This window comes from Verticiella sediminum, from assembly GCF_007558815.1.
Classification (GTDB): domain Bacteria; phylum Pseudomonadota; class Gammaproteobacteria; order Burkholderiales; family Burkholderiaceae_B; genus Verticiella; species Verticiella sediminum.
The window spans coordinates 1-55,549 of sequence record NZ_VLTJ01000025.1 but is presented as its reverse complement, the minus strand read 5'-3'; the positions used below and the strand labels follow the sequence as shown (position 1 = coordinate 55,549).

The 55,549-nt window shown below is 70.3% G+C and carries 52 protein-coding genes and 1 pseudogene (1 of these 53 cut by a window edge); 27 read left to right on the top strand and 26 right to left on the bottom strand.

Features of this window, described 5'->3' with window-relative positions; all coding sequences use genetic code 11:
* The 6 genes from FOZ76_RS12745 to ccsB all read left to right on the top strand — a co-directional run.
* A protein-coding gene (locus FOZ76_RS12745) for a transporter substrate-binding domain-containing protein (protein WP_211366226.1) crosses the window boundary here: on the top strand, positions 1–180 show its end. The gene continues 672 nt to the left of window position 1, outside the view; only the last 180 of its 852 coding nucleotides appear in the window; its start codon lies off the left edge, out of view; the stop codon is at positions 178–180.
* Entirely contained in the window at positions 177–1,295 is a 1,119-nt protein-coding gene (locus tag FOZ76_RS12740; RefSeq protein WP_143948649.1) for an enolase C-terminal domain-like protein, read from the top strand. The genes FOZ76_RS12745 and FOZ76_RS12740 overlap by 4 nt, the downstream gene beginning before the upstream one ends.
* A gap of 21 nt (positions 1,296–1,316) precedes the next feature.
* The gene (lhpI, locus tag FOZ76_RS12735; protein ID WP_143948648.1) at positions 1,317–2,261 is read left to right on the top strand and encodes a bifunctional Delta(1)-pyrroline-2-carboxylate/Delta(1)-piperideine-2-carboxylate reductase; all 945 of its coding nucleotides are present in this window, start codon (positions 1,317–1,319) and stop codon (positions 2,259–2,261) included.
* A 230-nt stretch (positions 2,262–2,491) separates the two neighbouring features.
* Entirely contained in the window at positions 2,492–3,169 is a 678-nt protein-coding gene (locus FOZ76_RS12730; protein ID WP_211366223.1) for a c-type cytochrome, read from the top strand.
* 129 nt (positions 3,170–3,298) lie between these two features.
* Positions 3,299–5,407, top strand: coding sequence for a cytochrome c biogenesis protein ResB (locus FOZ76_RS12725; protein WP_246129481.1), 2,109 nt, complete (start codon positions 3,299–3,301; stop codon positions 5,405–5,407).
* 36 nt (positions 5,408–5,443) lie between these two features.
* The gene (gene ccsB, locus FOZ76_RS12720) at positions 5,444–6,862 is read left to right on the top strand and encodes a c-type cytochrome biogenesis protein CcsB (RefSeq protein WP_143948647.1); all 1,419 of its coding nucleotides are present in this window, start codon (positions 5,444–5,446) and stop codon (positions 6,860–6,862) included.
* Between the two features lie 93 nt (positions 6,863–6,955).
* Here ccsB and FOZ76_RS12715 read toward each other — a convergent pair whose 3' ends face one another.
* Positions 6,956–7,888: a 2-hydroxyacid dehydrogenase gene (locus FOZ76_RS12715; protein ID WP_143948646.1), complete on the bottom strand. Its 933-nt coding sequence runs from the start codon at positions 7,886–7,888 to the stop codon at positions 6,956–6,958.
* A 169-nt stretch (positions 7,889–8,057) separates the two neighbouring features.
* On the opposite strand from FOZ76_RS12715, the gene FOZ76_RS12710 reads away from it, so the two are divergent.
* On the top strand, positions 8,058–8,822 hold the full coding sequence (locus FOZ76_RS12710) for a hypothetical protein (protein ID WP_143948645.1): 765 nt from the start codon (positions 8,058–8,060) through the stop codon (positions 8,820–8,822).
* A gap of 115 nt (positions 8,823–8,937) precedes the next feature.
* Here FOZ76_RS12710 and FOZ76_RS12705 read toward each other — a convergent pair whose 3' ends face one another.
* Both FOZ76_RS12705 and speE read right to left on the bottom strand, forming a co-directional pair.
* The gene (locus FOZ76_RS12705) at positions 8,938–9,774 is read right to left on the bottom strand and encodes a fumarylacetoacetate hydrolase family protein (RefSeq protein WP_143948644.1); all 837 of its coding nucleotides are present in this window, start codon (positions 9,772–9,774) and stop codon (positions 8,938–8,940) included.
* A 140-nt stretch (positions 9,775–9,914) separates the two neighbouring features.
* Positions 9,915–11,177: a polyamine aminopropyltransferase gene (gene speE / locus FOZ76_RS12700; RefSeq protein ID WP_143948643.1), complete on the bottom strand. Its 1,263-nt coding sequence runs from the start codon at positions 11,175–11,177 to the stop codon at positions 9,915–9,917.
* Between the two features lie 564 nt (positions 11,178–11,741).
* On the opposite strand from speE, the gene infA reads away from it, so the two are divergent.
* On the top strand, positions 11,742–11,999 hold the full coding sequence (infA, locus tag FOZ76_RS12695; protein WP_143948642.1) for a translation initiation factor IF-1: 258 nt from the start codon (positions 11,742–11,744) through the stop codon (positions 11,997–11,999).
* Between the two features lie 222 nt (positions 12,000–12,221).
* On the opposite strand, the gene FOZ76_RS12690 is transcribed toward infA, so the two are convergent.
* Together FOZ76_RS12690 and FOZ76_RS12685 are read right to left on the bottom strand one after the other, a co-directional pair.
* Positions 12,222–12,788 carry an antibiotic biosynthesis monooxygenase gene (locus FOZ76_RS12690; RefSeq protein ID WP_143948641.1) on the bottom strand — a complete coding sequence of 189 codons (567 nt, stop codon included), beginning with the start codon at positions 12,786–12,788 and terminating at the stop codon, positions 12,222–12,224.
* Positions 12,789–12,960: 172 nt separating this feature from the next.
* Positions 12,961–13,941, bottom strand: a complete 981-nt coding sequence (locus tag FOZ76_RS12685) for a Bug family tripartite tricarboxylate transporter substrate binding protein (protein ID WP_143948640.1) — start codon at positions 13,939–13,941, stop codon at positions 12,961–12,963.
* Positions 13,942–14,039: 98 nt separating this feature from the next.
* Between FOZ76_RS12685 and FOZ76_RS12680 the strand changes: the two genes are divergently transcribed.
* From FOZ76_RS12680 to FOZ76_RS12665, 4 genes are read left to right on the top strand one after another with little or no spacing between them, the layout of a single operon-like run.
* Complete coding sequence (locus tag FOZ76_RS12680) at positions 14,040–14,804, top strand: enoyl-CoA hydratase/isomerase family protein (protein ID WP_143948639.1); 765 nt, start codon at positions 14,040–14,042, stop codon at positions 14,802–14,804.
* Positions 14,805–14,811: 7 nt separating this feature from the next.
* Positions 14,812–15,906: an acyl-CoA dehydrogenase family protein gene (locus FOZ76_RS12675; RefSeq protein WP_143948638.1), complete on the top strand. Its 1,095-nt coding sequence runs from the start codon at positions 14,812–14,814 to the stop codon at positions 15,904–15,906.
* Entirely contained in the window at positions 15,903–17,081 is a 1,179-nt protein-coding gene (locus tag FOZ76_RS12670; protein WP_143948637.1) for an acyl-CoA dehydrogenase family protein, read from the top strand. Before FOZ76_RS12675 ends, FOZ76_RS12670 begins: the two co-directional genes overlap by 4 nt.
* A 13-nt stretch (positions 17,082–17,094) precedes the next feature.
* The gene (locus FOZ76_RS12665) at positions 17,095–18,309 is read left to right on the top strand and encodes a CaiB/BaiF CoA transferase family protein (protein WP_143948636.1); all 1,215 of its coding nucleotides are present in this window, start codon (positions 17,095–17,097) and stop codon (positions 18,307–18,309) included.
* Between the two features lie 58 nt (positions 18,310–18,367).
* Here FOZ76_RS12665 and FOZ76_RS12660 read toward each other — a convergent pair whose 3' ends face one another.
* From FOZ76_RS12660 to FOZ76_RS12645, 4 genes are all read right to left on the bottom strand, one after another.
* Complete coding sequence (locus tag FOZ76_RS12660; protein WP_143948635.1) at positions 18,368–19,123, bottom strand: IclR family transcriptional regulator; 756 nt, start codon at positions 19,121–19,123, stop codon at positions 18,368–18,370.
* Positions 19,124–19,136: 13 nt separating this feature from the next.
* Entirely contained in the window at positions 19,137–21,968 is a 2,832-nt protein-coding gene (locus FOZ76_RS12655; RefSeq protein WP_143948634.1) for a valine--tRNA ligase, read from the bottom strand.
* Between the two features lie 78 nt (positions 21,969–22,046).
* The gene (locus tag FOZ76_RS12650) at positions 22,047–22,685 is read right to left on the bottom strand and encodes a hypothetical protein (protein WP_143948633.1); all 639 of its coding nucleotides are present in this window, start codon (positions 22,683–22,685) and stop codon (positions 22,047–22,049) included.
* Between the two features lie 3 nt (positions 22,686–22,688).
* Positions 22,689–23,111, bottom strand: a complete 423-nt coding sequence (locus tag FOZ76_RS12645; protein ID WP_143948632.1) for a DNA polymerase III subunit chi — start codon at positions 23,109–23,111, stop codon at positions 22,689–22,691.
* A 114-nt stretch (positions 23,112–23,225) separates the two neighbouring features.
* Here FOZ76_RS12645 and rfaE2 point away from each other — a divergent pair, with 114 nt between their 5' ends.
* A complete protein-coding gene (gene rfaE2, locus FOZ76_RS12640) occupies positions 23,226–23,720 on the top strand; it encodes a D-glycero-beta-D-manno-heptose 1-phosphate adenylyltransferase (protein ID WP_143948631.1) in 495 nt (164 codons plus the stop codon).
* 38 nt (positions 23,721–23,758) lie between these two features.
* On the opposite strand, the gene FOZ76_RS12635 is transcribed toward rfaE2, so the two are convergent.
* The 3 genes from FOZ76_RS12635 to FOZ76_RS12625 form a co-directional block, all read right to left on the bottom strand.
* Complete coding sequence (locus FOZ76_RS12635) at positions 23,759–23,974, bottom strand: hypothetical protein (RefSeq protein ID WP_143948630.1); 216 nt, start codon at positions 23,972–23,974, stop codon at positions 23,759–23,761.
* A gap of 220 nt (positions 23,975–24,194) precedes the next feature.
* Entirely contained in the window at positions 24,195–25,001 is an 807-nt protein-coding gene (locus FOZ76_RS12630; RefSeq protein WP_425473272.1) for a type III pantothenate kinase, read from the bottom strand.
* 163 nt (positions 25,002–25,164) lie between these two features.
* Positions 25,165–26,004: a biotin--[acetyl-CoA-carboxylase] ligase gene (locus tag FOZ76_RS12625; protein ID WP_170235419.1), complete on the bottom strand. Its 840-nt coding sequence runs from the start codon at positions 26,002–26,004 to the stop codon at positions 25,165–25,167.
* A gap of 88 nt (positions 26,005–26,092) precedes the next feature.
* On the opposite strand from FOZ76_RS12625, the gene FOZ76_RS12620 reads away from it, so the two are divergent.
* The 5 genes and pseudogenes from FOZ76_RS12620 (at position 26,093) to FOZ76_RS12600 (ending at position 31,014) form a co-directional block, all read left to right on the top strand.
* Complete coding sequence (locus FOZ76_RS12620) at positions 26,093–27,208, top strand: MlaE family ABC transporter permease (RefSeq protein ID WP_143948628.1); 1,116 nt, start codon at positions 26,093–26,095, stop codon at positions 27,206–27,208.
* Positions 27,205–28,029 (top strand): annotated as a pseudogene (locus tag FOZ76_RS12615) (ABC transporter ATP-binding protein); the annotation flags it as partial. The gene FOZ76_RS12620 and the pseudogene FOZ76_RS12615, both read left to right, overlap by 4 nt.
* Positions 28,030–28,153: 124 nt before the next feature.
* A complete protein-coding gene (locus FOZ76_RS12610) occupies positions 28,154–29,101 on the top strand; it encodes an MlaD family protein (RefSeq protein ID WP_143948627.1) in 948 nt (315 codons plus the stop codon).
* A gap of 80 nt (positions 29,102–29,181) precedes the next feature.
* Positions 29,182–29,853: an ABC-type transport auxiliary lipoprotein family protein gene (locus FOZ76_RS12605; protein WP_143948626.1), complete on the top strand. Its 672-nt coding sequence runs from the start codon at positions 29,182–29,184 to the stop codon at positions 29,851–29,853.
* A 48-nt stretch (positions 29,854–29,901) separates the two neighbouring features.
* On the top strand, positions 29,902–31,014 hold the full coding sequence (locus tag FOZ76_RS12600) for a VanZ family protein (protein WP_170235417.1): 1,113 nt from the start codon (positions 29,902–29,904) through the stop codon (positions 31,012–31,014).
* Between the two features lie 94 nt (positions 31,015–31,108).
* On the opposite strand, the gene FOZ76_RS12595 is transcribed toward FOZ76_RS12600, so the two are convergent.
* The 10 genes from FOZ76_RS12595 to def form a co-directional block, all read right to left on the bottom strand.
* Positions 31,109–31,336, bottom strand: a complete 228-nt coding sequence (locus FOZ76_RS12595; protein WP_143948624.1) for a glycine zipper 2TM domain-containing protein — start codon at positions 31,334–31,336, stop codon at positions 31,109–31,111.
* 207 nt (positions 31,337–31,543) lie between these two features.
* Positions 31,544–32,779: a YbdK family carboxylate-amine ligase gene (locus tag FOZ76_RS12590; RefSeq protein WP_143948623.1), complete on the bottom strand. Its 1,236-nt coding sequence runs from the start codon at positions 32,777–32,779 to the stop codon at positions 31,544–31,546.
* 187 nt (positions 32,780–32,966) lie between these two features.
* Entirely contained in the window at positions 32,967–34,436 is a 1,470-nt protein-coding gene (locus tag FOZ76_RS12585) for a TrkH family potassium uptake protein (protein WP_143948622.1), read from the bottom strand.
* A gap of 6 nt (positions 34,437–34,442) precedes the next feature.
* Positions 34,443–35,822, bottom strand: a complete 1,380-nt coding sequence (trkA, locus tag FOZ76_RS12580; RefSeq protein ID WP_143948621.1) for a Trk system potassium transporter TrkA — start codon at positions 35,820–35,822, stop codon at positions 34,443–34,445.
* Positions 35,823–35,843: 21 nt separating this feature from the next.
* Positions 35,844–36,602, bottom strand: a complete 759-nt coding sequence (locus FOZ76_RS12575; protein ID WP_143948620.1) for a response regulator — start codon at positions 36,600–36,602, stop codon at positions 35,844–35,846.
* An 8-nt stretch (positions 36,603–36,610) separates the two neighbouring features.
* A complete protein-coding gene (locus tag FOZ76_RS12570; protein WP_143948619.1) occupies positions 36,611–38,974 on the bottom strand; it encodes a sensor histidine kinase in 2,364 nt (787 codons plus the stop codon).
* The gene (locus tag FOZ76_RS12565; RefSeq protein ID WP_143948618.1) at positions 38,971–39,546 is read right to left on the bottom strand and encodes a DUF4390 domain-containing protein; all 576 of its coding nucleotides are present in this window, start codon (positions 39,544–39,546) and stop codon (positions 38,971–38,973) included. Before FOZ76_RS12565 ends, FOZ76_RS12570 begins: the two co-directional genes overlap by 4 nt.
* 5 nt (positions 39,547–39,551) lie before the next feature.
* Entirely contained in the window at positions 39,552–40,859 is a 1,308-nt protein-coding gene (gene rsmB / locus FOZ76_RS12560; RefSeq protein ID WP_170235416.1) for a 16S rRNA (cytosine(967)-C(5))-methyltransferase RsmB, read from the bottom strand.
* Complete coding sequence (fmt, locus tag FOZ76_RS12555; protein ID WP_143948617.1) at positions 40,856–41,797, bottom strand: methionyl-tRNA formyltransferase; 942 nt, start codon at positions 41,795–41,797, stop codon at positions 40,856–40,858. The genes rsmB and fmt overlap by 4 nt, the downstream gene beginning before the upstream one ends.
* A gap of 95 nt (positions 41,798–41,892) precedes the next feature.
* Positions 41,893–42,408, bottom strand: coding sequence for a peptide deformylase (gene def / locus FOZ76_RS12550; protein ID WP_143948616.1), 516 nt, complete (start codon positions 42,406–42,408; stop codon positions 41,893–41,895).
* Between the two features lie 214 nt (positions 42,409–42,622).
* Between def and dprA the strand changes: the two genes are divergently transcribed.
* The 3 genes from dprA (at position 42,623) to FOZ76_RS12535 (ending at position 45,201) form a co-directional block, all read left to right on the top strand.
* A complete protein-coding gene (gene dprA, locus FOZ76_RS12545) occupies positions 42,623–43,768 on the top strand; it encodes a DNA-processing protein DprA (protein ID WP_246129478.1) in 1,146 nt (381 codons plus the stop codon).
* A gap of 66 nt (positions 43,769–43,834) precedes the next feature.
* Entirely contained in the window at positions 43,835–44,752 is a 918-nt protein-coding gene (locus tag FOZ76_RS12540) for a hydroxymethylglutaryl-CoA lyase (protein ID WP_143948614.1), read from the top strand.
* Positions 44,743–45,201 carry a hypothetical protein gene (locus tag FOZ76_RS12535; RefSeq protein WP_143948613.1) on the top strand — a complete coding sequence of 153 codons (459 nt, stop codon included), beginning with the start codon at positions 44,743–44,745 and terminating at the stop codon, positions 45,199–45,201. Before FOZ76_RS12540 ends, FOZ76_RS12535 begins: the two co-directional genes overlap by 10 nt.
* Before the next feature lie 16 nt (positions 45,202–45,217).
* Here the strand turns inward: FOZ76_RS12535 and FOZ76_RS12530 are convergent, their stop codons facing one another.
* The 3 genes from FOZ76_RS12530 to FOZ76_RS12520 are packed head-to-tail and all read right to left on the bottom strand — an operon-like array spanning position 45,218 to position 47,534.
* Entirely contained in the window at positions 45,218–46,015 is a 798-nt protein-coding gene (locus FOZ76_RS12530; protein ID WP_143948612.1) for a LytR/AlgR family response regulator transcription factor, read from the bottom strand.
* Positions 46,012–47,154 (bottom strand): sensor histidine kinase, encoded by a 1,143-nt coding sequence (locus FOZ76_RS12525; protein WP_143948611.1) that lies wholly within the window; start codon positions 47,152–47,154, stop codon positions 46,012–46,014. The genes FOZ76_RS12530 and FOZ76_RS12525 overlap by 4 nt, the downstream gene beginning before the upstream one ends.
* Positions 47,142–47,534, bottom strand: coding sequence for a DUF2306 domain-containing protein (locus FOZ76_RS12520; protein WP_143948610.1), 393 nt, complete (start codon positions 47,532–47,534; stop codon positions 47,142–47,144). The genes FOZ76_RS12525 and FOZ76_RS12520 overlap by 13 nt, the downstream gene beginning before the upstream one ends.
* A gap of 237 nt (positions 47,535–47,771) precedes the next feature.
* Here FOZ76_RS12520 and FOZ76_RS12515 point away from each other — a divergent pair, with 237 nt between their 5' ends.
* Complete coding sequence (locus FOZ76_RS12515; RefSeq protein WP_143948609.1) at positions 47,772–48,158, top strand: hypothetical protein; 387 nt, start codon at positions 47,772–47,774, stop codon at positions 48,156–48,158.
* Between the two features lie 63 nt (positions 48,159–48,221).
* Here the strand turns inward: FOZ76_RS12515 and FOZ76_RS12510 are convergent, their stop codons facing one another.
* Positions 48,222–49,955, bottom strand: coding sequence for a proline--tRNA ligase (locus FOZ76_RS12510; protein ID WP_143948608.1), 1,734 nt, complete (start codon positions 49,953–49,955; stop codon positions 48,222–48,224).
* Positions 49,956–50,070: 115 nt separating this feature from the next.
* On the opposite strand from FOZ76_RS12510, the gene FOZ76_RS12505 reads away from it, so the two are divergent.
* From FOZ76_RS12505 to FOZ76_RS12485, 5 genes are all read left to right on the top strand, one after another.
* Positions 50,071–50,697 carry an RNA pyrophosphohydrolase gene (locus FOZ76_RS12505; protein WP_143948607.1) on the top strand — a complete coding sequence of 209 codons (627 nt, stop codon included), beginning with the start codon at positions 50,071–50,073 and terminating at the stop codon, positions 50,695–50,697.
* Positions 50,698–50,701: 4 nt separating this feature from the next.
* Entirely contained in the window at positions 50,702–51,382 is a 681-nt protein-coding gene (locus tag FOZ76_RS12500; RefSeq protein WP_143948606.1) for a response regulator, read from the top strand.
* Positions 51,383–51,395: 13 nt separating this feature from the next.
* Complete coding sequence (locus tag FOZ76_RS12495) at positions 51,396–52,916, top strand: sensor histidine kinase (protein WP_143948605.1); 1,521 nt, start codon at positions 51,396–51,398, stop codon at positions 52,914–52,916.
* Between the two features lie 163 nt (positions 52,917–53,079).
* On the top strand, positions 53,080–53,553 hold the full coding sequence (locus tag FOZ76_RS12490) for a tripartite tricarboxylate transporter TctB family protein (RefSeq protein ID WP_143948604.1): 474 nt from the start codon (positions 53,080–53,082) through the stop codon (positions 53,551–53,553).
* A 4-nt stretch (positions 53,554–53,557) separates the two neighbouring features.
* Entirely contained in the window at positions 53,558–55,078 is a 1,521-nt protein-coding gene (locus tag FOZ76_RS12485) for a tripartite tricarboxylate transporter permease (RefSeq protein WP_143948603.1), read from the top strand.
* Positions 55,079–55,549: the final 471 nt, after the last annotated feature.

Here is a 55,549-nt window from a genome sequence, read left to right as displayed (position 1 = left end):
TCGACCAGCGCCGGCATGCGCAAACAGGAAGACCAGGCGTTCAAGGAGTACCTCGACGGCGAATTCCGCAAGCTGTACGAGAGCGGCCGCGTGCAGGAGCTCTATGCCCAGTACCTCAAGGGCAAGGGTGTGGAAGCAAGCTCGACGCCGTCGCTCATCAAGGAGCAGTGGGCGCAATGACGCGCATCGCGCGCGTCGACGTCCTGCGCTTTCACCGGACGCTGGACGGGCGGGCCTGGAATCCCAGCTTCCGCTGGCGCGAACGCCAGGCGCCGCTGCTGGCGGTGCATCTGGACAACGGCGCCTGGGGCCTGGGCGAGGCGTGGTCGGCCCCGGCCGACCCGGCGCCGGTGCTGGCCGAACTGGCCAATGACGTGGCGCCGCGCCTCCTGGGCATGCGCATCGACGCGCCCGGCGGTTGGCGCTGCCCGCCGGCGTCCAGCGCTCAGGTCGCGGCAGCGTGGAGCGCGGCCGACATGGCCTGCTGGGACGCGCATGCGCGCACGCGCGGCATCCCGCTCTGGCGGGCGCTGGGCGGCACCGACGGCGTGGCCGCGGTGTACGCCAGCGGCGGGCTGTACCGCGACGGTGCGCACCCGGCCGACCTGGCGGCGGAGATGCGCGGCTACGTCGCGGCGGGCCACACCGCGGTGAAGATGAAGATCGGCGCCCTGGGCCTGGAGCCGGACTGCGCGCGCGTGGCCGCTGTGCGCGCCGCCGTGGGGCCCGGCACCCGGTTGTGGGCCGACGCGGTCAACCAGCTCACCCGCGACGATGCGCCGGCCTGGTGCGAGCGGCTGCGCACTTACGGCGTGCAGGCCCTGCAGGCCCCGCTGCCGTTCGACGATGTCGCGGGCATGGCGGACATCAACCGCAGCATGCCGGTGATCGCGACGGAGGCGGAGTATCTGGAGCAGCGCTTCGCCGCGCTGCTCGAAGCGCGCGCGGTGGGCTATCTGCAGTTCTGCCTGGGGCTGTGCGGCGGATTCTCGGGCGCGCAGCGACTGGATGCGCAGGCCGCCGCCCTGGGGGTGCCGAGCACGCCGCAAACCTACGCCACCGCCGTCATGCAGACCGCCACCCTGCATTTCGCCGCAGCCTCGCGCAACGTCGCGATCGCGGAGTACCACGAGTTCCACGACCATCTGCGACACCTGGCGCCGCCGGCGGCGCGGCGCATCGCCGCCGGCCGCGTCGCGCTCGGGGATGCGCCGGGCATGGGCATCGCCGTGCCGGCACCGGGCCGCCAGGCCGATCGCAGCACCATCGAGCCCTTCGCCACCCTGTTGCGCTGAACTTCCTTCTTCGAGATTGCCATGATCGTTTTCGACGCGGCGCGCACGCGCGCCGCCCTGGGCTTCGAGACCCTGATTCCCGCGCTGCGCCGCGCCTTCGCCGAGGGCGCCGACGTCCCCCTGCGGCACACGCACACGGTGGGCGCCAACGGCGGGCAGGGCACGGTGCTCATCATGCCGGCCTGGAATGCGGCGGGCTACCTGGGCATCAAGACCGTGAACATCTACCCGGACAACGCCCGCCGCGGCCTGCCCGGCCTGCATTCGACCTATGCGCTGTATGACGCCGCCACGGGCGTGCCGCTGGCCTATGTCGATGGCGACGAAGTGACGTCGCGCCGCACCGCGGCGGCCTCGGCCCTGGCCGCCGACTACCTCGCGCGGGCCGACGCGCAGGAGCTGCTGATCGTCGGCTCCGGCCGCGTCGCGGCCATGCTCGCACCGGCCTATGGCGCCGTGCGCGCACTGCGCCGCGTGCGTGTATGGAGTCGGCGCGCGGCGTCCGCCGCGCGGCTGGCCGACAGTCTCGCCGCCCAGGGCTGGGAGGCGCAGCCGGTCACGGACCTGGAGGCCGCGGTGCGCCGGGCGCACATCGTGAGCTGCGCCACGCTTTCCGAGGCCCCGCTGGTCCAGGGCGACTGGCTGGCGCCGGGAACGCACCTGGACCTGATCGGCAGTTTCAAGCCGTCGATGATCGAGGCCGATCCCGGTTGCTTCGCGGGCAGCGCGGTCTACGTGGACACGGACGAGGCGCTGGCCAAGGCGGGCGACCTGCTGGCGGCCCAGGCGGCGGGCACGCTGTGCGCCCAGGACGTCCGCGGGCGGCTGGACGCGCTCTGCCGGGGCACGGCCCGCGGCCGCGAAGACGCGGATACCGTGACGGTGTTCAAATCGGTCGGTTCGGCGCTGGAGGACCTGGCGGCGGCCCAACTGGTCTACGAGACGGGGTTGGCGCAGGCGACCTGAAGGGGCCAGCCTCGTGGGGCTGCCCAAGCGGCTCAGGGCAGCCCAAGGCAGTGCGCCGCACTCCGCTTGTGCAGCGCACCGGAGCCGAATGCACCCGGGCCTAGCGTCAACCTAGGGGTTTTGCCCTACGGTCGAGCCCGCCCTTTGACGGTAGAATCGAAAGGTTTGTTGCGCCTTGCACTATTTTCGTGCATCTGCCGGCCGTCCTCTCCGTCGGTTACGAGGTCTACATGAAGCCTGTGCTGTCCCGGATGCTTTTGGCAAGCAGTCTGATGATCGGAGTGTCTTTCGTCGTACCGTCGCATGCGGCGGAGGGAGTGGCCAAGCCGGACGCCAAGCGCGGCGCCAGCCTGTTCGAGCAGGGCGATGCGGCACGCGGCCTCGTCTCCTGTGCGAGCTGCCACGGCGCGGCGGGCGACAGTTCCATCGAGGCCAACCCCAAGCTGGCCGGCCAGCCGGCTTCCTACATCCAGCACCAGTTGCGCGACCTGCGGCCCGGGCCCGACGGCGCGCCGCCCGTGCGGGTGAGCCCGGTGATGAACCCGATGGCCCAGCCGCTCAGCGACCAGGACATCGCCGACCTGTCGCTCTACATCGCCACGCAGACGGTGCAGAACCCGGCCACCGCGGGCCATGAGGATCTGGTCGAACTGGGCCAGAAGATCTGGCGCGGCGGCATCGCCAGCAAGAACGTGCCGGCCTGTGCGGCCTGTCACGGCGCCGACGGCGCTGGCATTCCGGGGCAGTATCCCTATCTCGGCGGGCAGTTCAGCAGCTATATCCAAACCCAGCTCGAGCATTTCCGCAGCGGCGAGCGCAGCAGCAACCAGCCGATGCACGACATCGCCCTGCGGCTCACCGACGCCGAGATCCGGGCGGTGTCCGATTACGCCGCCGGCCTGCGCTGAACTTTTCCCGGCGGCGGGGCTCCGAACCTCAACGGTGCGTCGGCGTGCGGCCCTGGGCCGAGGCAGCGCGGCCCGGGTATGCTTTGCCGGGCGCGCCACCATGCCCGCCACGGTGTTTTCGTTTTCCCGATGAGCCAAGTCGCCGTTTCCACACCTGTACCGTCCCGCCGCCGATTCGCTGACTTCATCGAACTGATCGGTTCGATGCGTTTTGCCATCAGCCTGCTCACGCTGATCAGCATCGCCAGCGTCGCCGGCACGGTGTTGCCGCAGAATCAGCCGCTCAACAACTACGTCGATCAGTTCGGCCCGTTCTGGGCGCGGCTGTTCGATCTGCTGCAGCTCTACAACGTCTACAACGCCGGCTGGTTCCTGCTCATCATGACCTTCCTGGTGCTGTCGACCAGCGTGTGCCTGTGGCGCAACGCGCCCACGCTGCTGCGCGACGCGATGTCGTTTCGCGAGCACGCGCGCGAAACCAGTTGGCGATCCTTCCCGCATCGTGCAGAGGCGCATGCCGACGCGGCGCCGGCGCAGGCCGCCGAGCGGGCGGAGCGCTGGCTGACGCGGCGGGGCTTTCGGGTGCGCGCCCGGGCGCAGGGCGAGGGCATGGTGGTCGCCGCCAAGGCCGGCGCCGGCAACCGGCTGGGTTACATCTGCGCCCACCTCGCCATCGTGGTCATCTGCGTGGGCGGGCTGTTCGACAGTGAATTGCCGATCCGCCTGCAAGTCTGGCTGGGCGGCAAGCAGCCGGTGTACGAGAACATGCGCCTGGCCGACGTGCCGGGCAGCGGCCGGCTGTCGGTCGACAACCCGGGCTACCGGGCGACGGCGCTGATCCCTGAGGGTGTGCAGACCGCGAATTCGGTGGTCATGCTGGGCGACGGCGCCTTGGTGCAGCCCTTGCCCTTCCAGATCCGCCTGGACAAGTTCACGGTCGATTACTACGCGACCGGCATGCCGAGCGATTTTCGCAGCGATGTGACGGTCACCGACCCGCAGACGGGCGAGTCGTTTCCCTACACGATCCGGGTCAACGAACCGCTGACGTACAAGGGCGTGACGGTGTATCAGTCCAGCTTCGACGATGGCGGCAGTTCCGTCACGCTGACGGGCTATGCGCTGGACGGCCTTGGCGGCGAGCCGTTCCGCGTGCAGGGTGTGATCGGCGACACGGTCGAGCTGGCCGACGCCGCCGCGCCTGGGCCCGCCGGCGCGCTGCGCTTCACGGCCCTGCGCCCGATCAACGTCGAGAACGTGGAGCAGGCCGGCGCGGCGCAGCCGATGGCGCTCGGCGAGCACGTGGCGGCCGTCACGGGCAGTGCGGTGCGCGATCTCGGCCGGCGTTTCCAGAACGTGGGGCCCAGCATCGAATACCAGCTCGTCGACGCGGCCGGCCAGGTCAGCGAATTCCACAACTACATGCTGCCGGTCACGCTGGACGACCAGCGCGTATTCCTGCTCGGTACGCGCCGCAATGCGCAGGAGTCCTTTCGCTACGTGCGGATTCCCGCGGGCGAGGACGGTACGCTCACCGAGTTCCTGCAACTGCGCGCCACGCTGGCCGACGGCGAGGCCCGCGCCGAGGCCGCTCGCCGCTTCGCCCGGCGCAACACCGAGGGCGGCCAGGGCGCCGCCGCGGCGCAGGAGATGGCGCGTGCGGTGGAGGATTCGGCCAATCGGGCGCTGGACGTGTTCGCCGACGGCGGTCTGCAGGCGCTGACGGCGTTCCTGGAAGCCAACGTGCCCGCCGACGAGCTGCCGCGTGCGGCCGAGGTGGTGGTGCGCCTGCTGGGCGGCGCGATGGCCGACCTGCGGGCGGTATCGCGCGAGGCCCACGGGCTGCCCCCGGTGGACGCGGCCTCATTGGCGCTCGCCCAGCAACAGGATGCCTGGCTGCGGCAAAGTCTCGCGGCGCTGTCCGATCTCTCCCTGTATCCCGCGCCCGTGGCGTTCGTGCTGAGCGACTTCAAGCACGTGCAGGCCAGCGTGTTCCAGCTCAACCGCTCGCCGGGCAAGCTGGCTGTCTATACGGGCTGCCTGCTGTTGGTGATGGGCGTGTTCGCCATGTTCTACGTGCGCGAGCGCCGGCTCTGGGTGTGGCTGCGGCCGGAAGGCGGCGGCAGCCGGGCGCTGATGGCCATGACCTCGCAACGGCGTACACTCGACTTCAACCAGGAATTCAAGCGTCTGGAGGCCGAGTTCGCTCGCCTCTACGGCAAGCGGGGAGACAAATGAAACCCACCCCCTACGCGCTGACGCGCGGAGACTGACATGACGACGGACCAAAGCGCAAGCCTTGCCGGTCACGGCGAGCTCGAGCGAAGGAGCCCTCTGTCGGGGCCGAAGGCTCCTCTGAATGACGGGGCCCTGCGCGCGGGGCAAGAGGGCGAGGACGATCGCTGGCTGGAGCAGGGGCCGGGTGTGCGCCGCCGTCCGGATTGGACGGACGCCGTGTTCCTGGTGCTGCTGGCCGTCGGCGCCTGGTTCGCTCTGCAGCGCGCCGGCAGCGTGATGGACGGCTACGACCGGGCGATCCTGATCGGCACGGTGCCGGTGCTGGCCTGGCTGGGCTGGCTGTGGCGCCCACTGCGCGTGCTCATGCTCGCGCTGGCCGTGTCGGCCGGCCTGGCGCTCACGCTGTACGGCGGGCAGATCGCGCGGGCCGACGAAGCCTTCCTGTTGCGCTACCTGTTGTCCTCGCAGTCGGCCATCCTCTGGATGAGCACGCTCTTCGTGCTGGCCACGGCCTGTTACTGGATCGGCCTGGGCGCGCGCAGCGCCACCGCCGCCTGGCTGGGCACCGCGCTCAGTTGGGGCGCCGTGTTCGCCGGCGCCACCGGCCTGCTGGTGCGCTGGTACGAAAGCCATCTGCTCGGCCCCGGCATCGGCTACATCCCGGTCAGCAACCTGTACGAGGTCATCATCCTGTTCGCGCTGGTGACCGCGCTGTTCTATCTGTATTACGAAGCGCGCTACGACACGCGCAGCCTGGGCGCTTTCGTGATGCTCGTGGTGACCGCGGCCATCGGCTTTCTCGTCTGGTACACCGTGGCCCGCGACGCCTACCAGATCCAGCCGCTCGTGCCTGCCCTGAAAAGCTGGTGGATGAAGCTGCACGTACCGGCAAACTTCATCGGCTACGGCACGTTTTCGCTCGCCGCCATGGTGGCCTTCGCCTATCTGGTCAAGGTGCACGGGCAGACCCGTTCCTGGAAGCGGCTCGCGCCGCTGTTCGTGCTGGGGGTGCTGCTGGCCGTCGAGCCGCTGGTGTTTCGCAGCGAGGGCCTGTCGGCCTACTGGATGGTCTATTTCGGTGTGGGGGCGCTGGTCGTCGGCTCGATCCTGCTGGCGCGGCGCCGGCTCGCCGAGCGCCTGCCAGCGCTCGAGGTGCTGGACGACATCATGTACAAGGCCATCGCGGTGGGCTTCGCCTTTTTTACCGTGGCGACCATTCTCGGCGCGCTGTGGGCCGCCGAGGCCTGGGGCGCCTACTGGCAGTGGGACCCCAAGGAAACCTGGGCCCTGATCGTCTGGCTGAACTACGCCGCCTGGCTGCACATGCGCCTCATGAAAGGCCTGCGCGGCACCTTCGCCGCCTACTGGGCGTTGATCGGCCTGCTCATCACGGGCTTCGCCTTTCTCGGCGTCAATATGTTCCTGTCCGGCCTGCATTCCTACGGCGAACTGTGAGCCTGCGCGTGCCGGTGCGGCCCCGGTCGGGCGGACGGCTGCGGCGGCCCGCTGGCCGGCCTGGCCGCCGTCTCGGCCGCACGCCGCAGGCGATCAGTAGCCGCGCGGGCGGTCGACCACGCCGCTGACGCTTTCACCCTTGGCGAGCTGGCGGATCTTGTCGGCGATCTGCTTGACGGACTCCGTGCGCAGGGTCCGCGCGGCGGTGTGCGGGGTGATCGTGATCGCCGGGTGGGACCAGAACGGATGCTCCTGCGGCAGGGGCTCGGTGCGGAACACGTCCAGCGTGGCGCCGGCGACGTGGCCGGAGGCGAGCGCCGCCAGCAGGTCTTCCTCGACCAGGTGTTCGCCGCGGCCGACATTGACGACGTAGGCGCCCGGCAGCAGCTTGGCGAACGTGTCGCGATTCAGGATGTCGCGCGTGTCGGGCGTGAGCGGCAGGGCGTTGATCAGCACGCGCGTGCGCGCGAGAAACGCGTCCAGCGCCTGCGCGCCGGCGAAGTCCTCGATGCCCGGCAGCCCGTGGCCGCCGCGCGACCAGCCGGCCACGGGATACTCGAACTCGGCGACGGCCTGCGCCACCCGTGCGCCGACCTTGCCCATGCCGAGCACGCCGACCGGCCATTCATGGCGGCGCGTGACCGGCAGCATGCGCCACTCGTGCTCGCCCTGTGCTTGCCGGTAGCTGGCGAAGCTGCGCGACGCCTCCCACAGCGCGTGCAGGGCGTATTCGGCCATCTGCACCGTCATGCCGGCATCTTCCAGGCGGATCACCGGCAGGGTGGAGGGCAGCGTCGGGATCTTCAGCAGGCCGTCCACACCCGCGCCCAGGTTGAACACGGCGCGCAGGCCGGTCTCGCGCACGAAGAGTTCGGCCGGCGGGTGCCAGACGATGGCCACGTCCGCACCGAGCGCCGGGCCGTCGGCCTGCCAGGTGCTTACCTCGGCTTCGGGCAAGGCTTTCCGGAAGGCTTCGATCCAGCGGGACAGGCCCGCGTCGCCGTTCATGGCGAGCAAAATGCGCATAGTCGGTCTCTCCTGGCGCGGCCAGGGGGCCGCGCGGTTGTGGCGGCGCCGCTACGGCGCCTGACCGGCTGGATGATAAAACAAGGTTGGCGGGCGCCTCGCCGCGCCGGATGGCGGTGGCACAATGCATGCGACCCTGCACCCGGGCCAATTTGAGAAGGAGCCAGCAGTGACCGACGCCCCCATAGACCTGGACACCGCATCGCCGGCGCGGCTGCGCGAGGATGGCCAGTTGCTGCGCCGTACCGCCTCGCGCCTGGCGATGCCCCACCTGATCCGGCGCGTGCTGATCGTCATCGCCGGCCTGGTGGTCTTCTGGATCGTCGCGCGCCTGATCCTCAGCGCCGGCGCCACCGCCGATTACAGCCGATTCGGGCCGCCGGACGCGGCGGCCGTTGCCTTTCTCACCCGCATCAACATGTACATCTGGTGGGCGGTGGTGGCCGTCCTGGCCCTCATCACCTTCTTCTCACTGAAGTCGGTGTGGAGCGGCAGCGTGGCGCGCGAGAACGCCGGCGCGGTGCCGGCCGACGTGCTGCAGGGGGTTGCGCAGCAGGTGTCGCCGCCCACGCTGGCCGTGATGCGCTGGGTGTGGGCCGATCACAGCGAACCGTTCTCGCTCGGGGATCTGCGGCGCAGCGCGGCCGAACTGCGCGGCGCACGCGTGAGCAAGATGCACCTGGTGCGCGAGCAGCAACTGATGCTGCGTGCGCAACTGCCGGCCTGGAACCCACGCGGCGGCCTCAGCCACGGCACGACCGACGCGGCCGAACCGCAGGCTGCCGGCGCCTGGTCCGGTCGGGCCGCCGAGCCCGCGGGCATCGCGCCGGCCGGCGTGCCCATCCCGCCGGAGCCGCAGCCCCAGGCTGCTCCCGCGCAACGCCGCGGCGAACCCTTCCTGGGCGCCACGCCGGCCGGGCCGGCGTCGCCCTGAGCCAGAGCACGCCGCGAAGGAACCGGGCAAGGCGCAGGACACCGGAGGCAAGGCCAGGGAGACCGGGCTGCCGCCTGCCGGGCCTTGCGTCCGGCAGGCGGGGCGCCGCTCCTGTCTAGACGACTCGCTGGCGCTGGGCGCCCAGCCCTGCCACCGAAAGTTCCATCACGTCGCCGCGCCGCAGGTAGCGGGGCGGTTTCATGCCCATGGCGACGCCCGGCGGCGTGCCGGTGGTGATGATGTCGCCAGGCATCAGCCGCATGTACTGCGAGGCGTCCGCGAGCACCTGGAATACGTCGAACACCATGTGCCGGGTGTTGCCCGACTGCATGGTCTCGCCGTTGACCTTGAGCCACAGGTCCAGCGACCGGGGGTCGGCGATCTCGTCGGCGCTGACCAGCCAGGGACCGATCGGGCCGAAGGTGTCGTGGCTCTTGCCCTTGGTCCATTGCGCGGCGCTGCGCTGGATCTGCCAGGTGCGCTCCGAAATGTCGTTGACCACCAGGTAGCCGAAGATGTGCTCGCGCGCCTGCTCGGGAGTGACGCGATAGGCGGGCTTGCCGATGACGAAGCCCAGTTCGACTTCCCAGTCCAGGGTGTCGGCGCCTTCGGGCAGGATGACGTCGTCGTCGGGCCCATTGATGCAACTCGTCGCCTTGAAGAACAGCACGGGCTGCTCGGGCACGGGCAGCTTGGCCTCGGCGGCATGGTCCGCGTAGTTCAGCCCGACGCCGAGGAACTTGCCGGGCGCGGTGATCGGCGGCCCCAGGCGGGGCGAGCCTTCGACGACCGGCAGGGTCGGCCATTGCGCGGCGGCGGCCGCGAGCGAGCCGTCGGCGATGCTTATCGGGTCGATGTCCGCGACGAGCTGGGACAGGTCGCGCAGCGTGCCGTCTTCGGCGATCAGGCCGGGCCATTCCTGGCCGGCCTCTCCATACCGCACATATTTCATAGGGGCCTCTCGCAGAGTGGGTCGTTTCTGCCTGGCGACGCAGGCTGCCTCGCCGCCGGACGGGGGCGCCGTCGGCGCCGGGGTGGGCCGGGCGCGCAGGGCCTCGTCCGTGCGGCCGAGGCTTGCGTGCCGGCCCGTGGTCAGTGCGCGGCGTCGGCCGCCGCGGGATCGGTCAGGCGCCGCACGTAGCGCGGCAGCGCGAACAGACCCGGATGCGCCGTGCCGTCATAGTAGGCGAGGTCGTCGATGCCGCGCTCGCGCAGGCGCGCGTCGACCTGCTCGCCGTCGAGGGCGGCGGGGTCCAGCGCGTCGCTGGCGACGGCCATGGCCCACAGCGAGCCGTACAAGGGCACGAAGGCGGTCATCGGGCGTACGTGGGTGAAGACTTCGCGCAAGGCGCCGGCCAGGCGGCGCACGTTGGCTTCGCCATACACGGGCGAACCGATGTGCAGGCTGAGTGCGCCTCCCGGGGCCAGGATGCGCTGGCACATGCGGAAGAAATCCGCCGTGTAGAGCTGTTCCGCGGGCGTGTCGGGGTCGGTCAGGTCGAGGACGATCAGGTCGAAGGTCTCGTCGGTGTCGCGCACGAAGGCGAAACCGTCGCCGACCTTCACTTCCAGCCGCGGGTCGTCGAAGACGCCGCGGTGCACGCGCTGCAGGTACGCCTTGGCGATCTCGATCACGGCCGGATCGAGTTCGGCCATCACCACGCGCTCCATGCCGGGGTGCTTGAGCAGCTCCTCGCTGGAGCCGCCATCGCCACCGCCGAGCACCAGCGCGCGGCGGGGCGCGGCATGCGCCAACGCCGCCGGATGCACCATGCACTCGTGGTAGATGAACTCGTCGCGCTCGGAGGTCATGAAGCGGCCGTCCAGGCGAAACAGGCGGCCGAAGTCGGGCGTGTCGTAAACGTCCACGCGCTGGAACTCGGTCTGGCGCGCTTCGAGCTGCTTCTGCGGGCGCGTGCCGAATACGGAGTTGGGTGTGCTCCATTCGCGCAGCAGTTCCCTGCGCACGGCTTCCGGCTGCGCCAGGTCGCCCCGCAGGATTTCCTCGCCCTGCCAGGTCTCCGGGCGCAGCGTCTGCACCAGCCTGTCGAACAGGGCGCGGGCCTTGCCGGAGTTGTCCTGCATGTAGTTGCACACATAGACATCCAGCGTCACACCGCGACGCTCCGGCCAGGTGTGGATCGCCAAGTGGGATTCGGCCAGCAGCAATGTGCCCGTGATGCCGCCCGGCTGTCCGTCGACGTCCGGGAACAGGAAGAACTTGTCGTCGACGATGGTGAGCCCGGCGTCGAGCGTGGCCTGGCGGCAGATGCCCTCGAGCATGGGCAGATCAATCAGGATGGCCTCGCTACAGTTGCAGTTGTAGAGATCGCCAGTCAGATGCAAACCTTGCATCGCACCCCCCTTGTGTGAACGGCTGAGAGAAAAGGTGGACACAGTGTCCGGTGCCTGATACGGACTGCCGCGGACAGCCCGGACGAACGGCAAACCCGGCCCGCCGTGCTGCGATGGGTTCGCCACGGGGTGTGCCGGATGATCGGGAAATAACTTTTAATTATAAATCATTGTGTTAGCACTGTCTTCCCGGGGCGCCGGGAGCGCCCGGTTCACGCCGAAAGAGCAGCGGCGAGGCCGTTCTGGCGCAGCAGGCGCGGCCCGATTCGCACCGACTTTGTGCGTAGGCAAGCCGCGCGTGTGCCGACGTTGCGCAATTGGCACGGTTTTTGAGCAAAGAGGGAGACATTTGGCCCGAAATGGCGTAACATGTACGGGTTTTCCCGCATTCTGGTGCGAGCTTCGCACGGCTTACCCGCCAGGCCCTCGGTCTCCCGGGAGGCGCAACCCCGTTGCGCCACGGCCATCTTCCCCGCGAATCCCGCAGCCACGCCGGCTTGGCCGGCGTCGTCTGCCTGTTGTCTCGCGCCGGATCCTTGTTCACGCTGACGTAAGGAGTCTCTATTGGCTAGAGAAGAACTCATCGAAATGAACGGGACCGTCGACGAAGTACTGCCGGATTCCCGCTACCGTATCACGCTGGACAACGGTCATGCCCTGACCGCTTATTCCTCCGGCAAAATGCGCAAGAACCACATCCGCATTCTTGCGGGTGACAAGGTCTCGCTGGAGCTGTCGCCCTACGATCTCACCAAGGGCCGCATCACGTTTCGCCACCTGCCCGGCCGTCCGGCCGCAGCCCCGCGTCGCCGTCCCAACTGACGACGCCTGCCGCCGGGGTCGATCGGCGCAATATTCGGCGCCGACCCGCCTCGACGGATTCTCTTCCCCAGACGTTGATTTGACGCCAGCCCCGGCGCATGCCCGGGTTTGCCGGTTCGCTGCGCGATCGGGCCGGGATGGCTGCGCCTGCCCGGGCCTGAGCGCTGCCGCCGTTCGTGCCGGCTCCCCCATCGGCCGCCGGCCGCGAGTTTGCCAACCGGCCTAGGCCGGCTTGCGCACGTCCACGCCGTGCGGCTGCGGCACGAGCCAGCGGCGCAGCACGCGTGTGGCCAAGGGGATGAACACGAACACCATGATCGGCGTCAGCATGGTCGTGCTGAACAGTACCCGCCAGAAGAGTGGCAGGGCTTCCAGGTAGTGGCCGAGCATGGCGGTGAAGGCCAGCGATACCGGAAAGAACACCAGCCAGATCGTGACCGCCTGCTTCCAGCGCGGCGGGGCGCTCGTGCCGAACCAGCCTTCCAGCCCTTGCGCGCGCACCGCCCGTGCCTCGTGCACCAGGTCGCGGCCGCGGTCCAGCCAGGCCTGGCGCTGCGGCGAGCGGGCCCAGGCCGCGAGCTGCGCCTCGTTGGCGAAGCGGAACACCATCTGATAGTCGGTGCCGCCGGGCGGCGGTTCGAGCGTGCCCGAGCCCAGATAGCCGGGAAAGGCGCTCGCCATGTCCTCGCCTTCATGCAGCCAGGCGAGAAAGTCGTTGTAGCGTGCCGCCGCCACGCGGCGGGTGATGAGCAGGGTGACGGGCAGGTTGTCGTCCAGGGGGCTCGCCATGGTGGGCTCCGCGAAAGTTGGGCGCCAGGGGTGGAGGCGCCGCATCTGCGCCCTCTGGTGGAGGGCGGTTGCGCGAATTATAGGGTTTACCCTAGTTTCATGGAAGGCCACGGCCCGCGGGCGCTCCGGCAGTTCGAGGCGCGCACAGGCGCACCGTCTGTCGGCGGCGGGCTCATTGGGGCCGGATGCCCGCCGCCTCGGCGATGCGGCGGAACCGGTCCTGCTCGGTGCGCTGGAACGCCGCCATGCGCTCCGGCGCATAGGGCATCAGCTCGGAGCCGCTGCGCGCGACGAAGGCGCGGGCCTCGTCGGTGTCGAGGATCTTCTGCAGCGCGTCCGCCAGCGTCGCAGTGGCCTCCGGCGGCGTTTCGCTGCGCACGTAGAACGACACCCAACTGTACTGCACGTAATCGGCAAAGCCGCTCTCGCGGATGGTGGGGACATCGGGCAGGTTGCGGTTGCGCTGCTCGCCCGAGACGGCGAGCGCCTTCACCTTGCCGTCCTGGATCAGCTCGCGGGCGCCGCCCAGATCAACGAGGGCGAAATCCAGGCGCCCGCCGATGATGTCGGTCATGATCGGCGCCTGCCCCTTGTAGGGCACGTTGGCGAAGGCGAAGCCGCCCAGGCTGGCCAGCCACTCGGCGGCGAGCCGGTAGCCCTCGGAATAGGTGCCGACGTTCATGGGCGCCGCGGCGGCGCGGGCCGCCGCCACCAGTTCCTGCAGCGAATCGTAGGGCGAGTCCGGCGGCACCAGGACGACGTTCATGCCGCGGCTCAGGCCGGATATCGGCTTGAAGTCGCGCACCGGATCATAGGGTAGATCCTTCATCACCAGCGGGTTGACGCACATGGGCGAGTTGCTGGCCAGCACGATGGTGTAGCCGTCGGCCGGCGCGGCCTTGGCCGCTTGCAGGCCGATGTTGCCCGCCGCCCCGGGGCGATTCTCGATGACCACGGGCTGCCCGAGTTCGCCGGCGAGCTTCTCACCGAAGAAGCGCGAGGCGTTGTCCGAGCCGCTGCCGGGCGTGAAGGGCACGATGACGCGCAGCGCGTGTTCGGGAAAAGCGGACTCCGCCTGGGCGGCCACGGTCGGCAGGGCGGCTGCAAGCAGCGCCAGCGTCCAGCCGCTCCAGCGGCTTCGATCCAGTCGCATGTCTGTCTCCTATATAGTATGTACATACGATACTATCGTACATACATGTTATTATGCACGGGCTGTGAGCATCAGGGAACAACAGGGGAGACGTGGCGATGCGTGACGAAGACGCGGACCTGGCCATCGCGCAAGAGGGCGAGGTCGCGGTGATCGAGATGCGGCGCGGGCCGCACAACTATTTCGACGAACCCTTCATGGCGCGCCTGGCCGACGCCTGCGAGGCGCTGGATGCCGAGCCGGCGTGCCGCGCCATCGTGCTCGCGGCCGAGGGCAGATCGTTTTGCGCCGGCGCCAACTTCGGCTCGGGTGAGCGGCGCGGCCGGCCGGGCGCGCTCTACGCGCACGGCCTGCGCCTGTTCCGGCTCGCCACACCGCTCGTGGCAGCCGTGCACGGGCCCGCCATCGGCGGCGGGCTCGGGCTCGCGCTCGCAGCGGATTTCCGCATCGCCTGCGCCGAGGCCCGGTTCTCGGCAAACTTCAACCGCCTGGGTTTCCATCCGGGCTTCGGCATGTCGGTGACGCTGCCGCGCGTCGTCGGTGTCCAGCACGCGGCCCGGCTGCTCTACACCGGCTGCCGCATCGGCGGCGACGAGGCGCTGCGCATCGGCCTGGTCGATGCGCTCGTCGAGCCGGGTCGCGTGCGCACCGAAGCCCTGGCCTGGGCGCGCGACATCGCCGCGAGCGCGCCCCTGGCGGTGCGCGATACCCGCGCCACGCTGCGCGCGGGCCTGGCCGATGCCGTCGCCGCGGCATTGCAGCGCGAGGCCGATCTGCAGGCGCGCCATTTCGCGACCTCGGATTTCCGGGAGGGCGTGGCCGCGATGGCCGAGCGTCGGCTGCCCGTGTTTCGCGGCGAGTGAGCGGCCCATGTTCGATCTGAGCGATACGGAAGAAGGCCGCATGGTGCGTGAGGCGGCCGGGCGGTTCGCCGCCGAATGTCTGGCGCCGGCGGAGCGCGCCCACGAGGCCGCGGGCGCGCCTGCGGCCAGTGTGCGCGAGCAGGCCCGCGACATGGGCTTGGCGCGCATCGGTTGGCCACAGGCGCTGGGCGGCGCCGAGTTGAGCCTTGCCGACGAATTCGAGATGCTGCGCGTGCTGGCGTCCGGCGACGCGGGGGCCGCGCTCGCGCTGAGCGCGCCGGCGCCGGCCGGGCGCGCCCTGTCGGCCGCCGGTGGCGTCGACGCGGTGAGGCGCCATCTGTGCGGTCTGCCGGCTGACGCGGGGGTCTGGCTGCATGTGGATGCCGATGCCGGCCTGGCCATCGCGGATGGATGCATTTCCGGTGCCATACCCTGGCTGCCGGTGGCCCGCCTGGACTGCCTGCTCATTGCGCGCCCGGACGGGCTGTCTGTCGTGCGGGCCGGTTGCGATTGCACTCCCGTGCCCGGCGGCGGCCTGCGCGCTGCGGGCGCGGTCGGCGTCACGCTGGAACGCGCGCCCGTCGCCGAGCATTGGCCCGACCCGGGCGTTGCCGTGCGGGCGACGGCCTACGCCCGTCTGTACGTCGTCGCGCTGATGGTGGGACAAATGCAGGCAGCTTTCGAGCATGCGCGTGCGTACGCGCTGGAGCGCGTGGCGTTCGGCAAGCCGATTGCCCATCACCAGGCGCTCGCCTTCCTGATGACCGACATGCGCGCCGCGATCGACGCCAGTCGCCTGATGGGCCTGGAGGCGGCATCGCGCGATGCGCGCGTCGAGGCCGACGAGTTCGAGCGCGCCGCGGCACAGGCCTATCTGGAGGCGGCCGAGGCCGGCATGTTCGTCGGCCCGAATGCCGTGCAGATCCTCGGCGCGGCGGGCTTCATGCAGGATCACCCGGTGGAAAAGGCCATGCGCGAGCTGCGCGCGCTGGGCTTGCTGGCGGGCGGCGTGGACGCCGCCCGGAATGCGTTGAACCGCCTGCCCGTGCCCGACGCCGGCAGCGGATTCTGGTTGGCGCTCGATCCGGAGGCGGCAGCATGAACTTCAGCATCGACGCCGCACAGCGCGAACGCCTGGCCTGGCTGCGCGAACTCGGGCGTACCGAACTGCGTCCCGCGGGGTTGCGCGCCGATCGCGCGGGCGCACCGCTGCCGCCCGACGATCCGTTCTTCGAGACGCTGCTGGCGGCGGGTTTCGGGGGCACCCTCTGGGCGCCGGCCGGCGAGCGCCGGGCGGATCATCCGACACGCGGCCACTCGGCCGTGACCCAGGTTCTGCTGGCCGAGGAGTCCTCGTATTGGGATCGGGGCATCGGTGTGGCGACACCGGGCCCCGGCCTGGGCGAGCCGCCCATCCTCGGCATGGGCACCGACGCGCAGAAGGCGCGCTTTCTGGGGCCGTTCCGCAACCCGCCGCGACCGATCTGGGGCGCGTTTGCGATGACCGAACCCTCCGGAGGCTCCGACGTGGCGAACATCCGTACGCGGGCCCGCAAGGACGGCGACGCCTGGGTGTTGAACGGAGCCAAGGCGTTCTGCGGCAACGCCAGCCGGGCCGAATGGATCGTGGTGTTCGCCACCGTCGATCCCGCCCTGGGGCGCGGCGGGCACCGCGCCTTCGTGGTCGAGCGCGGCTCGCCCGGGCTGGGCGGGTTCCGCTTGGAGAAGAAAATGGGCCTGAAGGCCTACGAGTCCACCTCGTTCTTCCTGGAGGACTGCCGCGTGCCGGGCGCCAACCTGCTGGGCGGCGAGGACTATTACGCGGCGCGCGCCGGGTTCAAGGGCGCGATGAACACTTTCAACGCCGGGCGGCCCGCCATCGCGGCGATGGCGGTGGGCATCGGCCGCGCCGCGCTCGACGAGGCGACGCAGCATGCGCGCGAAGCCGGCCTGCTCGCGCGCGAGCGCATCCGCGACCGGCTCGAGCGCAGCCGCCGCCGCCTCAAGGCCTGCATGCTGCTCGCGCTGCGCGCCGCCTGGCTCGCGGACCAGCGCCAGCCCAACATGCTCGAGGCGTCGATGGCCAAGGCGCAGGCGCCCCTGGCCGCGCTCGAGGCGGCCAGCCTGGGCAAGGAAATCCTGGGCCTGGCGGGCGGGCGTGGCGACAACCTGCTCGACAAGCTCTTTCGTGATGTGAAGGCCCTGGACATCGTCGAGGGCACGGGCCAGATCCAGCGTGTCGTGATGGCCCGGCAACTGCTCAACCTGCCCAACTGAAGCGCAATCGACCATGTCAGCACAGCCCACCCAGCCCGCCGGCCCGCTCGCCGGGGTCCGCATCCTCGATCTCACCGCCGTGGTGCTGGGGCCGATGGCCACCCAGATCCTGGGCGACTACGGTGCGGACGTCATCAAGGTCGAGAACCTCGAAGGCGACATGATGCGCGCCAACGGCATCACCAAGACGCCGGGGCTCAGTTCGATCTTCCTCGCCATCAACCGCAACAAGCGTTCGCTCGCGCTGGATCTCAAGACGGAAGCCGGCCGGGACGCCGTGCGCCGGCTCCTGCCCACCGTGGACGTCGTCGTGCACAACATGCGCGTGTCGGCGATCGAGCGCCTGGGCCTGGGCTACGAGGCGCTCAAGGCGATCCATCCGGGCATCGTGTACGTGGCGGCCACCGGCTTCGGGCAGGATGGCCCGCATCGGTCCCGGCCGGCCTTCGACGACATCGTGCAGGCCGGTTGCGGGCTGGTGGCGCTCAATGGCGCCGGCGGCCGTGCGCCGGACTACACGCCCAGCCTGATCGCCGACAAGACCGCTGGGGTCTACGTGGCCAATGCCGTGCTGGCCGCGCTGTTCCACCGCGAGCGTACCGGCCAGGGGCAGTACGTGGAGGTGCCGATGCTCGAGACTCTGGCCGCGTTCGTGCTGACCGAGCACCTGGGCGGGCTGACGTTCCCGGGCGCGCCCGAGCCCGCCGGCTATCCTCGCCTTCTGCAGGGCGGACGGCGGCCGACGCCCACCAAGGACGGCTACATGAGCCTGCTGCCCTACACCCAGGCGCATTGGCGGGCCTTTTTCGAAGCCGTCGGCAGGAACGACCTGGCCGAGCGCTACGACGTCGAGAACCGGCGCGAACGCAATGCGCGCATCCGCGAGCTGTATGCCCATGTGGCCGAGATCACGCCGCAGCGCACGACGGCCGAGTGGCTGGACTTGTGCGAATCCCTGGATATCCCGGCCACGCCCATCTACGCGCTGGACGATCTGCCGGAGCACCCTCATCTGAAGGCCGTCGGGCTGTTCGCCGAGGCCGAGCATCCGGTGCAGGGGTCCATCCGCTACGTACGTCCGACCACGCTGTTCGATCGCACGCCCGCCCAGGTGCGGCGCCAGGCGCCGACGGTGGGCCAGGATTCGTCCGAGATCCTGGGCGAGGCGGGCTATACACCGGACGAGATCGGGCGCCTGAAGGCTGCGGGAGTGGTGGGCGGCAGATGATGCGCCCCTGCGCGCAGCGTGCGGGCGCGATACTGAACTGCGCCCAACGGCACCGTGCTCAGCGGGCGACGCCCGCCGAGCGCGCGACGAATTCGCGCAGCGTCGCCAGCACGCTGTCGCGCTGCGCCTCGAGCCGTTCGACCGGGCCGCCGACACCCACCGCCAGGCGCTCGCCGCCGGCGCGCTCGGGCAGCGGCACGGCCAGGATGCCGATGCCCTCGGTCACGGTGCTGCGCGAGAAGGCGTAGCCTGCCTCGCGCGAGGCACGCACGTGTTCCAGCACGAGTTCCGGCTCGACCGCCTGGCCGTTCTTGGCCAGCCGGGTATTGGTGCGCTGGATGGTGCGCTGCACGTCGGCGTCGCTTTGTGCCGACAATAGCGCCCAGCCCATGCCGGACATGCAGAGCAGCCTGCGCGTGCCGCTCTGCACGTTGAACTGGATGCCCTTGCCGCCCAGGATGACATGCACGTACTGGGCGTAGATGTCGTTCTGCAGGCCGAGGATGGCCGTCTCGCCCGTGCCCTTGGCGACCTGGTCGAGGTACGCGAACAGGTTGCCGCCGGCGAACTGGGCGTCGAGCACCCAGTCGCCCAGCATGGCCAGCCGCACAGTGGGGTAATAGGCGCGCTGCTTGGCGTCGTAGCTGAGATAGCCCAGCGTGGCCATGCTCTTGAGCAGGACGAGGGCGCTCGACAACGGATAGCCGAGCTTCTCGGAGGCCTCGCGCACCGTGATGTGGCGACGCACCTCGCGCATGTACTCGAGCACTTCGAACACGCGCCCGGCGGTCTTGATGACGGCGTCACTGCCCACGGTGCGCCGGTGCCTACAGCTTGGCCCGCTGCTCGCGCACCTGGGCCAGGGTCTGGCCGAACTGCTCGATGCGGCCCTTCTCCTGCTCGACCACCGCGGCCGGGGCGCGCTCGACGAAGCTCGGGTTGGCGAGCTTGTTCTGCGCCTTGGCGATCTCGCCTTCGAGGCGCGCGATCTCCTTGTCCAGGCGGGCCTTCTCGGCGGCGATGTCGATCTCGACGTGCAGCATGAGGCGGCTGTCGCCCACCACCTGCACCGGGGCGCCCAGGTCGGGCAGGGTGTCGAGCACCTTGACTTCCGACAGGCGGGCCAGGGCGGCCAGGTAGGGCGCATTGCGCTCCAGCACGGCGCGCTCGCCCGTGGCGTTGAGCGGTACGCGCTGCGACGGGGCGAGATTCATCTCGCCGCGCAGCGCGCGCACGGCGTCGACCTGGGCCTTGAGGGCGGCGATGGCGGCTTCGGCCTCGGCGTCGATGCGGTTCTCGTCGGCGACCGGGTAGGGCTGGATGCTGACCGAGGTCTGTTCGTCGGCGCGGCGCGCGCCCGCCACCACCGAGACCTTCTGCCACAGTTCCTCGGTGATGAAGGGAATGACGGGATGGGCCAGGCGCAGCACGGTCTCGAGCACGCGGATCAGCGTGCGGCGCGTGCCGCGCTGCTGGGCCGGGGTGCCGGTCTGGATCTGCACCTTGGCGAGTTCGACGTACCAGTCGCAGTACTCGTCCCAGACGAAGCGATAGAGCGCGTTGGCGATGTTGTCGAAGCGGTAGTCGGCGTAGCCCTTGGCCACGTCCGCCTCGGTGCGCTGCAACTGGCTGATGATCCACTTGTCGGCAAACGAAAGCTCGGCGTCGTCGTCGCCGATCTCCTGGCCCTCGGTGTTCATGAGCACGAAGCGGGTGGCGTTCCAGAGCTTGTTGCAGAAGTTCCGGTAGCCTTCGCAGCGCTTCAGGTCGAAGTTGATGTTGCGGCCCAGGGTGGCGTAGGCCGCCATGGTGAAGCGCAGGGCGTCGGCGCCGAAGGCCGGGATGCCGTTCGGGAACTCCTTGCGGGTCTTCCTGGCGATGTTCTCGGCCTGCTTCGGGTTCATCAGGCCGGTGGTGCGCTTGGCGACCAGCGCCTCGACGTCGATGCCGTCGATGAGGTCCACCGGATCCAGGGTATTGCCCTTGGACTTGCTCATCTTCTGGCCTTCCGCGTCGCGGATCAGGCCGTGCATGTAGACGTCGCGGAACGGCACCTGGCCGGTGAAGTGCGTGGTCATCATGATCATCCGGGCGACCCAGAAGAAGATGATGTCAAAGCCCGTGACCAGCACGCTGGAGGGCAGGTAGCGCGTCATGTCCGGCGTCTGCTCGGGCCAGCCCAGGGTGGTGAAGGGCACGATGGCCGAGGAGAACCAGGTGTCGAGCACGTCCTCGTCGCGGCGCAGCGGGCCGGCCACGCCGGCGGCCCGGGCCTGGGCGCGGGCATCCTCCTCGCTGCGCGCGACGAAGATGCTGCCGTCCTCGGCGTACCAGGCGGGGATCTGGTGGCCCCACCAGAGCTGGCGCGAGATGCACCAGTCCTGGATGTTGTCCAGCCACTGGTTGTAGGTGGTGGCCCAGTTCTCGGGATGGAACGTGACGCGGCCGTCGGCGACCGCTTCGAGCGCGACCTCGGTGATCGACTTGCCGGGGTGGAAGGTGCCCTCGGGCGCCGGCTTGCTCATGGCCATGAACCACTGGTCGGTGAGCATGGGCTCGATGACGGCCTGCGTGCGGTCGCCGCGCGGCACCATGAGCTTGTGCTTGCGCGTCTCGACCAGCAGGCCGGCCGCTTCCAGGTCGGCCACGACGGCTTTGCGCGCGTCGTAGCGGTCCTGGCCGCGGTACTTCTCGGGCGCGGCGTCGTTGACGCGTGCATCCAGCGTGAGGATGGAGATCGGCTCGAGCCCGTGGCGCTGGCCGACGGCGTAGTCGTTGAAGTCGTGCGCCGGGGTCACCTTGACCGCGCCGGTGCCGAACTCGCGGTCGACGTAGTCGTCGGCGATCACCGGGATCAGGCGCTCGGTCAGGGGCAGGCGTACCTGCTTGCCGATCAGGTGGCGGTAGCGCTCGTCCTCGGGGTGCACCATGACGGCCACGTCGCCCAGCATGGTCTCGGGGCGGGTGGTCGCGACCACGATGGATTCGTCGCCTTCGGCCATGGGGTAGCGGATCAGCCACAGGTGGCCGTCCTCTTCCTCGCTGACCACTTCCAGGTCGCTCACCGCGGTGAGCAGCTTGGGGTCCCAGTTGACCAGGCGCTTGCCGCGGTAGATCAGGCCTTGTTCGTACAGGCGCACGAAGACCTCGGCCACGCCGCGCGACATGCGCTCGTCCATGGTGAAGTATTCGCGGCTCCAGTCGGGCGAGGTGCCCAGGCGGCGCATCTGGTTGGTGATGGTGCCGCCCGAATACTGCTTCCATTCCCAGACCTTGGCGACGAAGCGCTCGCGGCCGAGATCGTGGCGCGAGACGTTCTGCGCGTCGAGCTGGCGCTCCACGACGATCTGGGTGGCAATGCCGGCGTGGTCGGTGCCGGGGATCCAGGCGGTGTCCGCGCCGAGCATACGATGATAGCGGGTGAGCCCGTCCATCACCGTTTGGTTGAAGGCGTGGCCCATGTGCAGCGTGCCCGTGACGTTGGGCGGCGGCAGTTGGATCGAGAAGGATTCCGGCGCGCCATCGGCGTGCGCGACGTGCCGTTCGCCCTTGAAGTAGCCGCGCTCCTCCCATACGGGATACCAGCGAGCTTCGATGGCCCGGGGCTCGAAGCTCTTCGGGAGTTCCTGGGGATCTTGGGCGTGGTCGGACTGCGGCATGGGGCGGTACCGGGGTATGGCGGAAAACCCAGTATTCTAGGCCATCCGCTGCGGCGCAGCCCCGGCGCGCCGGCGTGCTCAGGCCGCCGGGCCGTCCTCGAGCAGGTTGCGCCGTATGGCGTCGCGCACGGCCTCGCGCACGGCGGGTTGCAGCGCGCTCACGACCTCGTCGACCAGTTGTTCGATGCGCTCGTCATCGAGCACCACGACCATGCCGGCGCTCTCTGGCTCGACAGCGGGGCCGGACAGGCCGCTCTCCACGCTGTCCTGCGCGTCTTCGGACAAGGGCGACCCGCCCGCGCGGTTCGGCGCGGGCGCCGGAACGTCCACCGTCGCATGGGCGGGTGCGGCGTCCAGAAAAGCGTCCTCGTCCTCTGCGGCGTCTTCGATGGACGGCGCCGCGGCCGCAGCCTGCACGGCTGCGGGCTGGGCCCGAGGCGGCGCTGCCGGCGGCTGACTGCGGGGCGGCGCGCAGGTCTGCGTACGGCTCGACGGCTCGGGCGCGTCGAGCGACTCGACGACCGTGGTCAGGGTCGGGATGTCGTCATCGGCCGGCTCGTCCCAGGGCGCAAGGCCGCGCGTCCCGGCGTCGGCTGCGCTCTCGTCGGCCGCGTCGCGCACGATGTCATCCTCGTCGAGCAGCATGGGCTCGTCGTCGGGCGCTTCGGCTTCGGCGGCGCCGGCGCGGCGCGTACGAAAGGGCGGCAGATAACTCATGGATCACTCCGCGTTGGCGATGTCTTGGCGATGGATGGTGTGGCCTGCCTGCTGGTAGTCGCGCCAGCGCCGGCGCGCGCGCTCGCGCTCGGCGTCGCCGCCGCCGACCACCTCCAGGATGCGCTCGTAGGCCTGGGCCTCGGGCACGCAGGCGTCGTCCAGGTTGAGCACGATGCGTGCCTCGGCGGGCGGCGGGCTGTCGTACAGCACGATCGGCGTGCGCTCGGCCAGCGGGTCCGCGGCCGGCAGGTGCGGCACGAAGGCGCCGCGCTCGTACTCCCAGAGCAGGCGGTTGTAGGCGTGCAGGCGCCGCTTGTCGCTGCAATAGACGGCGAGCCGCCCGCCCTCGCGGTAGTGGGCGGCGGCGAGATGGCAGGCGGTGAGCAGCCTGTCCGGGGCGTTGAAGGAAAAATGCACATCGGCCATAGCCGCAACGATAGCGCGTTCCGGCGGCCGCAGTCAGCGCGCGGCGCTGATTACAATCGCTGGCCGATGGCGGCCGCGCCATCGGTCCGTCGACCGTCCCCTGGAGCCAGCCCCATGACCGCCCGTTTCGAAGCCAAGATCCTCGACCGCGACGCCTGCGTCGCCGCGGCGCGCGCAGGACGCCTGCCGCGTCCGCTGGTGTTCACCAATGGCGTGTTCGACATCCTGCACCGGGGCCATGCGACCTATCTCGACGCCGCCGCCCAGCTCGGCGCCAGCCTGGTCGTGGCCGTGAACACCGACGCCTCGGCGCGCCGGCTGGGCAAGGGGCCGGAGCGCCCGCTCAACGGCGAAGCCGACCGGGCCGCGCTGCTGGCCGCGCTGGGCTGCGTGGACGCCGTGACCTCGTTCGACGAGGACACGCCCTATGCGCTGATCGAGGCCCTGCGGCCGGACATCATCGTCAAGGGCGGCGACTACGACATGCGCAGCCTGCCCGAGACCGCCCTGGTGGAGTCCTGGGGCGGGCGGGCGCTGGCCATCGACTTCGTGCACCAGCGCTCGACCACCTCGCTGGTGCAGCGCATCCGCGGCACGGGCGACGCCTGAGCGCAGCGGCGGCGCGCCGCGCGGCCGCCATCCCAGGTTCAGTTGCGGATCGGCGCGAGCGGCTGGGCAGCGGCGGTGGGCTGGGCGGCCGGCGGCACGCCCAGCGGCTGCGCGCTGAGGGCGTCGGCACGGATCTGCTGGTTCACGCGCAGCGGGTCGCGGCCCTGCTCCTGCGGCGGCGGCCCGAACGCCCCGGTGCCGTAGGCGTACATGAGGAAATTGGCGAACAGGGCCAGCAGGAATAGATTGCGCATATCAGCCTCCGAACGGCCGCCCGAAGGAGGCTGAAGCCCCCGTGGGGGGCAGCGAACGTCGTGAGCGTGGGGGGGTGTTCATTCGAGCCTCCGAACGGCCGCCCGAAGGAGGCTGAAGCCCCCGCGGGGGGCAGCGAACGTCGTGAGCGTGGGGGTTGTCCATTCGAGCCTCCGAACGGCCGCCCGAAGGCGGCGCGCGTTGGCGCGTAGGGGGTGGGTTTCATCCTAAACCGGCCAGCACGGCCAGCCCATCGAGGACAGGATTATCCAGCACTTGGGGCTCGGCGGCGATTCCGGCCGCGGCGGCGAGCGCCTGCCACTCCTCGCGCACCGCGTGCCAGGCGCCGCCGCTCACGAAGAGCTGTGCGGGCACGCCCTCGCTGCGCCGGCCGGCCGCCAGCCACTGACGCAGCAGCGCGCCGGCCTGCGCGGCCATGACGCCGGAAACGATGGCCGCATCCGTGTGATCCGGAAACGCCACCGGGCGGCCCTGCGCCAGGGGCAGGTCGGCCGTGCCCTTGGCGAGCGACTGCAGCATGAGGTCCACGCCGGGCAGGATCAGCCCGCCTTCGAAGCGCTCGTCCGGGGTGAGCGTGTCGATCGTGGTCGCGGTGCCGAAGGTGGCGAGCACGCGCACCATGCCGCGGTAGGGCCGGCTGGCCGCCCCCGCGGCCAGCCCGAGCAGCGCGGCCCAGCGGTCGGCGCCCAGGCGTTCGGGGTCGCGGTACTGGTTAGCCAGGCCGGCGCAATGCGCGCGCGCGCGCTCCCAGCGCACCGGCGCCAGCCCGGCCTCGGCCAGGCAGGCATCGATCTGTGCGGCGCAGGCCGCGCCCGCCGCGTTCACGCCGAGGGCCCCGCGCACGCGGGGCGCCAGCGCGGCCAGCCAGCCCGGCAGGGCCAGCCCCAGTGTGTCCCGGGCGATCGCGGTGGCGCGCGGCTCGCGCCGGCCTTGCGCATCCCGCCAGCCGAGTTTGACGCGCGTGTTGCCGGCGTCGATGAGCAGGGTGATGCCGTCCGGAACGCTCATTGGACTACCCACCTGTCGCTGCGCGACATCCTCCCCGCGGGAGGCATCGCGCCACCTTCGGGCGGCCGGGCGGTGACGTGGGCTGGTGAGCCCACCTGTCGCTGGCGCGACATCCTCCTCGCGGGAGGAACCGCGCCACCTTCGGGCGGCCGGGCGGTGACGCTCATGGCTGCCCCGCCTGGGCCCGTACGGAAACGTCGCCGACGTTGACGAGGGCAATGCCGCCGGCGGTGCGGATGCGCAGTTGGCCGTCCGGCGCGACGCCGTCGGCGATTCCCTGCAACTGCACTTCGCCGTTCTCGAGCACGTTGACCGGGCGGCCGCGCAGGGCGTCGTGCTGCGCGTAGCGCGCCGGCAGGTCGGGCAGGCCGACGCCTTCGACCCAGGCGTCGGCCGCCTGGGCGAACGCCACCCGCCAGGCATTGGCGAGATCGGCGCACACGTCGGCCACGGCGCGGCGGCTGCCGGTGTGCGACCAGTCGGCCACCGGCCGGCCGAGCGCTGCGGTCAGGCGATCCGCGCCGCGCAGGTTGACGCCCAGCCCCACGACCACGCGGGCCGCCCGGCCCGTCATGATGCCGGCGCTCTCGAGCAGCAGACCGGCGAGCTTGGCCTCGCCCCACTGCAGGTCGTTGGGCCACTTCAGGCACAATGCGTGGTCTCTGCCGAGCGACTGCGTCAGGGTCTCGCACGCCACCAGGCCGGCCAGCACCGACAGGGTGGGCAGCGCGATCGGCGCGATGTCGAGCTCGAAGGCGCACGAGAAGGTCAGCGTGTCCCCGGGATTGGCATGGAAGTTGCGATTAGACCTGCCTCTACCTTGGTTCTGATGCGTCGTTCCGAGCAGGGCGGGAAGCCTTGCGCCGGCACGGGCACGGGCGAGCAGGTCGGTGTTGGTCGACCCGGTAGTGTCCACCCATTCCACGCTGGCCCAGTCGGGCAGCCGTTGCGCGAGGTGGCTGATGAGAACGGCGCGGGGCGGAAGTTCGGAAGGAGCGGACACGAAATGCGGCTGATGCGACGGGCGCCTGCGCCCGGAAGATGGGGAACGAACCCGGACATTGTATTGCCTGCAGCGCGGGGCGGGATGCATGGCGACTGAGCGTGCGATCCGCGTGGAGGGCGAAGGCAGCGCCGTGCGCTGCGCGATTGCGGGCGCCTGGACCGTACAGGCGCTGCGCGAGCGGCGCGAAGTGCAACGGCGCGAACGCGAACTCGCCCGCGTACCGAAGTCGGCCCGCTGGGATCTGAGCGGCCTGGGCGCGCTCGACGCGGTGGGCGCGCAACTGCTCTGGCATGCCTGGGGCCGCGAGCTGCCCGGGTCGATCGAGCTGAGCGAGGAGGCCCGCGACACCTTCGCGATGCTCGGCGAGCACGCGCACGAGCCGCCGCCGCCGCCCAGAAGGGAATCGTTCGCGGCGGTGCGCCGCGTGGGCGACGCAACGTACCTGTTGTACGAGCACGCGCGCGAGCTCGTGCGCATGCTGGGCCAACTCCTGCTGGATTTCTGGGCCTTTCTGCTCAAGCCGCAGCGCGGCCCATGGCGCGAGATCTCCGCGCAGGTCTATCACGTCGGCGCCCAGGCGCTGGGCATCACGGCCCTGGTCGGCTTTCTGATCGGCGTGGTGCTGTCCTACCTCTCGGCCCAGCAGCTCGCACTGTTCGGCGCGTCGATCTACATCGTCGATCTCCTGGGCATTTCCATCGTGCGCGAACTGGGCCCGGTGCTGGCCGCGATCCTCGTCGCCGGCCGCTCGGGCTCGGCGATCACCGCGCAGATCGGCGTGATGCGGGTCACCCAGGAGCTCGACGCGCTGAGCGTGATGGGCATCAGCCACGGCCAGCGCCTGGTGCTGCCGCGCGTGATCGCGCTGGCGGTGGCCATGCCGCTGGTGGTGCTGTGGACGGACGCGATGGCGCTGATCGGCGGCATGGTGGTGGCCGACATGACGCTGGATCTCTCGCCGCTCTGGTTCTTCACGACGTTGCGCGACGTGATCTCGCTGGGCAACTTCTGGATCGGTTTCGGCAAGGGCATTCTGTTCGGCGTGCTGATCGCCCTCGTCGCCTGCCACTACGGGCTGCGCATCCAGCCCGACACCGAGAGCCTGGGCCGCGGCACCACCGCGTCGGTGGTGACGTCGATCACCGCGGTGATCCTGGCCGACGCGGTGTGCGCCATCGTCTTCAGCGGGGTGGGCTGGTGAGCGGGCCGGATACCGCCCCGCGCGGCGCGGACGGCGCACCGGTCATCGAGGTGCAGGGGCTGCGCACGGCCTTCGGCACGCACGTCGTCCACGAGAACCTGTCGCTGACGGTGCGGCGCGGGGAGATCCTGACCATCGTCGGCGGCTCGGGCTCGGGCAAGACCGTCTTGCTGCGCCAGATCCTCGGGCTGGAGACGCCGGCGGCGGGCACCGTGCGCGTGTTCGGGCAGGCCGTCGATCAGGGCTCGGCCAAGGAGCGCTTCGCCTTGCGCCAGCGCTGGGGCGTGCTGTTCCAGGGCGGTGCGCTGTTCTCGGCGCTGAGCGTGTTCGACAACGTGGCCCTGCCGCTGCGCGAACTGCGCTCGCTGCCCGAGGCCATCGTGCGCGACGTGGTGACCATGCGCCTGTCGCTGGTCGGGCTGACCGACGACGACGCGCACAAGTCGCCCGCCGACCTGTCCGGCGGCATGGTCAAGCGCGTCGCGCTGGCCCGCGCCCTCGCGCTGGACCCCGAACTGGTCTTCCTGGACGAGCCCACGGCGGGCCTGGACCCGACGCGCTCGGACGAGTTCGTCGCGCTGATCCGGCGCCTGCACCGGCAGCTCGGCTTCACGGTGGTCATGGTGACGCACGACCTGGATACGCTGTTCGCCCTGGCCGATCGGGTGGCCGTGCTGGCCGACAAGAAGGTGATCGTGTGCGCGCCGATGGACGAGGTGCTGGCGTTCGACCATCCCTTCATCGAAACCTTCTTCCTGGGCGAGCGCGGACGGCGCGCCAGGGAACTCAACGAAGCGCGGCAGTCCGGGGACGACGAGCCCCACGACAGCGCCGAGGCCAAGGCCACGCCTGGCGCTCGGACGCCGCCTGCGCACCCGGCCGCCGAGGGGGCGGCAGCGACACCGGTGTTGGCCGTCGAGACGACCCACGCCAAGGAAGCGGAAGATGGAAAACCGTAGTCATGCCCTGATCGCGGGCTTGTTCACGATCGTGCTCGCCGCGGCGGCGCTGCTCACCGTTCTCTGGCTCAAGGGGGAGGACGGCGATCTCGTCCCGTACGATCTCGTCACGCTGGGCTCGGTGCGCGGGCTGACGCCGCAGGCCGATGTCCGTTATCGCGGGTTGAACGTCGGCAAGGTGCAGTCCATCGGCTTCGACCCGGCCGGCCACGGGCCGCTGCTGATCCGCATCGGGGTGCGGCCGGGCACGCCGATCACCGACACGCTCAAGGCCACCATCGAGATGAAGGGCGTGACCGGCGTGGCCTACGTCGACCTGAACGACGATGGCCATCCCGGCAGGGCGCTGTCCTCGAGCGCGGGCCGCGTGGCCCGCCTGGAGATGCAGCCCGGCCTCACCGAGCGCCTCATGGACCAGGCAGGCGAACTGATGGAGCGCCTCAGGCAGGCGGGCGACCAGGTGGCGGCCATGCTCGGCACGGAGAATCAGCGCGCCCTCAACCAGGCGCTCGAGAACACCGCGCAGGCCAGCGCCCGGCTGGACGAACTGCTCGAAGGTCTCAAGCCGGCGATCGCCGAAGTCGGCCCGGCGATGCGCAGCTTTCGCAGCGTGGCGCAGGAAGCCAGCACGGCCGTGCGCGAGATCTCCGGCCTGGCGGCGGATGCGCGGCGCACATGGAGCCAGGCGGCCGGGCCGGGCGGGGTGTTCGAACAGACCACCGAGGGCGCCGCGCAACTGCGGCAGGCGGCCGGGCAGCTCAGCCGCATCGGCCCGCAGGTCAGCGGGGCGGTGGACGAGGTGAGCCGGGCGGCGCGCTCGGCGGATCGCACGCTGCGTACCGTCGAGCGGGCGCCGCAATCGATCCTGTTCGGGCCGGCGCCGGTGCGCCCCGGGCCCGGCGAACCGGGATTCGCCGGTTTCCGTGGACAATAATGGTGGCTGCCTGCCACCGCCGAGCCGCGCGGGACTCGCCTGCGGCGCGGCGGCAGGCCATGACAATGGATGATTCGACGATGAAGCAGCAGATCCAAGGCCTCTACGCCCGGCGTGCGGGCTGGTGGCGCACCCCGGCGGTGATCGTGTCGGCGGCGTGGTTGACGGCCTGCGCCGGGCTGGGCGATGTCGCACCGGCGCCCCAGGTGCTCGACGTCGGCGCGGCCGAGGCGCAGGCGCCCGCCCGGCTGCCTGCGCGGGCGGCGCTCGCCGTGCCCGCCGTGGAGGCCGCTCCGCTGCTGCGCAGCCAGGGTGTGATCTGGCGCGAGAAGGGTTCGCTCGAACCGCAGGCCTACGCCTCGTACCAATGGGCTTCGCCGCCCTCGGAGCTGTTCGAGCAGCGTTTGCGCGAGCGCCTGTCCATCGAGGGGCCGGTCACCGCGGGCAACACCGGTGCCATGCCCGAGCTGCGCGTCACGCTCGAGCGCTTCGAGCAGGTCTTCGACCCGGCGGCGGGCGCGAGCGGCGCGCCCATCAGCACCGGCGACATCGCCCTGCGCGCCGTGCTGACGGATGCGCGCGGACAGGTCGCGGACCAGCTTCGGGTGGCCTTGTCGGTGCCGGCGGCGAGCGCGGACGCGCCGGGCGGCGCGCGCGCGTTGCGCTCGGCCGTGGACGCCGTCGCGCAGAGCATCGCGGAATGGTTGTCGCAGCAGCCGGCGCTACGGACGGGCGCCACTGCGGGGCGTTGAGTGATGGCGGGTGCTCTGCCGGAGCCGCGCCGCTCTCCGACTGCCCGCATGGCTTTCGTGGTGGCGCTGCTGCTGGTGGTCTACGGCAGCCTGTTTCCCGGCCGCGGCTGGACCAACCTCGGCGTCTCGCCGCTGGCGTGGATACAGGCACCCTTCCCGCGCTACTGGACGCTGCCGGAAGTGGTGTGGAACGTCCTCGCCTACATGCCGCTGGGCGCCCTGCTGGCGTGGGCGCTGTGGCCGCGCTGGCGCGGCGCGAAGGCGGTCCTCATCGGCACCCTGGGCTGCGCGCTGGTCTCGGCGACGATGGAGTCGATCCAGACCTATCTGCCCGGCCGGGTGGCCTCCAACGTGGATTTCGCGGCCAACAGCGCGGGCGCCTTTCTGGGCGTGCTGCTGGGCGCACTCAGCGCGCGCCGCCTGATCGATGTGCGCAGCGAGGTGCATTGGGGCGAGCACATTCTGCGCAAGGGCACCTACCCGGTGGTGATCCTGTGCGCGCTGTGGGTGTTGGCCCAGATCCCGCCGCAGCCCATGCTGCTGGCCAATGGCGATGTGGCCGGCAGCCTGGACATCGCCGCCCTCAAGCTGGAAACCTGGTGGCCGCCGGCCGCGCACCTTGTCCCGGAGACCAGGGCGCGCATCGAACAGGCCTGCACCGCCCTGGCCGTGCTCGGCTTCAGCCTGCTGCTGCTGCATTGTCTGCGGCCGTTTCGCCTGCGCGCCTGGCTGGTGCCCTTGTTCGTCGCCTTGGCGTTGAGCGCCAAGGCCGCCGCCCGGCCGCTGGGCCTGCCGGGCAGTCCGGAGTTCTTCGCCTGGCTCACGCCGGCCGCCGGGCAGGGGCTGATCCTCGGCATGCTGATCGCGCTGGCCCTGTCCGCCGTCGCGCCCCTGTGGCAGCGCCGTGTGGCCATTGCGGCCCTGATCCTGCAGTTGCTGATCGTCAATGCGGCGCCCGCGGATCGCTATTTCCTGGCGAGCATCGCCTCGGGCTACACCGGCCTGCTGCACGCTGACGAGCTGCTCGCCGAACTGGCCGTCCTCTGGCCGTTCCTGGCGCTGGGCTGGATGCTTTTCGGGCGGGGTTCGCGTGCGGCGGCCCGCGCAGCGCCGGCGCGCGCGGCGGCGCCCGAGGAGGCCCCGAGCCCGCCGCCGAAATGACGAAACCCCACGCGTACGAAACGACGTGGGGTTCGATGGGGCCCGCGCAAGTGCCGGCGGGCCGCGGCCTGCGCCGTCGGCGCAGGGGGGCAGCTCAGCGGCGCTTGCCGACCTGATCGCCGACGACACCACCGATGGCGGCGCCGCCGACCGTGCCCAGCACGCTGCCATCGCTGATGGCGGCACCCGCCACACCGCCCACGCCGGCGCCCGTGACCGCGCCCTTCTGGCGGCCGCTCATGCTGTCCCAGGTGGAACAACCCGTGGCAGCCAGCGCGACGAGCGCAACACCGGCCAACTTCGCGATCGACTGAACCTTCATGGCTTTACTCCTTCTATTGGGTGTAATGGGCTGAACGCTTACTGTCACAGCAAAAAGCGCTCCCAAGGAATCTCAACCCATACGTTGCCATGCCGAAGATGCGTCGTGTGTAAGTTGTTGTGCGGTTCGGTAAGCCCGAGCAAAAGGCCGGGTGGCTCTGCCGGCCCATCTCAGCTATCCATGGCGCTGCGAGCCACTCGACACCTCTCAGTGCAACCTCGGCGGCAGATTGGCCGGCGTGCCCTCGGGCAGCAGGGGCAGGCCGTGCACGATGGGCTCCGAGCTTGCGCGCACACGCCGGCGCCCGGGGCCGGCCTGCGCGGCGCCCGCCGGCTCGCCGCGCCAGACGTCGGCGGCGGCCGCGGCGACGGCAGGCAGCTCCCGCAGCTCGTGGTGCCGGGCGCGCAGCCAGCGCGCATCGTTGCCGAGCCTGAGCGCGTCCTCGCGCAGGGCGCCGAGCAAGTCCGTGGTGCCCAGTTCGTCGGCCACCGGCATGAGCTGCTCGAAGGTACCGCGCAGGTGCTCGATCAAACGCACGCGCTCGCCCGCGCGCGTGACATAGTTGGCGTGCAGCCCGAAGCGGCAGGCCTGGAAACGGTTGGTTTCGTATGCCATCCAGAAAGCGGCGGTGGGTGCGCTCGCGCGCTGCACGGCGATCGCCAGCGCCTGGGCGAACGCGGCCAGTTGGCATGCCTTTTCGACGGTGAGCGGCGTGTCGCAGACCCGCAGCTCCACCGTCCCCAGCTCCGGCTTGGGGCGAATGTCCCAGTACAGGTCTTTCAGGCTTTCGGTCAGGCCCAGGCTGCGCATCTGGGTGTAGTGCGCCTCGAACTGGTACCAGTCCCGGATGTGCTCGGGCATGTGGCCGGCCAGCGGGAAGCTGTGCAGCGCGTGCAGCCGGCTGCATGCGAACAGCGTGTCCTCGCCCTCGCGGAACGGCGAAGAAGCGGCCAGGGCGATGAAGTGCGGCACGTAGGGCGAGAGGCGGTGGATGAGGCCGCAGGCGGCGTCGCCGCTGGCCACGCCCAGGTGGATGTGCTGGCCGAACACCGTGAACTGCCGTGCCAGGTAGCCGTAGAGGTCGGCCAGGCGACGGTAGCGCGGCGAGTCGTGGATATCGCAGTCGCGCCACGACGTGAACGGATGCGCGCCGCCGCCGGCCACGCGCACGCCGATCGCGTCGCCGGCCTCGCAGACGAGATCGCGCAGCTCGCGCATCTCGGCCAGCAGCCCGGCCGGGTGTTCGTGCACGGACGAGTTGAGTTCTATCATGGCGCGCGTGAGCTCGGGCTTGACGTGGTCGGCCGAGGGGTGCCCGGCGATGTGCTCGAGCAGGCTGGCGGCCTGGCCGCTGAGATCGAGCGTGCGCGGATCGAGTAGCTGAAGTTCCAGCTCGATACCCAGCGTGTTGTAGCGCGAAGGCGTGAATTCGATGGCATGCATGCCGGTCTCCTGGATCTGCCGGTTTTCGTGGCGGCGTGCCGTCCCGCGTCGAAGGGGGGCGGTCGTCGTCTGGTGGATGGACCACGCCACGCGGGCGTGAACACGCAGTCTAGCGAGGGATTGCGTCAGCGCCATGACGCGTCGCGGCAGCGACGGAGCAGGCGGCGTGCCCGGCGCGTCCGCGGGTTCAGCGCTGCCAGAACATGGGCGTGAAGAGCACCAGCAGGGTGGCCAGTTCCAGGCGGCCGAGCAGCATGACGAAGGTACAGACCCAGATCTGGAAGTCGCTCATGCCGCCGTAGCTGCCGGCCGGGCCGACGGCGCCCAGCCCCGCGCCGGTGTTGTTCAGGCTGGACAGGGCGGCCGTGAAGGCCGTGAGGCTGTCCAGGCCGGACAGGATGAGGAGCAGGGAGGACACCGCGAGGGTGGTGAGGTAGAGCAGCATGAACCCCATCACCCCCAGCAGCACGCGGGTGTCGACGATCTGCTGGCCCAGGCGCAGCGGCGCCACCACGCGCGGGTGCACCAGGCGCAGCAGTTCGTAGCGGGTCTGGCGCACCAGCAGCACGAGGCGGATCAGCTTGATGCCGCCCCCCGTGGAGCCGGCCGACGCCGCGAAGCACGACACCAGCAGCATGAGCCACGGCGCAAAGGCCGGCCATCGCGAATAGTCGGTGCTGGCAAAGCCCGTCGTGGTGGCTACCGACACGGCGTTGAACACGCCATGGCGCACCGCTTCGCCGATGGTCGGATACACCCGTTCGTAGACCAGGTAGAGCACCACGGTGAGTGCGGTTCCGAACATGATCCACAGGTAGGTGGAGGTTTGCGGGCACACCAGATACGCCTTCAGGCTGCGCGTGCGCAGCGCCGAGAAATGCGTCATGTAGCTGATCCCGCCCAGCAGCATGAAGACCAGGGCCACCGACTCCACCGGCAGCGAGTGGAAACCGCCGATGCTTCCGTCGAGCGTGGAGAAGCCGCCCAGCGCGACGGTGGCGCACATGTGCACGAAGGCATCGAGCGGCGTCAGGCCGGCGAGCAGGTAGGCGACCCAGCAGACAAGGGAGATCGCGACGAAGACCGCGTAGAGCCCCTTGGCCGTGCTGGCCATGCGCGGCGTCAGTTTCTCGTCCTTCATGGGGCCGGGCGTCTCGGCGCGCACGACCTGGCTGCCGCCCACGCCCAGCAGGGGCAGGATGGCGACGGTCAGCACCAGGATGCCCATGCCGCCGATCCAGGCCAGCAGGGCGCGCCAGACGTGGATCGCCGGCGGCAGTTCGTGCAGGACGGACAGCACCGTCGCGCCGGTGGTGGTGAGCCCCGAGACGGCTTCGAAATAGGCGTACGAGACGCTGATCGGCTCGCCCGAGCGGTAGAAGTAGATGTAGAGCGGAATGGCGGCCAGCATCGGCAGCACCGTCCAGACCAGCGAGACCAGCAGGAAGCCGTCGCGCGGCTGCAGCTCGCGCTGATGCCGCAGCGTCAGGCCGTACATCAGCCCGCCCAGCACCAGGGCGATGCCCATGGCGTCCAGAAAGGCGAAGAAGGTGCCGTCGTTGGTGTAGTGGGCCACGCCCACCGGCAGCAGCATGGTGAGCGAGAACACCAGCATGGTGAAGCCGGTGAGGTGCAGGATCGAGAGCAGGCCGCGCATGGCCGGTCAGAAGAAGGAGGCCGACACTTGGAACAGGGCCTCGACCGCCGGGATCACCCGGCGACGCGTGACCAGCATGATGACGTGGTCGCCCGACTGCAGGACCGGATCGTCGCTGGGCGTGAGGATTTGCTCGCCCCGCACCAGCGCGCCGATCGCCGCGCCCGCCGGCATCTTGATCTGGCTGACCCGGCGCCCCACCACCTTGGACGAGGCGGGCTCGCCGTGCGCGATCGCCTCGATGGCCTCGGTGGCGCCGCGGCGCAGCTTGTGCACGGCGACCACGTCGCCCCGGCGCACGTGGCGCAGCAGTTCGCCGATGGTGGCCTGGTCGGGGGCGACGGCGACGTCGATGCGGCTGCCCTCCATGAGTTCGCCGTACGAGCGGCGCCCGATCAGCGCCATCACGCGGCGCGCGCCCATGCGCTTGGCGAGCAGCGAGGACATGATGTTGTTCTCGTCGTCGTTGGTGAGGGCGAGGAACACGTCGGTGCCCTCGATGTTCTCGTCCTCGAGCAGGGCCTCGTCGGTGGCGTCGCCGTGCAGCACCAGCACCTTGTGCGGCAGCAGCGTCGAGAGCTTCTCGCAGCGCGCCAGGTCGTGCTCCAGCACCTTGACCGCATAGCCCTCGGCGGCCAGCTCGTGCGCCAGGCGCGAGCCGATGTTGCCGCCGCCTGCGATCATCACCCGGCGCGCCTGGCGTGCGCCTGCGCGCAGCTCCTGCAGGGCGCGGCGCGCGTGGCGCGCATCGACCAGGATGAGCAGTTCGTCGTTGGCTTCGACCACTGTGCGCGGGCTCACCTCGATCGGCTTGTCGTTGCGAAACAGCAGGAGGATGTGGGCCTTGACCCCCGGCAACAGTTCGGCGATGTCGCCGGCCAACTGGTGGGCCATGGCGCTGCGCTTGTCCACCTGCACCAGGGCCAGTGTGACCTGGCCGTCGGCGAAGTCGACGACCTGCAGCGCCTGCGGGAACTCGATGAGCCGCTGCAGGTAGGTGGTGACGCTGCGCTCGGGGCTGATGAGGTTGTCTATGCAGAAGCCCTCGGGGCCGATGATCTCGGGCCGTTCATAGAACTCCTGGGAGCGGATGCGCGCGATCCGCTGGGGCACGTTGAAGATCAGGCGCGCCACGCGACAGGCGACCAGGTTGGCCTCGTCGCTCGCCGTGCAGGCGATCAGCATGTCGGCGTCGTGCGCGCCGGCCGCTTCCAGCACCGAGATGTGCGTGCAGTTGCCGGCCACCACGCGCAGGTCCAGCCGCTCCTGCAGCGAAGCGAGCAGCGCGGCATCCAGGTCGACCAGGGTGATGTCGTTGTGCTCGGAGACGAGGTTCTCGGCGACACTCGAGCCGACACGGCCTGCGCCGAGAATCAGAATCCTCACGGTAGGTCCGCGTTGAAAAGGTCAGTTGCCGCGGTTGGCGGGGCGGCTGCGCCGGTTCACGTCGATGCCGAGCTGCTTGAGCTTGCGATAGAGGTGGGTGCGCTCCAGGCCGGTCTTGTCGGCCACCCGGGTCATGCTGCCGTTCTCGCAGGCGAGGTGGTGTTCGAAATAGATGCGCTCGAAGGCGTCGCGCGCTTCGCGCAGCGGCTGGTTGAGCGCGATGCTGCCGAGCGCGGCCTCGCCGGATTCGCCCGACAGCGCGACGCTGTCCGCGCGCGGCGCCGGCTCCGTGCCCGGCGCGGCCGCCGGCGCGGCGGCCGTGGCTTCGGCGGCGGGAACCGGGGCTGGTGCGGCCGGCGGCAGGCCCGTGGTAGTGAGCGGCGCGGCCGCCTGCTGGGCCAAGCGCTGGCTGCGCTCGCCGGCCTGCAGGCCCGCCTGCACCGCGCTCAACAGGCGCTGCAGCGTGATCGGCTTCTCGAGGAAGTTGATGGCGCCGATGCGCGTGGCCTCCACCGCGGTATCGATGGTGGCGTGTCCGCTCATCATGATGACCGGCATCGTGAGCAGGCCCTGCGAAGACCACTCCTTCAGCAGGCTGACGCCATCGATGTCGGGCATCCAGATATCGAGCAGAACGAGGTCGGGACGATCCGCCTGGCGCGCTTCGCGCGCCTGCGCAGCATTTTCGGCAAGCTCCACGGTATGCCCCTCGTCGTAGAGGATTTCGGAAAGCAGTTCGCGGATGCCGATTTCGTCATCGACCACAAGAATCTTGGCCATGCCACACCTTATTCATGCAGACTTGCAGACACAGGTCTGTCTTGTAACACGTTCGCCGGGTCCGAAACCTCCGGACTTACCAGACGGGTCAACAGTATAGAGACGTGGGCACCGCCATCGGGACGGTTGGAGATTTCGATGCGGCCGCCATGCTCTTCCACGATCTTCTTGACGATGGCCAGGCCCAGGCCGGTGCCTTTGGGCTTGGTCGTCACATAGGGTTCGAAGGCACGCTGCAGCACGCTTTCCGAGAATCCGGGCCCATTGTCCATGACGCGAAGCTGCACGGCAGCAAGGGCCGTGCCGTCCGCCAGGCGCGCGCTCGCCAGCCGGGTGCCCACACTGATGAGGGGCGCGCGCGAGGCATCGTTGCCGGCGACGGCATCCTGGGCGTTGGCGATCAGGTTGAGGACGATCTGCCGCAACTGGGTCTGGTCGCACCAGATGCGCGGCAGCGCTTCGGCCAGCGAGACGTTCAGCCGCGCGCCGTCGCCCGCGCCGTGCGGCGCGTGCACCGGGTCCCAGCCGTACAGCGCGAGGACGTCGCTCACGATCGCGTTCAGATCGGTGTCGGCCAGGCTGGGCGAGGGCGTGCGCGCGTAGTCGCGGAAGTCGTTGACCATCGCCTGCATCGAGGCGACCTGGTTCACGATGGTGGTGGTCGCGCGGCGCAGCAATGCGGCCTCGGGCTCGGCGAGCTTGCCTTCCAGCTTGAACAGCAGGCGTTCGGCGGAAAGCTGGATCGGCGTGAGCGGATTCTTGATCTCGTGCGCCAGGCGCCGCGCGACTTCGCCCCAGGCGACGATGCGGTTGGCCGAGATGACGTCCGTGATGTCGTCGAACACCACCACGTAGCCGGCGGCGCCGTCGACCACCAGGTGCGAGCCGCGGGCGAGCAGGATGACCGGCGCCTTGGCGCCTTGCTGATGGCTGAAGGGTTCGGGCGGCGCGTCCGGCGCGCCCTGTGGGTTGATCTCGACCTGCTTCTGCCAGTGCTGGCGGCCGCTCGCCGAGGCCGTGTGTTCCGCGAAGGCCTGGCGGATGGTGTGCGCCAGGCCGGTCAACTGGCCCAGGGTCTCCAGCGGGCGGCCGACGACGGTGCGCAGGTCCGCGCCGAGTATGCGCTGGGCGCCCTGGTTGACGGTGGTCACGCGAAAGGCTTCGTCGAACACCAGCACACCGGAGGACAGGGTGGCCAGCACGTTCTCCAGATAGGCGTTGGAACGTTCGAGCTGCAGCCGGTTGGCCGCGACCATGCGGCCGGCCTCGGCGAGCTGGCGCGTCATGGCGTTGAACGAGCGGGTGAGCTGGCCCACCTCGTCGCGCGAGGGCGGTTCCGGGATCTGCCGGAAGTCGCCCACGCTGACCGCCTGCGTGCCGGCGGCCAGGCGCAGCAGCGGGCGCACCAGCCGCGAGGACAGCGCGAAGGCGGCGACGATGGCCGTGAAGGCGGCGAGCAGCAGAGCCAGGGTCAGGGTGATGCCGTACAGCTTGCGCAGGCCCAGGCGCGAGAGCGCCAGCTCCTGGTAGTCGCGATAGCCGGTCTGGACCTGGTTGGCGTTGGCGGCGATCTGCGCCGGCACGGGCTGCATGAGCTGGAGATAACGGGTCTCGGGCCGGATCAGGGTGTTGAGGTCCCCGATCGTGGACAGGCTGGCGAGGGGCAGGATGACGCGCAGGTTGAGGCTGGGGTCGTTGTCGGCCGGATCGGTCGAGGCGGGCTCGGTCGCGGAATAGCTGCGGCCGGTGCGCACCTGCTGCATCAGCGTGGTCGGCGGCAGCGCCGGCGCGAGCAGGCTGTAGTTGCCCGTGGAGAACGCCACCACGTTGCCGCTGCCCGTGAACACCATGGCCTCGGCCACCGCCAGGCGTTCGCGCAGGCGCGTCAGGGCGAGGGTCAGGCTGGTTTCGTTCGGGTCGGGCAGCTCGGCCAGTTCGAGCGCCATGGTGCGCGCCTTGTCGTTCAGGTCCGCCAGGCGCGAATCGAGCGCCGCGCGGCCCAGGTCCAGGCCGGCGTCCAGGGCCGCGTTGACGCGCACGTTGAACCACGATTCGATCGAGCGCGAGAGGAACTCCACCGACAGGGTGTAGATGATGACCCCGGGCACGACGCCGACCAGGGCGAAGGCCAGCGCCAGGCGGGCGGTGAGCCGCGCGCCGAACTGATGGCGGCGCAACTGGCGGATGAGGCGCGCGGCCAGGGTCAGGACCCAGGCGCCCAGGCCCACCGCCACGACGGTGTTCAGCGTGAGCAGCAGCGGATAGTACTGTTCGAGCCGCGAGGCGTTGTTGGTCGACCAGGCCAGCAGGCCGAGCAGGGCCAGCGCGCTGATCGCCGCGCAGACCAGCAGCAACCGCATGAAGCGCTTCAAGGTGAGCCTCCGTCGGCCGGCACGTCGATGTCGAAGGCCAGCCAGGGCGTGGTCAGCGCCCAGGCGCTGCTGTTCAACGCATTGACCTGGAACGGGCGCGAGAGCTGGGTCACGTCAAGGCGCAGGCGCATCTGGCCGCGATACGCTTCGCCGGGATGCAGCGTGCCGGCGGGCGCGATGTTCCAGCCCCGGATGTGGCGCACCAGGGCAAGCGCTTCGTCGAGCGAGGCGACCGGCAGGGCGAGGCCGCCGCCGCTCACGCGCCATTGCCGGATCAGCGCGTTGTACGAAATGCTCCAGAGCCTTTCGGTGCTCAGCACCTGCTCGTCGAACCACCACCAGCGCGGGCGATTGATGATGACGTCGACCGAGAAGTAGAGCGGCAGCCCGCGTTCGGCCGCCTCGCGCAGTTGTGCATTCAACTCGAAGTCGATGTCGGCATCGAGCGTGACGCCGTCCTGGTGTTGGCTCACGTCGACGCGCTGGACGACGGCCTGGGCATGGACGCCGGCCGCATAGAGGGGCAGCAGCAGGGGGAGCAGGATCAGCAGGCGGGCGACGAAGCTGCGCATGCGGTTCAGGTTTTCTCGAAAAGCGCGTAGAAAAAGCCGTCGTGCTGTGCGTGCGGCGCTGCATCGGCAGGCGCAGGCAGCAGTTGGCCTGGCGCGTCGAGGCGTCGCGCATCGGCATGGCGCGACGCGAATGCCTGTGCCTGGCGTTCTCCTTCGGCGGGAAAGACCGAACAGGTGGCATAGAGCAATGTACCACCGGGGGCGGTGACCTGCCAAAGCGCGTCCGCGATCCGTACCTGCAGGGCGGCGGTGCGCGCGATGTCGTTGTGCCGTCGCAACCAGCGGATGTCCGGGTGGCGGCGCACGATGCCCGAGGCGGTACAGGGCACGTCGGCGAGCACGGCGTCGAACGGCCGGCCGTCCCACCAGCTCTCCACGGCGGCTGCATCGGCGGCTTCGAGGCGGGCGGACAGGCCGAGCCGGTCGAGGTTCTCGCCCACGCGCGCGAGACGGTGCGGGTCGGCATCCAGCGCGAGCAGCTCGACATCGGCCAGCTCGAGCAGGTGGGCGGTCTTGCCGCCCGGGGCGGCGCAGGCATCGAGCACGCGCATGCCGTCGCGCACGCCCAGCAAGGGGGCAGCGAGCTGCGCGGCGGCGTCCTGCACCGACCACCACCCTTGCGCAAAGCCAGGGAGCTGCTGCACGGGCCGGGCGCGCGCGAGCACCAGCCCGTGCTCGCCCACCGGCGTGCTGTCGACGCCGGCTTGCCGCAAGGCCGCGGCGAGCGCGACGCGCTCGGCGCGGCGGCGGTTTACGCGCAGCGTCAGCGGGCCGCCGCGTTCGCCGGCGCGCAGGATCGCCTGCCATTGCCCGGGATAGTCGCGACGCAACTGGCCGACCCACCACGCCGGATAGTTCCACTGGCCTTCGGCGTGGCGGCGGGCCTCGGCGAGCAGGGCGTCGCGCTCGCGCAGGAAGCGCCGCAGGCAGCCGTTGATCAGCGCTTTGTAGCGTTGCAGCTCGCGGCTGGCGGTTGCCCGCACGGCTTGGTCGACCACCGTATGAGCCGCATAGCGGGGCGTGCCGTCGCGTGCGTCCGCGCCCGCCGGCTCCCCTTCGAGCAAGGCCAGGGCCACCAGCAGCAGTTGGTACGCCAGCGGCGAAGGCGGCCGGCGCGCGAGCAACTGGTCCGCCACGGCGCTCGCCGTGCCGCGGTGGCGCATGGCGTGAAAGGCAATCGCCTGGGTGCCCGGGCGCAGGGCGGGCGGGGTGAGCGCCAGCGCCTCGGTGAGCGAAGTGCCGGCGTCGACGGCGGCCGCGGCCTGCGCTGCCGCGCGCAGCAGGTCGGCCAGGGGCGGGGCAGGGTGGTTCATCGGCGTGTCCAGCCGCGCGCGAAGACCTCTGCCGGCTGGCGCTTGCCGCCGGGCTTCTGCAGTTCCATGACGCGCAGCACGCCCGCGCCGGTCGCGAGGTCGATGCCGGCCGGCCCGGCGTCGAGCACGCTGCCGGGCTCGGCGCCGTCGCCGCCGGGCAGGGCCTGCGCGCGCCACACCTTCACCGGCCCCTCGATGCCCGGCAGGCGCAGGGTCGCGCCGGGCACGGGGTTGAAGGCGTGGATGCGGCGCGCGAGCGCCTGCGCACCCTGGCTGAGGTCCAGCGCGGCTTCCGCCTTGTCGAGCTTGGCGGCGTAGGTGACGCCCTCGGCGGGCTGCGGGCGCGCGGCCAGGCTGCCGTTCGCGCGGCCTTCGAGCGCCGGCCCGATGAGGCGGGCGCCCAGCACCGCCAGCGCATCATGCAGCTCGCCCGCGGTGTCGTCCGGACGGATGTCGATGGCTTCTTCGAGCAGCATGTCGCCCGTATCCAGGCCTTCATCCATCTGCATGATGGTGACGCCGGTGCGCGCGTCGCCGGCTTCGATCGCCCGTTGGATCGGCGCCGCGCCGCGCCAGCGCGGCAGCAGGCTGGCGTGGATGTTCAGGCAGCCGAGGCGGGGCAGGGTCAGGACCCAGGCCGGCAGGATCAGCCCGTAGGCGGCCACCACCATGGCGTCGGGAGCGGCGGCCAGCAGGGCCTCGCGGGCAGCGGTAGCCTCATCGGGATAGCGCCCGTCCAGGCGCAGGCTGCGCGGTTGCAGCACCGTGGCGCCGGCTTCCAGAGCGGCTACCTTGACCGGGCTAGGCGTCAGCTTGAGGCCGCGGCCGGCCGGCCGGTCGGGCTGGGTGAGGACCAGGGGGATGTCGTGGCCGGCGTCGCGCAGCGCGCTATACGCGATGCGGGCGAATTCCGGGGTTCCGGCAAAGACTAGACGCATGGATTTCCTGAACGGCAAAAGGCCCGCCGCGCAGGCGACGGGCCCGGATGAAGGGCGGGCGCGGCCGCCGCGCGCGCGCAGCCGGCGGCCGGCGCTCAGGCCGCGGCGGCCTGGCGCTCCTGCTTGCGCAGTCGCGTCTTGATGCGCGACTGCTTGAGCGGCGAGAGATAGTCGACGAACACCTTGCCGTCGAGATGGTCGATCTCGTGCTGTACGCACACGGCCAGCAGGCCGTCCGCGTCGAACTCGTAGGGCTGGCCGTCCAGGCCCAGCGCGCGCACGCGCACCCGGTCGGCGCGCTCCACGGTGTCATAGACGCCCGGCACCGAGAGGCAGCCTTCTTCGTGCGTCTTGAGCTCGTCGCTGCGCCAGAGGATCTCCGGGTTGATGAGCACGAGCAGCTCGTTCGCCTGCTCGGAGACGTCGATCACGACCACCCGTTCGTGCACGTCGACCTGGGTGGCCGCGAGCCCGACGCCCGGCGCCTCGTACATGGTCCTGGCCATGTCGGCGACGAGTTCGCGGATGCGGTCATCGACCGCCGCGACCGGCTTGGCCTTCTTGAACAGGCGCGGGTCCGGGAAGCGAAGTATGGATAGTGTCTTGGCCATGAGGAAGGGCCTCACGTGGATAAAGTAGGTTATTTCCTACTATAGCTCAATCGGTGGTCTATATCTAATAGTCTGTAGCTATTATATGCGGCAATCCCTTGAAATCCCAAGGGTTTGGCAGGGTTCTAAGTGTGTCGTAAAGCGCCTGGTCGGCACGCCCGGGCGCGCCTTGCGTGTTACAGGTAGGGTTCGTTCCCACTGCCGGCCTTTTCGATTGGACACGCTCATCGCCACCCCGTTCCGCGCCTGGCTGCGGCTCTCGCTCACGCCCGGCATCGGCCCCGCGACCGCCAGGCGACTGGCCGATGCCCTGGGCAACGTCGAGCGCTTGTTCGCCCTCGGCCGGGCCGGGCTCGAACCCTGGCTGGGCCCCGCGCTGGCCGCGCGGCTGCTCGCGCCGCCGCCCGACGTGAGCCGGCAGGAAGCGCGCATCCTGCATTGGCTGACGCTGAGCGGCCATCACGCCGTCTGCCTGGACGACGCGGATTATCCCGCGCGCCTACGCCACCTGCCCGACGCGCCGCCGGTGCTGTACGTGCGCGGCTCGCTGGCCGCGCTGCAACGCCCCGCGCTTGCCATCGTGGGCGCGCGGCGCGCCACGCCCGCCGGGCGCGAGACTGCGCACGGCTTCGCCCAGGCGCTGGCCGTCAGCGGCTGGTGTGTGGTGAGCGGGCTGGCCGCCGGCATCGACGCCGCGGCCCACGAGGGGGCGCTCGCCGCGGGCAGCACGGGCGCGGGCACGGTGGCGATGCTGGGCACCGGGGTCGATCTGATCTATCCGGCGCGGCATCGCGGGCTGGCCGAGCGCGTGCTCGGCGCCGGCGGCGCGCTGGTGTCCGAGTTGCCGCTGGGCGCGCCGCCGAAGGCCGCGAACTTTCCCCGGCGCAACCGCTTGGTGGCCGGCTGCACGCTGGGCGTGCTCGTCGTCGAAGCGGCCCTGCGCAGCGGTTCGCTGATCACAGCACGCCTGGCGGCCGAAGCCGGCCGCGAAGTGTTCGCCATCCCCGGCTCCATTCATGCGCCGCTGGCCCGCGGCTGCCACGCCCTGATTCGCCAGGGCGCGACGCTGGTCGAGTCGGTGGACGACATGCTGAACGAATTGCCGCCCCTGGGCTCGGCGCCACGCGCGCGCCCGGGGGGAGATACGCTCGTGGCGCCGTCCGAGGCCGATCTGCCGCCCGCTGCGGCCCGGGTATTGGCGGCCCTGGGCCACGATCCGGCCGCCGTCGACGCGCTGGTGCAGCGCACCGGGCTGGCGCCGGGCGAGGTGCAGGGCGGCCTGTCGCTGCTGGAGCTGGCCGGTCTGGCCGCCCGGGTCGACGGCGGCCTGTTCCAGCGCTTGAACCGCCGCGATGCATGACGCGCCGCGCCGGCGTCGGTTATCTTTTCGGGTTACGCGGTCCGTGGCCACCCCAGGAGAACTGAAATGTCATACCCCGACTATGTGAAGCTCGTCGAAGTCGGCCCGCGCGACGGGTTGCAGAACGAAAAGAGCCAGGTGCCGACCGAGGTCAAGGTCGAACTCGTGAACCGCCTCGCGGCCGCCGGCTTTGCCAACGTCGAGGCGGGCTCTTTCGTGTCGCCCAAGTGGGTGCCGCAGATGGCCGACAGCGCCGCCGTGATGGGCGCGATCGAGCGGCGGCAGGGCACGATCTATTCCGTGCTCACGCCCAACATGAAAGGTTTCGAGGCGGCCGTCGAGGCCGGCGCCGACGAGGTTCTGATCTTCGGCGCGGCGAGCGAAGCCTTCTCGCAGAAGAACATCAACTGCTCCATCGCCGAGTCGATCGAGCGTTTCGCCCCGGTCGCACGGGCCGCGCACGATGCCGGCATCCGCCTGCGCGGCAGCATTAGCTGCTCGCTCGGCTGTCCCTACCAGGGCGAGGTCGCGCCCGAGGCCGTGGTCGACGTGGCGCGGCGCTATCTGGACCTGGGCTGCGTCGAGGTCGACGTGGCCGACACCATCGGCGTGGGTACGCCGCGCCAGACCGCCGCGGTGATGGCGGCGGTGGCGCGGGTGGTGCCCGTCGAGCGCATTGCCGGCCACTTCCACGATACCTATGGCCAGTCGCTGGCCAACATCGTCGCGGCGATGCAGGTGGGCGTGGCGATCTTCCATGCGTCGGTCGCCGGCCTGGGCGGCTGCCCGTATGCCAAGGGGGCGACCGGCAACGTCGCGACCGAGGACGTGCTCTACATGCTGCACGGGATGGGCATCCGCACGGGGGTGGACCTGGACGCCGTGGTCGGCATCGGACTCTGGATCTCGCAGCGCATCGGGCGGCGCAACGAGAGCCGCGCCGGCAATGCGCTGGCGGCGCGCGAGGCCGCTGCATGTCGGTGAGGGTGAGCGAGGCCGAGCGCGCGGCGCTGCTGCAGGAACTGGATCCGCCCGTGGTCGGCCCGGCCTATCGCAGGGTCGTCAAGATCGCGGCCTGGGTGGTGCTGGCCATCATCACCCTGCAGATTCTCGCGGCGGCCATGAGCGCGTCCCAGGAGAGCCTGGGCACCGCGTTCGGCTTCACCGTGGTGTTCTGCTATGTCGGCCTGGCCTTGCTGGCGATCGCCATGCAGCGCTCCGTGGTCACCATCGACGAGCACGGCCTGCGCCAGACCTGGATCATGCGGCGCGAGGTGGCCTGGGAGGACGTGCAGTACGTCAAGTTCATCCCTTTTCCGTTGGGCAAGCGGCTGATGATCTTTCACCGCGGGCGCTTCACCACCCTGCAGGCGGGCAGCCAGGCGGTCGAGATCGCGTTCGCGCGCATCGCGCTGGTCTATCGGCGGCGCTGAGGCGCGGCCGGGCAACTCACATCGCCTTGAACCGCTCCTGGTGCAGCCGGCTCACCACCAGCGTTTCGGGCGAGCCGCGCAGGTGCAGGCGCACCTGCCCGCGGGCGTCGCGCTCGGCCTGGGTCACGTAGTCCAGATTGACGATGGTGTTGCGGTGGATGCGCAGAAAGCGCGCCGGGTCCAGTTGCGCCTCGAGCGCGCCGAGGCTGGTGCGCAGCAGCGCCTCGCCTTCGTCGCCGCAGGCGATCACGTACTTGTCGGCTGCGCGCAGGTAGTACAGGGTATCCGTCCTGAGCATGCGTACGCCTTGCGGCGTGCCGGCTTGCAGGTAGCGCAGCGGGGCCTGCGCGGCGGCCGCGGGCGCGAGCAACGGGGACAGGCGCTGCGCCAGCGCGGCGAGGTCGATGCCCTCGCGCGCGTGCAGGCGGCCGCGCAGGCGTTCGACGCACGCGCGCAGCCGGTCCGCCGTCACGGGCTTGAGCAGGTAGTCCGCGGCGGCCAGCTCGAAGGCCTCGACCGCGTGCGCATCGTAGGCGGTCACGAAGACCAGCAGCGGGGCGGGCGTGCCCTCGGGCCAGTCCTCCAGCACGACGCGCGCGACTTCCAGCCCGGTCAGCCCCGGCATGCGAATGTCCAGGAAAGCGACATCGGGGCGGCGGGCTTCGAGCTCTTCGAGCGCGGCGTAACCGTCGGTGGCGTGCGGCAGGATTTCCAGTTCGGGCCAGGCCTGGGCGAGCTGCGCGTGCAGCGCCTGCGCGAGCAGCGGTTCGTCCTCGGCGATCAGGCCGCGCGCGCGGGCGGCGGGAGCATTCATGGGCAGGGCCTCCGGTCTTCGTCCAGCGGCCGCTCGGGTGCGCGGCGAGCCTCGCGCGACAGCGGCAGCGCGATCAGCACCCGTGTCCCGCCGCCGGCTCCGGCCGGCCAGGGCGAGGCGATCTCCAGGTATGCGTCCTCGCCGTAGCTGGCGGCCAGCCGGCGGCGCACGGCGTCCAGGCCGAACGAGGCAGCGCCGGACGGCGGCGGCGCCATGCCGGCGCCGGTGTCGACCACGGCCAGGCACAGCCAGGCGCCGTCGCGCCATGCGGCGACCTGGATCTCGCCGCCTTCGCGCAGCGGTTCGAGGCCGTGCCGCAGGGCGTTCTCGACCAGGGGCTGCAGCAGCAGGGCGGGCACGCCGTGCCCGGCGAGCGCGGGCGGCAGATCGAGCCGGTAGCGCAGGCGGCTGCCAAGACGGATGGCCATCAGGTGCAGATAGTCCTCGAGCACGCCGAATTCGTCGCGCAAGGCGTGCCGCAGGCGTCGCGAGCCTTCGAGCGTGGCGCGCAGGAACTCCACCAGGCGATCGAGCATGTCTTCGGCGCGAGCCGGGTCCAGCGCGACCAGTGCGCGCAGGGTGGCCAGGGTGTTGAACAGCATGTGCGGGTCGAGCTGCGCGCGCAGCAGCCGTAGCTGGGCGTCGTCCGCGAGATGCTCGGCGGCGTCGGCGCGGGCTTGATCCAGTTGCGCGCGCAGGCGCAGGGCGGCGGTGGCCTGGATCGCCCAATTGGAGCCGGCGACCAGCGTGGTCGCCACCAGGGTGGCCATGGCGGCGGCCACCAGCACGGGCCGCTGCTCGCCCATGCCGAGCAGCCAGTCCGCGGAGCTGCCGAGCAGCGCCGCGGCCAGGAGCGAGCCGAGCACGAAGGCGGCCAGCATGCCGGCCGCGCTCAGGAGCAGCATGCCGGCGACGGGCGGCGCGCGCCGCGGCCAGAGCAGGCGGCGGCCGCCGTCGATGCAGGCCCAGCCGAGCAGGCCGATGGCGTAGGCGTGGGTGGCCGCGGAACGCCAGCCGCCCACGCCCGGCACCAGGGCCGCCAGGACGAGCGCGACCAAGGTGCTGGCAGCCAGCGTGATGCCGAACGACAGCAGGGCCGGGCGCCTGCCGGCGAAGGGGGGGCGAGTCAACTCAGCCATCCGAGGGCGTTCCAGAGATGCCAGCCCAGTACCCGCGAGGGCAGCAGGGTGAAGATGCCAGCGATGACCAGGCCGCCGACGTACAGGCCGAGCATGGCCGAGCGATGCGCGCGCAGGTTGTGTTTGCGGGCATGATAAACGGCCAGCACCAGGGCGGCCAGGCTGCCGACGGACAGCAGGTGCAGCCAGGAGTAATGGCCGCCCGTGCGGATCAGGAACGATGAACCGATCACGATCAGCATCAGCACGGCCCAGGCGCGGCCCAGCCGACGATGCGAGCGCGAACCCTTGCGGCGCAGAAAGACCGTGGCGCCCAGTACTATGGCCGCCACGGCGGCGGCGAGATGGACGATCATCCAGGGGGTGAGAGCATGTGGCATGCGGGGACTCCAGCGACAGAGGCGATGGGGCACAGCTTGCGCATGCGCGGGCGGGTGAGCAAGGGCGATGCGACGAACGGCGCCGGGACGCCGCGAACCGTGGCCGGCGGCGACGAACGGCGGGCACATCCGGTGCTGCCCGCCAGCCTGTCCTGCCGGGCGTCGAGCGCCCGCACGGATGGCGCGGCGAGTGTGCCACGCCGATGCAGATCAACAACGCGACAGGAGCGTGAAAAGATGGGATTCGGGATACGGAGCGCCGCGTGGGCGCTGGTCGCCGGTTTGGCGATGACCCCGTTGGCGGGCTGGACCGCCGGCGAAGCCGACGAAAGGCCAGCCGTGGACCAGATGCTGCAGGCGCTGGCGAGCACGGACCATGCGGGCTTCGTCGCACGCGGCACGCCGGAGTTCGCGGCCATCCCGCAGGCGCAGTTCGGCGAGGTGGCGGCGCAGGTGGGCCCGGCCCTGAAGGCCGGCTATGAACTGCAGCGGCTCGGCGACATCCGGCGCGGCGGCCAGGTCATGGGGGTGTGGAAGGTGACGCCCGGCCAGGGCGCGGACGACTGGCTGGCGACGGTGAGCATGACGCCCGACGGCAGGGTCAGCGGCTTCTTTCTGCGCTGAACTGCGCGCGGGACTCGCCCGCCCGGCGGGGCCGGGCGGGCGAGTCCGGTCAAGCGAACCGGATCAGGCGAGTGTGCGCATGCGCGCCAGCACCTCGCCCAGCGCCTCGCCGGCCGGCACCTTGGCGGCCTCGGCGTCGCGGCGCGCCTGGACCTCGACCACACCGTCCTTCAGGCCGCGATCGCCGATGGTCACGCGCAGGGGCACGCCGACGAGCTCCCAGTCGGCGAACATGCTGCCCGGGCGCAGGTCGCGGTCGTCGAGCACGGCCTCCACGCCCTGCGCCAGCAGCGCTTCGTAGAGTTCGGTCGCCGCCGAACGCACGGCCTCGCTCTTGCCCCAGCCCACCGGGCAGACCACCACCTGGAACGGCGCCAGCGCCATGGGCCAGACGATGCCGCGCTCGTCATGGTTCTGCTCGATGGCGGCGCCGACGATGCGGGTGATGCCGATGCCGTAGCAGCCCATCTGCATCACTGCCGGCTTGCCGTTCTCGTCCAGGAAGGTGGCGTTGAGCGCCTTGGAGTATTTGGTGCCGAGGAAGAACACGTGGCCCACCTCGATGCCGCGCTGGATGGCGAGCGTGCCCTTGCCGTCCGGCGCGGGGTCGCCGGCGACCACGTTGCGCAGGTCGGCCACCCGCTCGGGCTCGGGCACGTCGCGGCCCCAGTTCACGCCGGTGTAGTGGAAATCGCGCGCATTGGCGCCGCAGACGAAGTCGCTCATGTTGGCGACTGTGCGGTCGGCGATCACGCGTACCGGCCTGGCGGTGCCGATGGGGCCGAGATAGCCCGGCTCGCAGCCGAAGTGCTCGATGATCTCGGCCTCGGTGGCGAAGCGAAAGCCCTGATCCAGCCCGGGCACCTTGCCCGCCTTGATCTCGTTGAGTTCGTGATCGCCGCGCAGCATCAGCAGCCAGATCTGCGCGCCCTCGTCGCCGTCGGTGGCGAGCACGATCGACTTGACCGTCCGCGTGAGCGGCAGCTTGAGCAGCGCGGCCACGTCCTCGCACTTGGCCGCGCCGGGAGTCGGGGCACGCTCGAGGGCGTCGCGCGCGGGCGGCCGCTCGCTTGCCAGCGCCACGGCTTCCGCCAACTCGATGTTGGCGGCGTAGTCCGACTCGGGGTTGTAGACGAGCAGGTCCTCGCCGGTGTCGGCGATGACCTGGAACTCGTGGCTGCGCGAGCCGCCGATGGAGCCGGTGTCGGCCGCGACGGCACGGAACTCCAGGCCCAGGCGCTGGAAGATGCGCATGTAGGCCTGATACATGATGTCGTAGCTCGCCTGGGCGCCGGCCTCGTCGCGGTCGAAGGAGTAGGCGTCCTTCATGGTGAACTCGCGCCCGCGCATCACGCCGAAGCGCGGGCGGCGCTCGTCGCGGAACTTGGTCTGGATGTGAAAGAAGTTGAGCGGCAACTGGCGCCAGCTATGGATCTCGGCGCGCGCGATGTCGGTGATGACTTCTTCGGAGGTGGGCTGCAGCACGAAGTCGCGCTGGTGGCGATCCTTGATCCGCAGCAGTTCGGGGCCATATTGTTCCCAACGGCCCGACTCCATCCAGAGCTCGGCGGGCTGTACCACCGGCATCAGAAGCTCGATGGCGCCGGCCGCCTGCATTTCCTCGCGCACGATGGCCTCCACCTTGCGGATCACGCGCAGGCCCAGCGGCATATAGGTATAGATGCCCCCGGCGAGCTTGCGGATCATGCCGGCCCGGGTCATCAGCTTATGGCTGACCACTTCGGCGTCGGAAGGAGCTTCTTTCAGGGTGTTGATGTGGTATTTGGAGGCGCGCATCGCGGGCTGGAGAGGCTGGCCCGGGCTGGGCCGTAGGGAAAAGGAAAGACCTCGCAGGGTGGCGAGGTCATCGATATAATCGATTTCAATTGTATAGAAATTACTGGAGGTGGCCATGCTGGATCGTGAAGGCTACCGTCCCAACGTCGGCATCATCCTCGTCAATCAAAAAAACGAGGTTTTCTGGGGTAAGCGGATACGCGAACACGCTTGGCAATTCCCGCAAGGCGGGATCAAGCACGGTGAAAGCCCGGTGCAGGCCATGTTCCGCGAGCTGCATGAAGAAGTCGGGTTGAGGCCGGAACACGTCCGCATCCTGGGGCGCACGCGCAACTGGCTGCGCTACACCGTGCCGGATCGCTTCGTACGCCGCGAATGGCGCGGTCACTACAAGGGGCAGAAGCAGATCTGGTTCCTGCTGCGCATGCTGGGGCGCGATTCCGACGTCTCGCTGCGCGCGACCAAGCACCCGGAGTTCGATGCCTGGCGCTGGAATGAATACTGGGTGCCGCTCGACGCGGTCATCGAGTTCAAGCGCGACGTCTACACCGAGGCGCTCAACGAGTTGTCCGCCATCCTGTTCCGGCGCGGCAGCGAGACACGCTATCTGCGCCAGCACATGCATGGTGCGCGGCCCCGCCTGGACGCCGCGCCGGTGCGCTCGGGCGGCTCCGCAGCGGGCGAGCCGGGCGTGCTTGGGCCCGGCGAGCTGTGCGCCAGGCGCCTGCTCGAACGGGCGTGAGCCGATGAGGCTGCTGGTCGTCGAAGACGAGGAAGACCTCGCCAACTGGCTGCTGCGCGCGCTCGCGCAGAGCGGGTTCGTGCCGGACCGCGCGCCCGACGTGCGCAGCGCGCGCGCCATGGTCACGACCACCGAGTACGACGCCATCGTGCTCGACCTGCGCCTGCCCGACACCCACGGCCTGGTGTGGCTGCGCGAGCTGCGCGAGGGCGGCGACACCACGCCGGTGCTGATCCTCACGGCCCAGGGGGCGCTCGACGACCGCGTGCGCGGGCTGAACCTGGGCGCCGACGACTTTCTCACCAAGCCCTTCGCGCTGGCCGAGCTCGAGGCGCGGCTCACGGCGCTGGGTCGGCGCGGCCGCGGCCAGCGCAGCACGCGCGTGCAATACGGCCGCCTGGTGTTCGACAGCGAGACACGCAGCTTCTCGCTCGACGGCGATCTGCTCGCCCTCACGCCGCGCGAGCGTGCTGCGCTGGCCGCCCTCGTGCAGCGTTTCGGCAAGCCGGTCACCAAGGCCCAGCTCTTCGACAAGGTATTCGAGATGCAGAGCGACGCGGGTCCCGACGCCATCGAGGTGGTCATGCACCGGCTGCGCAAGAAGCTCGCCGACAGCGGCGTGAACGTCGTCACGGTGCGCGGGCTTGGCTACATGCTGAAGGCCGGCTCCGCCGAGCCGTCCTGAACCCGGGCGCTCGATGTACGGCTCACGCGCCAGGCGGCGCAAGCCCGGCGAGGCCAGCGGCCCGGCGATGCGCCGCTATCGCCTGAGCCTCAAGGGCATGCTGCTCTGCCTGCTGCTGCCCGGCATGCTCGGCTCGCTCGCGCTCGATCGCTACAACGACTATCACACGCTGCGCGACATGGCGCGCGCCGTCTACGACGGCGCCTTGCGCGTGCCCATGGGCGTGCTCGGGCGCAGCGTGCATCTCGAGGCCAACGGGCAGCTCGACGTGGATACCGCGGCCATCGCCTACAAGGTGATCGGCAGCAGCGAGACGCCGGTGCGCTACCAGATCCAGCGGCTGGGGGCGGACCCGCTGGCCGATCCCACCACCGCGCTCGCTGCGGCCAAGGCCCTCATCGGCGACGCCGAGCTGCCGCTGCCGCCCGATTGGCGCGAGGCTGCCGCGCCCGGCATGGCCTTCTTCGACGCCATGGTCGAGGGCGAGCCGATGCGCGTCGCGGCTCAGGTGCGCCCGGTCGTCACCCCGCGCGGGCCCGCCTTCGTGTTGATCCAGGCCGCGCAGAGCAACGCCGAGCGAACCAACGCGGAGAGCTCCGCATGGCGCCAGGAGACCTGGCGCGACGTGCGCGTGCTGCTGGTCATGGCCTTGCTGCTGTGGCTGGGGGTGAGCTGGGGGCTGCGGCCGCTGGTGCGCCTGCGGGCAGAGGTGGCCGCGCGGGCGCCCGACGATGCCACGCCGCTGGACGCCTCGGCGGTGCCCGGCGAAGTGGCGCCGCTGGTGGAGGCCGTGAATCATCACATCCGGCGCCAGCAGGCCATGGTGGACGAGCAGACCCAGTTCCTCGCCGACGCCTCGCATCAGTTGCGCACGCCGTTGACCGTGATGCTCACGCAGGCCGAGTATGCGCTGCGCGAGTCCGATCCACAGCGCATGCGCGAAAGCGTGCGCGCCCTCATCGCGCGCCTGGACAAGACCCGCCGCCTCACCACGCAACTGCTCAGCCTGGCCCTGGCGCGCCATACGCCGCAGGCCGGCCCGGCGGCCTTCGATCTGGCCGCCTGCGGACGCGACGTGCTGATCGAGTACCTGCCGATGGCCGACCAGCGCGGCATCGACCTGGGCTGGGAGGGCGACGAGGACGGTGCCGCCTGGGTCCGCGGGCATGCCGACGGCATTCGCGAGGCCGTCGCCAACCTGTTGCACAACGCGCTCGAGTACACGCCGCGCGGCGGGCAGATCTCGCTGGCCTGCGGCGAGGCCGGCGGCTTCGGCTGGCTCCGCGTGACCGACAACGGCCCCGGCATCCCCGCCGAGCGGCGAGAGGAAGCCTTCGACCGTTTCGCGCGCCTGGCTCCCGCCCCCGAAGGCGGCGGCGCCGGGCTCGGCCTGGCCATCGCACGTGCCTTTGTGCAACGCGACAACGGGGACATCACCCTAGGCGACGGAGACTCCGATGCCCAGGGGAATGTCGGGCTGGACGCCACCATTCGCCTACCGCTCTCGCGTGTTGCATCGCAGCACGCCCCCTGAAAGCCGACTGAAAGTCTCCCTTCGTATCCTGCACGTTTTTCTCTTTGCGGAGAAAAAAAGCAGAGTCGTGCGCCTTCGTCTTCAGGGCAGCCGGCCACACTTCCAGAGAAATACCCAGCCGGCTGCGGGCTCCTCGCCTTGCCGGCCATAGAGAGGGAAACGAATGAATTGGTTGAGACACAAGAGCAGGAGCGATCTCCTCGGGGGAGGCGTCGTCGTCCTGCTCGGCCTCGGCGCCATTGTCGAAGGCAGCCGATACACCATCGGTACGCTGGCACGCATGGGTCCGGGGTTCTTCCCGGTCGCCCTGGGCGTGCTGCTCGTCGGCCTGGGCATCCTGATCGCCCTGACGGCCGACCCCGTCGCCGAGGAAGACATGGAACACGACATCAGCGGCGACCCGCCCGACTGGCGCGGCTGGGGCTGCATCATCGCCGGGGTGATCGCCTTCATCTTCCTTGGTCATGTCGGCGGCCTCGTGCCGGCGACCTTCGCGCTGGTCCTCATCGCCGCCATGGGCGATCGAGACCAGAAACCGCTGCACGCGCTGCTCCTGGCACTGGGGGTGACCGTGGTGGGTACGATCATCTTCTCGTACTTCCTGCAACTGCAGTTCCCGCTCTTCCGTTGGGGGTGACGCCATGGAGCTGCTCGACAATTTGATAATGGGTTTCGGGGTTGCCTTTCAGCCCTACAACCTGATGTGGGCCGCCTTCGGCGTGTTCATGGGCAACCTGATCGGCGTGCTGCCGGGCATGGGCGTGCTGGCCGCGATCTCCATGCTGCTGCCGCTGACCTACACCATGACGCCGACCGCGGCGTTGGTGATGCTGGCCGGCATCTACTACGGCTCGCAGTACGGCGGGGGGATCACCTCGATCATGCTGAACATGCCGGGCACCGCCTCGCACGCGGTCGCCTGCCTGGACGGCAACCCGCTCGCCCGACAGGGCAAGGCCGGTTCGGCGCTGTTCATGCTGATGTTCTCCTCGTTCTGCGGCGCGACAGTCGGGATCGTCACCATGATCCTGTTCACGCCGCTGCTTACCGAGGTGGCCTTCAAGTTCGGCCCCGCCGAGTACTTCTCGATGATGGTGGTCGGCCTGCTCGCCGGCGCGACGCTCGCCAAGGGCTCGGCCGTCAAGGGCGTGGCCATGGTCGCGCTCGGCCTGCTGCTGGGCGTGGTCGGCACCGACGTCAACTCGGGCGTGATGCGCTTTAACTTCGGCATCATGGAGCTGTCCGACGGCCTTTCGCTGGTCGCGCTCGCCATGGGTCTGTTCGGCATCGCCGACATCCTGCGCAACGTGAACAAGATGAAGGCGGCGGTGAAGGTCGAGGGCAGCGGCAGAGTCTCGATGAAGTCGCTGCGTCCCGAGAAGGGCGATATCAAGCAGTCGCGCGGCGCACTCGTGCGCGGCACGGCCATCGGCTCGCTGTTCGGCGTGCTGCCCGGCACGGGCCCGACGATCGCCTCGTTCATCGCCTACGCCACCGAGAAGAAGGTCGCCAAGGAGCCGAAGCGCTTCGGGCGCGGCGCGATCGAAGGCGTGGCCTCGCCCGAGGCCGCCTGCTCGGCGGGTACGCAGACCGGCTTCATCCCGACCATGAGCCTGGGCATCCCGGGCGACCCGGTGATGGCCCTGATGCTGGGCGCGCTCATCATCCACGGCATCCAGCCCGGTCCGCAGATGATCGTCGAGCACGGCGACATCTTCTGGGGCCTGATCGCCAGCTTCTGGGTCGGCAACATCCTGCTGCTGGTCCTGAACCTGCCGCTCATCGGCATGTGGATCCGACTGCTCTCGGTGCCCTACAAGTTCCTCTTCCCGACGGCGCTGTTCTTCGTCTGCGTGGGGGTCTACTCGACCAACAACAACCTGTTCGACGTGAACATGGTGCTGCTGTTCGGCCTGGTGGGCTACCTCTTCATGCGGCTGCGCTTCGAAGCTGCGCCGCTGCTGCTCGGCTTCGTGCTCGGCCCCATGGTCGAGGAGAACTTCCGCCGTGCCCTGCTGCTCTCGCGCGGCGACATGGTGGTGTTCGTCTCGCGGCCGATCAGCGCGGGCTTCCTGGCCGCCGGTCTGGCCCTGATCCTGGGCCTGGCATGGTCGTTCTACCGCAAGCGCGCACGCCAGAAACAGATGGCGGGCGTGAACTGAAAATAACGGGAACCCCGGCAATGCCGGGTTGTCCATCCATGACCGGTGCGGCTTTCGCGGTATGCACGGGCCAGTTTCTTCGGCAGGCGGGCGTCGATCCCCCTCAGACGGTCGCCGTCGACCCCCATACGGGACAGCGTATGGGGGTTTTTTTTTATGTGCCCCCACGCTGCGCCTTCGGCTGGCTGCCCCCCCAAGGGGGCGCTTTTTGCCTTGGGGCGGCCCGGCGCCGGCGGCAAAAAACCACTGCGTGCCATCCGCCGCACTTGTGCGGCACGGGAGCGCTGGCGGCCGTAGGCTGTCGTCTTCCCAGGAGACGACATGCCCGCTGCCTTGCCGCCAGGCGATCCGCTGCCCGAACCCTACCCGCACGCGGCCCCCGAGGCCGACCACGACGGGCGCTGGAAAGATGCACTCGAAGCGTATCTCCAGCCCTGCCTGGCCCTGTTCTGGCCGGCACGATCGCCAGGT

Excerpts from the sequence above, each read along its gene's own strand:
- FOZ76_RS12645 (WP_143948632.1), bottom strand. The coding sequence starts at position 23,111 with ATGGCCGATGTGCATTTTTCCTTCAACGCCCCGGACAGGCTGCTCACC.
- FOZ76_RS12505 (WP_143948607.1), top strand. The coding sequence starts at position 50,071 with ATGCTGGATCGTGAAGGCTACCGTCCCAACGTCGGCATCATCCTCGTC.
- FOZ76_RS12725 (WP_246129481.1), top strand. The coding sequence starts at position 3,299 with ATGAGCCAAGTCGCCGTTTCCACACCTGTACCGTCCCGCCGCCGATTC.
- FOZ76_RS12525 (WP_143948611.1), bottom strand. The coding sequence starts at position 47,154 with ATGGCTGAGTTGACTCGCCCCCCCTTCGCCGGCAGGCGCCCGGCCCTG.
- fmt (WP_143948617.1), bottom strand. The coding sequence starts at position 41,797 with ATGCGTCTAGTCTTTGCCGGAACCCCGGAATTCGCCCGCATCGCGTAT.
- speE (WP_143948643.1), bottom strand. The coding sequence starts at position 11,177 with ATGCAAGGTTTGCATCTGACTGGCGATCTCTACAACTGCAACTGTAGC.
- FOZ76_RS12540 (WP_143948614.1), top strand. The coding sequence starts at position 43,835 with ATGTCATACCCCGACTATGTGAAGCTCGTCGAAGTCGGCCCGCGCGAC.
- FOZ76_RS12690 (WP_143948641.1), bottom strand. The coding sequence starts at position 12,788 with ATGGCGAGCCCCCTGGACGACAACCTGCCCGTCACCCTGCTCATCACC.
- FOZ76_RS12685 (WP_143948640.1), bottom strand. The coding sequence starts at position 13,941 with ATGCGACTGGATCGAAGCCGCTGGAGCGGCTGGACGCTGGCGCTGCTT.
- lhpI (WP_143948648.1), top strand. The coding sequence starts at position 1,317 with ATGATCGTTTTCGACGCGGCGCGCACGCGCGCCGCCCTGGGCTTCGAG.
- rsmB (WP_170235416.1), bottom strand. The coding sequence starts at position 40,859 with ATGAACCACCCTGCCCCGCCCCTGGCCGACCTGCTGCGCGCGGCAGCG.
- FOZ76_RS12635 (WP_143948630.1), bottom strand. The coding sequence starts at position 23,974 with ATGCGCAATCTATTCCTGCTGGCCCTGTTCGCCAATTTCCTCATGTAC.
- FOZ76_RS12680 (WP_143948639.1), top strand. The coding sequence starts at position 14,040 with ATGCGTGACGAAGACGCGGACCTGGCCATCGCGCAAGAGGGCGAGGTC.
- FOZ76_RS12490 (WP_143948604.1), top strand. The coding sequence starts at position 53,080 with ATGAATTGGTTGAGACACAAGAGCAGGAGCGATCTCCTCGGGGGAGGC.
- FOZ76_RS12515 (WP_143948609.1), top strand. The coding sequence starts at position 47,772 with ATGGGATTCGGGATACGGAGCGCCGCGTGGGCGCTGGTCGCCGGTTTG.
- FOZ76_RS12705 (WP_143948644.1), bottom strand. The coding sequence starts at position 9,774 with ATGAAATATGTGCGGTATGGAGAGGCCGGCCAGGAATGGCCCGGCCTG.
- FOZ76_RS12520 (WP_143948610.1), bottom strand. The coding sequence starts at position 47,534 with ATGCCACATGCTCTCACCCCCTGGATGATCGTCCATCTCGCCGCCGCC.
- FOZ76_RS12600 (WP_170235417.1), top strand. The coding sequence starts at position 29,902 with ATGGCTTTCGTGGTGGCGCTGCTGCTGGTGGTCTACGGCAGCCTGTTT.
- FOZ76_RS12530 (WP_143948612.1), bottom strand. The coding sequence starts at position 46,015 with ATGAATGCTCCCGCCGCCCGCGCGCGCGGCCTGATCGCCGAGGACGAA.
- FOZ76_RS12605 (WP_143948626.1), top strand. The coding sequence starts at position 29,182 with ATGAAGCAGCAGATCCAAGGCCTCTACGCCCGGCGTGCGGGCTGGTGG.
- FOZ76_RS12715 (WP_143948646.1), bottom strand. The coding sequence starts at position 7,888 with ATGCGCATTTTGCTCGCCATGAACGGCGACGCGGGCCTGTCCCGCTGG.
- FOZ76_RS12565 (WP_143948618.1), bottom strand. The coding sequence starts at position 39,546 with ATGCGCAGCTTCGTCGCCCGCCTGCTGATCCTGCTCCCCCTGCTGCTG.
- FOZ76_RS12670 (WP_143948637.1), top strand. The coding sequence starts at position 15,903 with ATGAACTTCAGCATCGACGCCGCACAGCGCGAACGCCTGGCCTGGCTG.
- FOZ76_RS12620 (WP_143948628.1), top strand. The coding sequence starts at position 26,093 with ATGGCGACTGAGCGTGCGATCCGCGTGGAGGGCGAAGGCAGCGCCGTG.
- FOZ76_RS12730 (WP_211366223.1), top strand. The coding sequence starts at position 2,492 with ATGAAGCCTGTGCTGTCCCGGATGCTTTTGGCAAGCAGTCTGATGATC.
- FOZ76_RS12595 (WP_143948624.1), bottom strand. The coding sequence starts at position 31,336 with ATGAAGGTTCAGTCGATCGCGAAGTTGGCCGGTGTTGCGCTCGTCGCG.
- FOZ76_RS12575 (WP_143948620.1), bottom strand. The coding sequence starts at position 36,602 with ATGGCCAAGATTCTTGTGGTCGATGACGAAATCGGCATCCGCGAACTG.
- FOZ76_RS12665 (WP_143948636.1), top strand. The coding sequence starts at position 17,095 with ATGTCAGCACAGCCCACCCAGCCCGCCGGCCCGCTCGCCGGGGTCCGC.
- FOZ76_RS12500 (WP_143948606.1), top strand. The coding sequence starts at position 50,702 with ATGAGGCTGCTGGTCGTCGAAGACGAGGAAGACCTCGCCAACTGGCTG.
- FOZ76_RS12630 (WP_425473272.1), bottom strand. The coding sequence starts at position 25,001 with ATGAGCGTTCCGGACGGCATCACCCTGCTCATCGACGCCGGCAACACG.
- FOZ76_RS12510 (WP_143948608.1), bottom strand. The coding sequence starts at position 49,955 with ATGCGCGCCTCCAAATACCACATCAACACCCTGAAAGAAGCTCCTTCC.
- FOZ76_RS12585 (WP_143948622.1), bottom strand. The coding sequence starts at position 34,436 with ATGCGCGGCCTGCTCTCGATCCTGCACCTCACCGGCTTCACCATGCTG.
- FOZ76_RS12655 (WP_143948634.1), bottom strand. The coding sequence starts at position 21,968 with ATGCCGCAGTCCGACCACGCCCAAGATCCCCAGGAACTCCCGAAGAGC.
- FOZ76_RS12675 (WP_143948638.1), top strand. The coding sequence starts at position 14,812 with ATGTTCGATCTGAGCGATACGGAAGAAGGCCGCATGGTGCGTGAGGCG.
- rfaE2 (WP_143948631.1), top strand. The coding sequence starts at position 23,226 with ATGACCGCCCGTTTCGAAGCCAAGATCCTCGACCGCGACGCCTGCGTC.
- FOZ76_RS12535 (WP_143948613.1), top strand. The coding sequence starts at position 44,743 with ATGTCGGTGAGGGTGAGCGAGGCCGAGCGCGCGGCGCTGCTGCAGGAA.
- FOZ76_RS12590 (WP_143948623.1), bottom strand. The coding sequence starts at position 32,779 with ATGCATGCCATCGAATTCACGCCTTCGCGCTACAACACGCTGGGTATC.
- FOZ76_RS12610 (WP_143948627.1), top strand. The coding sequence starts at position 28,154 with ATGGAAAACCGTAGTCATGCCCTGATCGCGGGCTTGTTCACGATCGTG.
- FOZ76_RS12485 (WP_143948603.1), top strand. The coding sequence starts at position 53,558 with ATGGAGCTGCTCGACAATTTGATAATGGGTTTCGGGGTTGCCTTTCAG.
- FOZ76_RS12740 (WP_143948649.1), top strand. The coding sequence starts at position 177 with ATGACGCGCATCGCGCGCGTCGACGTCCTGCGCTTTCACCGGACGCTG.
- ccsB (WP_143948647.1), top strand. The coding sequence starts at position 5,444 with ATGACGACGGACCAAAGCGCAAGCCTTGCCGGTCACGGCGAGCTCGAG.
- FOZ76_RS12495 (WP_143948605.1), top strand. The coding sequence starts at position 51,396 with ATGTACGGCTCACGCGCCAGGCGGCGCAAGCCCGGCGAGGCCAGCGGC.
- FOZ76_RS12650 (WP_143948633.1), bottom strand. The coding sequence starts at position 22,685 with ATGAGTTATCTGCCGCCCTTTCGTACGCGCCGCGCCGGCGCCGCCGAA.
- def (WP_143948616.1), bottom strand. The coding sequence starts at position 42,408 with ATGGCCAAGACACTATCCATACTTCGCTTCCCGGACCCGCGCCTGTTC.